General features: G+C 67.3%; 42 protein-coding genes, 1 rRNA gene and 1 pseudogene (1 of these 44 running past the window's edge). 14 read left to right on the top strand and 30 right to left on the bottom strand.

Annotated features, from left to right (window positions below; translation table 11 throughout):
* From rrf to HBF32_RS17600, 3 genes are all read left to right on the top strand, one after another.
* Positions 1-78, top strand: a 5S ribosomal RNA gene (rrf, locus tag HBF32_RS19750); the annotation flags it as partial.
* Positions 79-271: 193 nt separating this feature from the next.
* Positions 272-1,879 (top strand): ExeA family protein, encoded by a 1,608-nt coding sequence (locus tag HBF32_RS17595; RefSeq protein WP_166701116.1) that lies wholly within the window; start codon positions 272-274, stop codon positions 1,877-1,879.
* 2 nt (positions 1,880-1,881) lie between these two features.
* The gene (locus tag HBF32_RS17600) at positions 1,882-2,565 is read left to right on the top strand and encodes a rhomboid family intramembrane serine protease (protein WP_166701117.1); all 684 of its coding nucleotides are present in this window, start codon (positions 1,882-1,884) and stop codon (positions 2,563-2,565) included.
* Here the strand turns inward: HBF32_RS17600 and HBF32_RS17605 are convergent.
* Together HBF32_RS17605 and tfpB are read right to left on the bottom strand one after the other, a co-directional pair.
* Entirely contained in the window at positions 2,554-3,291 is a 738-nt protein-coding gene (locus HBF32_RS17605; RefSeq protein WP_166701118.1) for a glutamine amidotransferase, read from the bottom strand. The genes HBF32_RS17600 and HBF32_RS17605 overlap by 12 nt on opposite strands.
* On the bottom strand, positions 3,288-5,102 hold the full coding sequence (tfpB, locus tag HBF32_RS17610) for a type IV pilus assembly ATPase TfpB (RefSeq protein ID WP_166701119.1): 1,815 nt from the start codon (positions 5,100-5,102) through the stop codon (positions 3,288-3,290). Before tfpB ends, HBF32_RS17605 begins: the two co-directional genes overlap by 4 nt.
* A 66-nt stretch (positions 5,103-5,168) precedes the next feature.
* Between tfpB and glyQ the strand changes: the two genes are divergently transcribed.
* Together glyQ and glyS are read left to right on the top strand one after the other, a co-directional pair.
* Complete coding sequence (gene glyQ, locus HBF32_RS17615; protein WP_166701120.1) at positions 5,169-6,083, top strand: glycine--tRNA ligase subunit alpha; 915 nt, start codon at positions 5,169-5,171, stop codon at positions 6,081-6,083.
* Positions 6,073-8,217, top strand: a complete 2,145-nt coding sequence (glyS, locus tag HBF32_RS17620; RefSeq protein WP_166701121.1) for a glycine--tRNA ligase subunit beta — start codon at positions 6,073-6,075, stop codon at positions 8,215-8,217. Before glyQ ends, glyS begins: the two co-directional genes overlap by 11 nt.
* Before the next feature lie 87 nt (positions 8,218-8,304).
* Here the strand turns inward: glyS and HBF32_RS17625 are convergent, their stop codons facing one another.
* Positions 8,305-8,892: a helix-turn-helix domain-containing protein gene (locus tag HBF32_RS17625; RefSeq protein WP_240148053.1), complete on the bottom strand. Its 588-nt coding sequence runs from the start codon at positions 8,890-8,892 to the stop codon at positions 8,305-8,307.
* A 542-nt stretch (positions 8,893-9,434) separates the two neighbouring features.
* Here HBF32_RS17625 and HBF32_RS17630 point away from each other — a divergent pair.
* The 3 genes from HBF32_RS17630 to HBF32_RS17640 all read left to right on the top strand — a co-directional run bounded on the left by HBF32_RS17630 (position 9,435) and on the right by HBF32_RS17640 (position 17,188).
* The gene (locus HBF32_RS17630; RefSeq protein ID WP_166701122.1) at positions 9,435-12,476 is read left to right on the top strand and encodes a TonB-dependent receptor; all 3,042 of its coding nucleotides are present in this window, start codon (positions 9,435-9,437) and stop codon (positions 12,474-12,476) included.
* Positions 12,477-12,970: 494 nt separating this feature from the next.
* Complete coding sequence (locus HBF32_RS17635; protein WP_166701123.1) at positions 12,971-16,012, top strand: TonB-dependent receptor; 3,042 nt, start codon at positions 12,971-12,973, stop codon at positions 16,010-16,012.
* A gap of 315 nt (positions 16,013-16,327) precedes the next feature.
* Positions 16,328-17,188, top strand: coding sequence for a DUF1481 domain-containing protein (locus HBF32_RS17640; protein ID WP_166701124.1), 861 nt, complete (start codon positions 16,328-16,330; stop codon positions 17,186-17,188).
* A gap of 151 nt (positions 17,189-17,339) precedes the next feature.
* On the opposite strand, the gene HBF32_RS17645 is transcribed toward HBF32_RS17640, so the two are convergent.
* The 5 genes from HBF32_RS17645 to pepN form a co-directional block, all read right to left on the bottom strand.
* Positions 17,340-19,136, bottom strand: a complete 1,797-nt coding sequence (locus tag HBF32_RS17645) for an autotransporter outer membrane beta-barrel domain-containing protein (RefSeq protein ID WP_166701125.1) — start codon at positions 19,134-19,136, stop codon at positions 17,340-17,342.
* A gap of 216 nt (positions 19,137-19,352) precedes the next feature.
* Positions 19,353-21,686: a Tex family protein gene (locus HBF32_RS17650; protein ID WP_166701126.1), complete on the bottom strand. Its 2,334-nt coding sequence runs from the start codon at positions 21,684-21,686 to the stop codon at positions 19,353-19,355.
* A gap of 89 nt (positions 21,687-21,775) precedes the next feature.
* On the bottom strand, positions 21,776-22,525 hold the full coding sequence (locus HBF32_RS17655; RefSeq protein WP_166701127.1) for an RDD family protein: 750 nt from the start codon (positions 22,523-22,525) through the stop codon (positions 21,776-21,778).
* Positions 22,526-22,664: 139 nt separating this feature from the next.
* Positions 22,665-24,539 carry a tRNA uridine-5-carboxymethylaminomethyl(34) synthesis enzyme MnmG gene (mnmG, locus tag HBF32_RS17660; protein ID WP_166701128.1) on the bottom strand — a complete coding sequence of 625 codons (1,875 nt, stop codon included), beginning with the start codon at positions 24,537-24,539 and terminating at the stop codon, positions 22,665-22,667.
* 487 nt (positions 24,540-25,026) lie between these two features.
* Positions 25,027-27,675 carry an aminopeptidase N gene (pepN, locus tag HBF32_RS17665; RefSeq protein ID WP_166701129.1) on the bottom strand — a complete coding sequence of 883 codons (2,649 nt, stop codon included), beginning with the start codon at positions 27,673-27,675 and terminating at the stop codon, positions 25,027-25,029.
* Positions 27,676-27,746: 71 nt separating this feature from the next.
* Between pepN and HBF32_RS17670 the strand changes: the two genes are divergently transcribed.
* The 4 genes from HBF32_RS17670 to HBF32_RS17685 all read left to right on the top strand — a co-directional run bounded on the left by HBF32_RS17670 (position 27,747) and on the right by HBF32_RS17685 (position 31,314).
* The gene (locus tag HBF32_RS17670) at positions 27,747-28,751 is read left to right on the top strand and encodes an aldose 1-epimerase (protein ID WP_166701130.1); all 1,005 of its coding nucleotides are present in this window, start codon (positions 27,747-27,749) and stop codon (positions 28,749-28,751) included.
* Positions 28,748-29,695 (top strand): pyridoxal-phosphate dependent enzyme, encoded by a 948-nt coding sequence (locus HBF32_RS17675; RefSeq protein WP_166701131.1) that lies wholly within the window; start codon positions 28,748-28,750, stop codon positions 29,693-29,695. Before HBF32_RS17670 ends, HBF32_RS17675 begins: the two co-directional genes overlap by 4 nt.
* 160 nt (positions 29,696-29,855) lie before the next feature.
* Positions 29,856-30,404, top strand: a complete 549-nt coding sequence (locus HBF32_RS17680; protein WP_166701132.1) for a DNA-3-methyladenine glycosylase I — start codon at positions 29,856-29,858, stop codon at positions 30,402-30,404.
* Between the two features lie 46 nt (positions 30,405-30,450).
* Positions 30,451-31,314 carry a DUF72 domain-containing protein gene (locus HBF32_RS17685; protein ID WP_166701133.1) on the top strand — a complete coding sequence of 288 codons (864 nt, stop codon included), beginning with the start codon at positions 30,451-30,453 and terminating at the stop codon, positions 31,312-31,314.
* 81 nt (positions 31,315-31,395) lie between these two features.
* Here the strand turns inward: HBF32_RS17685 and bioC are convergent, their stop codons facing one another.
* Genes bioC through bioB form a run of 5 tightly spaced genes read right to left on the bottom strand, consistent with a single transcriptional unit; the run spans position 31,396 to position 36,034 of the window.
* Positions 31,396-32,283 carry a malonyl-ACP O-methyltransferase BioC gene (gene bioC / locus HBF32_RS17690; RefSeq protein ID WP_166701134.1) on the bottom strand — a complete coding sequence of 296 codons (888 nt, stop codon included), beginning with the start codon at positions 32,281-32,283 and terminating at the stop codon, positions 31,396-31,398.
* Positions 32,280-33,053: a pimeloyl-ACP methyl ester esterase BioH gene (gene bioH / locus HBF32_RS17695; protein WP_166701135.1), complete on the bottom strand. Its 774-nt coding sequence runs from the start codon at positions 33,051-33,053 to the stop codon at positions 32,280-32,282. The genes bioC and bioH overlap by 4 nt, the downstream gene beginning before the upstream one ends.
* On the bottom strand, positions 33,050-33,787 hold the full coding sequence (locus HBF32_RS17700) for a sulfurtransferase (protein ID WP_166701136.1): 738 nt from the start codon (positions 33,785-33,787) through the stop codon (positions 33,050-33,052). The genes bioH and HBF32_RS17700 overlap by 4 nt, the downstream gene beginning before the upstream one ends.
* A 28-nt stretch (positions 33,788-33,815) precedes the next feature.
* Positions 33,816-35,033, bottom strand: coding sequence for an aminotransferase class I/II-fold pyridoxal phosphate-dependent enzyme (locus tag HBF32_RS17705; protein ID WP_166701137.1), 1,218 nt, complete (start codon positions 35,031-35,033; stop codon positions 33,816-33,818).
* A complete protein-coding gene (gene bioB, locus HBF32_RS17710) occupies positions 35,030-36,034 on the bottom strand; it encodes a biotin synthase BioB (protein ID WP_166701138.1) in 1,005 nt (334 codons plus the stop codon). Before bioB ends, HBF32_RS17705 begins: the two co-directional genes overlap by 4 nt.
* 139 nt (positions 36,035-36,173) lie before the next feature.
* On the opposite strand from bioB, the gene HBF32_RS17715 reads away from it, so the two are divergent.
* Both HBF32_RS17715 and HBF32_RS17720 read left to right on the top strand, forming a co-directional pair.
* Positions 36,174-36,380, top strand: coding sequence for a hypothetical protein (locus HBF32_RS17715; RefSeq protein WP_166701139.1), 207 nt, complete (start codon positions 36,174-36,176; stop codon positions 36,378-36,380).
* Positions 36,381-36,395: 15 nt separating this feature from the next.
* Entirely contained in the window at positions 36,396-37,136 is a 741-nt protein-coding gene (locus HBF32_RS17720) for a ComF family protein (RefSeq protein ID WP_166701140.1), read from the top strand.
* On the opposite strand, the gene HBF32_RS17725 is transcribed toward HBF32_RS17720, so the two are convergent.
* From HBF32_RS17725 to HBF32_RS17805, 17 genes and pseudogenes are all read right to left on the bottom strand, one after another.
* Positions 37,130-38,623, bottom strand: coding sequence for a CehA/McbA family metallohydrolase (locus HBF32_RS17725; protein ID WP_166701141.1), 1,494 nt, complete (start codon positions 38,621-38,623; stop codon positions 37,130-37,132). The genes HBF32_RS17720 and HBF32_RS17725 overlap by 7 nt on opposite strands.
* Positions 38,623-41,112, bottom strand: a complete 2,490-nt coding sequence (locus HBF32_RS17730) for a TonB-dependent receptor (RefSeq protein ID WP_166701142.1) — start codon at positions 41,110-41,112, stop codon at positions 38,623-38,625. The genes HBF32_RS17725 and HBF32_RS17730 overlap by 1 nt, the downstream gene beginning before the upstream one ends.
* Before the next feature lie 197 nt (positions 41,113-41,309).
* Positions 41,310-42,191 carry a 4-hydroxybenzoate octaprenyltransferase gene (gene ubiA, locus HBF32_RS17735; protein WP_240148062.1) on the bottom strand — a complete coding sequence of 294 codons (882 nt, stop codon included), beginning with the start codon at positions 42,189-42,191 and terminating at the stop codon, positions 41,310-41,312.
* A 153-nt stretch (positions 42,192-42,344) separates the two neighbouring features.
* Entirely contained in the window at positions 42,345-42,503 is a 159-nt protein-coding gene (locus HBF32_RS17740; protein ID WP_166701144.1) for a hypothetical protein, read from the bottom strand.
* Between the two features lie 148 nt (positions 42,504-42,651).
* Positions 42,652-42,966 carry an acetolactate synthase small subunit gene (gene ilvN, locus HBF32_RS17745; RefSeq protein ID WP_166701145.1) on the bottom strand — a complete coding sequence of 105 codons (315 nt, stop codon included), beginning with the start codon at positions 42,964-42,966 and terminating at the stop codon, positions 42,652-42,654.
* A 2-nt stretch (positions 42,967-42,968) separates the two neighbouring features.
* Positions 42,969-44,831, bottom strand: a complete 1,863-nt coding sequence (gene ilvB, locus HBF32_RS17750; RefSeq protein ID WP_338039828.1) for a biosynthetic-type acetolactate synthase large subunit — start codon at positions 44,829-44,831, stop codon at positions 42,969-42,971.
* A gap of 144 nt (positions 44,832-44,975) precedes the next feature.
* Entirely contained in the window at positions 44,976-46,001 is a 1,026-nt protein-coding gene (ilvC, locus tag HBF32_RS17755) for a ketol-acid reductoisomerase (RefSeq protein ID WP_166701146.1), read from the bottom strand.
* 68 nt (positions 46,002-46,069) lie between these two features.
* The gene (ilvD, locus tag HBF32_RS17760; RefSeq protein WP_166701292.1) at positions 46,070-47,800 is read right to left on the bottom strand and encodes a dihydroxy-acid dehydratase; all 1,731 of its coding nucleotides are present in this window, start codon (positions 47,798-47,800) and stop codon (positions 46,070-46,072) included.
* A gap of 26 nt (positions 47,801-47,826) precedes the next feature.
* A complete protein-coding gene (gene leuB, locus HBF32_RS17765) occupies positions 47,827-48,891 on the bottom strand; it encodes a 3-isopropylmalate dehydrogenase (RefSeq protein WP_166701147.1) in 1,065 nt (354 codons plus the stop codon).
* Positions 48,888-49,484, bottom strand: coding sequence for a 3-isopropylmalate dehydratase small subunit (gene leuD / locus HBF32_RS17770; protein ID WP_166701148.1), 597 nt, complete (start codon positions 49,482-49,484; stop codon positions 48,888-48,890). Before leuD ends, leuB begins: the two co-directional genes overlap by 4 nt.
* A complete protein-coding gene (leuC, locus tag HBF32_RS17775) occupies positions 49,481-50,896 on the bottom strand; it encodes a 3-isopropylmalate dehydratase large subunit (RefSeq protein ID WP_166701149.1) in 1,416 nt (471 codons plus the stop codon). Before leuC ends, leuD begins: the two co-directional genes overlap by 4 nt.
* Positions 50,893-51,840 (bottom strand): branched-chain amino acid transaminase, encoded by a 948-nt coding sequence (locus HBF32_RS17780; RefSeq protein WP_166701150.1) that lies wholly within the window; start codon positions 51,838-51,840, stop codon positions 50,893-50,895. The genes leuC and HBF32_RS17780 overlap by 4 nt, the downstream gene beginning before the upstream one ends.
* 43 nt (positions 51,841-51,883) lie before the next feature.
* Positions 51,884-53,080: pseudogene (locus HBF32_RS17785) on the bottom strand (2-isopropylmalate synthase); the annotation flags it as partial.
* Between the two features lie 397 nt (positions 53,081-53,477).
* A complete protein-coding gene (gene thrC / locus HBF32_RS17790; RefSeq protein ID WP_166701152.1) occupies positions 53,478-54,755 on the bottom strand; it encodes a threonine synthase in 1,278 nt (425 codons plus the stop codon).
* Positions 54,756-54,757: 2 nt separating this feature from the next.
* The gene (locus tag HBF32_RS17795) at positions 54,758-55,708 is read right to left on the bottom strand and encodes a homoserine kinase (RefSeq protein ID WP_166701293.1); all 951 of its coding nucleotides are present in this window, start codon (positions 55,706-55,708) and stop codon (positions 54,758-54,760) included.
* A complete protein-coding gene (locus HBF32_RS17800) occupies positions 55,702-56,847 on the bottom strand; it encodes a homoserine dehydrogenase family protein (protein WP_166701153.1) in 1,146 nt (381 codons plus the stop codon). The genes HBF32_RS17795 and HBF32_RS17800 overlap by 7 nt, the downstream gene beginning before the upstream one ends.
* A gap of 325 nt (positions 56,848-57,172) precedes the next feature.
* Positions 57,173-57,671 carry the 3' end of a bifunctional 2',3'-cyclic-nucleotide 2'-phosphodiesterase/3'-nucleotidase gene (locus HBF32_RS17805; RefSeq protein ID WP_166701154.1) on the bottom strand. Its footprint extends 1,493 nt past the window's final position, so only the last 499 of its 1,992 coding nucleotides appear in the window; its start codon lies off the right edge, out of view — the gene reads right to left on this strand; it ends in the stop codon at positions 57,173-57,175.

The raw sequence follows: 57,671 nt of genomic DNA on the forward strand, positions 1-57,671 counted from the left end.
TCCCGAACTCAGAAGTGAAACGCGCATGCGCCGATGGTAGTGTGGCTCAAGCCATGCAAGAGTAGGTCACCGCCAGGGGCTTTATCCTAAAACCCGGTCTCGAATGAGGCCGGGTTTTTTCTTTGCTGTCGTGCCCAGCGGGCACGCACAGCAACAGGTCACCGCCAGGGGCTTTATCCTAAAACCCGGTCTCGAATGAGGCCGGGTTTTTTCTTATCCGTTTTTCCTTATCCGCCGCACCCGCCATCGGCCGATCGGCTACAGTAGGCCCATGTATCTACAGACTTTCGGACTTCGCGAACCGCCTTTCGGCGACGCACCGGATCCGCGGTTCGCGTGTCTGTTTCCACGCGAACGCGAGATCCTGGCGCACGTGGAGTACGAGGTCGGCGCCGCGTCCTCCAGCGTCACCCTCGTCACCGGCGAGCGCGGTATCGGGAAGACGCTCCTCTGCATGCTGATCGAGGCGGACGCGCCGAACCATGGCGTACGCGCCGTGCGGCAGGGCGCCGGCGACTATGCGCTCGAGACGGTCGCCTGGCTCCGGGCCCTCTACGCCGGTTTCGGACTGCCCCTGCCGCTCAGCGCCGATGCGAATACCGAAGACCACCTCGTCGACGGCCTGGCGGCCGGTCTCGGCCGTCTTGCCCACCACGTGAACCATCGCTTCCTGTGGATCCTCGACGACGCGCAGGCTCTTTCCGACGACGATCTCGCCATCGTCCTGCGCCTCTTCGAAGCCTGCGAGAAGGCCGGTGCACCGTTCCACATCGTCCTTGCCGGCGAACCGTCGCTACGGGAGCGCCTGGCCGGACCTGCCGCGCCGGCGCTGGCCGCCCACATTCGCAGCCGCCTGCCGCTGGCCCCGCTGAACGCGGAGGAGAGCGAGCGCTACGTCCGTCATCGGCTCTACGTGGCCGGCACCACGCAAATGCCCTTCAGCCGTCTCGGCCTGCGCAGCCTGCGCGACGACGGCCAAGGCAATCCGCGCCGGCTGAACACGCTGGCCCATCGCGCGCTGGAGCGCGCGGCCGAACGCGGCGAGAAGTCGATCGGCGAGCGGGCCCTCGGCTTCGTCGTCCGCGAGGCCCTGCCGCAGCATGCGCGCTATTGGCTGAGGCGTTACCGGCGGCCGATCCTGGCGATAGGCATCATGATCGCCATCCTCTTCGTCGGCGGGGTGGCCACCTGGATCCTTACCGGTCACAGTCCCTCGCGACCGAAGAACCTTGTGACCGTCAGCCCGGAACAGGCGCTGGCCAAGTTCCACGACGCGCTGCCGGCGCCGGACGTGGGCAAGCTGCGCGTCTGGGGCGAGCTGCTGGCACGTTGGCAGGTGACCTCGAAAGAGACCTCCGTCGCCAACGCGATCAACTGCGACGCGACCATCTTTCCGGGCTTCGCTTGCGTAAGCGGCCGCGGCACGCTGGACCAGCTCGCCCGCTTCGATCGCCCGCTCGTCCTCGAACTGGACGACGCCAACGCGAAGCAGCAGGTGCTGCTGGTCGGCGTGGGCACGGAAGCCGTGCGTCTGTACCTCGGCGGGAAATACGTCGAACTCACGCGGGAAGCCTTCCAGCACGTATGGAACGGTCGCTTCTACGCGGTGTTCCGCGTGGACCCGGCGATGCCGCCGAAGCTCTCGCGAGGCGACAGTGGCGATGGCCTGGACTGGATCCTCGACCGCCTTCCTCCCGCTGCGTCCGGCACGGCCAAGGCCGCCCGTCCGACGAGTTTCGACGGCTCGGTGGAGGCCCGCGTGCTCGGCGTGCAGCAGCGTTTCGGCATCGCCGCCGACGGTGTGGTCGGGCCGGAAACCATGTTCGCGTTGTCCTCGCTGGAAGCGGAAGGCCCGCACCTCGCCCGCGGCGTGCCCTGAGCATGTTCGTCCACGTCGATACCCGCCGGCGTTCGCGGTTGTGCTGGGCGACGATGCTCGTCGTGATCGTGTGCGTGGTCTGCTTCGTGGCACTGGCCCTTACCAGTCGCGCCGAGCGCACCTCGATCATGCTGCACTGGGGCACGGTGCCCGCGCACCTGTTCGGCACGGGCCTGCCGTTCCTGGAGCAGATCAGCGATCCGGCCCTGTTGCGTCTGTTCACGGCCACGTTCATCCATGCCGGCTGGCTGCACCTGCTCAGCAACCTGCTCTTCCTGGTGATCTTCAGCCTGCCTGCCGAACGCAGCCTCGGTTCGCCGCGCTTCCTGCTGTTGTTCCTGCTCGGCGGCATGGTGGCGAACCTCATCGGCGCCATATCGCTCACCGGTGTCCGCGTGGCGATCATCGGATGCAGCGGTGCCGTCTCCGCGGTCGTCGGGGCCTACGTCACGCTGTTCCCGCGGGCCAAGCTCGGCCTCGTGCTGCCGCTGGGCCTTTACCTGGAATTCGTGCGCGTACCGGCTTTCGTGCTGATCGGCATGTGGGCGCTCGTGCAACTGCTCTTCAGCTACGCGGGCGCCAGCTATGGTGCCGTCGTGTGGTGGACCCACATCGGCGGCTTCCTGTTCGGCATCGTGTTCGCCGTGTTCTCGCGCGGCGCGATCGCGCGCCGCTTACGCGGCTGACATCTCGCGCGGCGCCAGCAGGTGCTCGCGCACGAAGCCGCGCAGCAGCATCCCCGCGTGAGGCGTAGGCACCACCGCCGCCAGCAGCGCTTCCGGCGAATGACCCTCGTTCGCCAGCGCTTCCCGTTTGCGCCGGATGTAAGCCCGCATGACTTCCGCGGAGAACTCGGGATGGAACTGCGTGCTCACGGCGTGCCTGCCGTAGCGCACGAGATGGTGCGGGTCGCGATCGGAACGTGCCAGCGATACCGCGCCGCGCGGCAGTTCGAGCACGCTTTGCTCGTGCGTCGTGTGCGCGTGGAACGAGGCGGGCAGGGCCACGCCCAGCGCGTCCTTCGCCGCGTCCGCGTGCGTGTCGATGCGTAGCGTGCCCATCTCGCGCCCGCCGTGCAGGTAATCGACGCGACCGCCGAGGGCGTGCGACATGAGCTGGTGGCCATAGCACACGCCCAGCATCGGCAGGTCGATGTCCATCGCGTTGCGGATCCACCCCGCGGTGCGTTCGCTCCACGGCAGCTTCTCCGTGACCATGGACGCGGAGCCGGTGATCACCGCGCCCGCGCATGCTTCCGGATCGGGCAGGGCGTCGCCGTGTTCGACGTCGACGATGCGCAGGCGGGCTTCGCGCAGACGGAGTCCCAGGCGGAACCAGCGGGGGAAATCCCCATGGCGGTGGCTGATGGGCTCGGGGGCGCGGCCGGTGCGGACGATGAGGACGGGCTTCATGATGGGGTGGTTTCGTCGATCTCGGTCGGCGGAAGCACGTTGAGCACTTCCCGAACGGTGGTGATGCCGGCGACGACCTGCATCGCCGCCGAGATGCGCAAGGGTTTCATGCCTTCGCGAAGGGCTTCGCCGCCGAACCGGCCAAGGTCGAGTTCGGAGGAGATGAGCCCGCGCAGGCGCGCGGACAGCGGCATCATCTCGTAGACGCCGGTACGACCCAGGAACCCGGTCTTGCGGCATTCGAGACAGCCGACCGGCTCGAATACCCGCTCCGGTAGCGGAATGTCCCAGCCATGGGTGAGCACGCGCCAGGCGTCCGGATCCTGGGAAGCCGCCGTCTTGCAATGCGGGCAGAGCGTGCGCACCAGGCGTTGCGCCACCACGCCGGCAAGGGTGGACTGGATGAGGTAGTGCGGCACGCCCAGGTCGAGCAGGCGGGTCACCGCGCTGGGTGCATCGTTCGTGTGCAGCGTGGACAGCACGAGGTGGCCGGTGAGCGACGCCTGCACCGCCATCTGCGCGGTTTCGAGATCGCGGATCTCGCCGATCATGATGATGTCCGGGTCCTGGCGCAGCAGCGTGCGCACGCCCGCGGCGAAGTCCAGGTCGATCGACGGCTGCACCTGCATCTGGTTGAGGTCCGGCGAAACCATCTCGATCGGATCCTCGACGGTGCAGACGTTGAGTTCCGGCCGGGCCAGGTGCTTCAGCGTGGAATACAACGTGGTGGTCTTGCCCGAGCCGGTGGGCCCGGTGACCAGCACGACGCCGTGCGGGCGCTCCACCATGCCGCGCCAGATGCGATCTTCCTCGGCGGAAAATCCCAGCTGTGCGAAATCCTTCATCACGAGGTCGGGGTCGAAGATACGCATGACCACTTTCTCGCCGAAGGCGGTGGGCATGGTGGAGATACGCAATTCCACCTCGCGGCCGCCGGCCGAGCGGGTCTTGATGCGACCGTCCTGCGGGCGACGCTTCTCCGCCACGTCCATGCGCGAGAGGATCTTCACGCGCGCGGTCACGGCGGTCATCACCGGCGGCGGCAGTTCGAAGACCTTCTGCATCACGCCGTCGATGCGGAAGCGCATCTGCCCGGCGTCGCGGCGCGGTTCGAGGTGGATGTCCGAGGCGCGTTGTTCGAAGGCGTACTGCAGCAGCCAGTCGACGATGTGCACGACGTGCCGGTCGTCGGCGCCCACTTCGCCGGCCTTGCCCAGTTCCACCAGCTGCTCGAAGTTGATGATCTTCGAGGGCTCGTTTCCCTTGGCGTCCTGGGCGAGCTGGATGGAGCGCTGCACGCCGTAGAACTCGAGCAGGTAGCGGTTGATGTCGATCGGATTCGACACCACGCGGCGCACGTCGCGGCGGAGCATGTGGGCGAGGTCGTTCGCCCAGCCCGTGTCGAATGGCTCCGCCGTGGCGAAGGTGACCTCGGACGCGGAGGCCGCGACGGGCAGGATCCGGTGGCGCTGCGCGTAGGCGTTGCTGACGGCCTGCGTGGCCTGGGCCACGTTCACCTTCATCGGGTCGATCTTGAGGTACGGCAGGTCGGCCTTGCCGGCGAGCCACTCCACCAGCCCCTCGAGGCTCAGCGGGCGGCCGGGATCGCGGCGGTTCTCGAGCCGGGCGTTGGCGATCAGGACGAGCGGGTGCAGTTCGATGGCCGACTTGCCACTGCGCGAGCCCATGCGGATCCGCTTCGCGTCCTCCCCGGTGACGTAACCGTCCACGACGAGGGAGGCGAGCACCTCGTCCAGTTCCAGCCGGCCACGGCGCCCGAGGTGCGCGCCGGGTTGCGGATTCACTGCCATCAGCCTGCGACCCTGTGTTAATGCCACGCCGCTATACTAGCCCGCTTTCTCAAGGACCCGGGAACCATGTCCGCGCCCACCTTCCAAGACGTGATCCAGACCCTGAACCGCTATTGGGCGGATCAGGGCTGCGTGCTGGTCCAGCCGCTCGATACGGAGGTCGGCGCGGGTACGTTCCATCCGGCCACCTTCCTCCGCTCGCTCGGACCGGAACCCTGGGCCGCCGCCTACGTGCAGCCCTGCCGTCGGCCGACGGATGGCCGCTATGGCGACAACCCGAACCGCCTCCAGCACTACTACCAGTACCAGGTGGTGCTGAAGCCGAACCCGGACGACATCCTGGAGCGCTACATCGGTTCGCTGAAGGCACTCGGCATCGATCCGCTGGTGCACGACCTGCGCTTCGTCGAAGACAACTGGGAGTCGCCCACGCTGGGCGCCTGGGGCCTCGGCTGGGAGGTCTGGCTGAACGGCATGGAGGTCACCCAGTTCACTTATTTCCAGCAGGCCGGCGGCCTGGAATGCCGTCCCGTCACGGGCGAGATCACCTATGGCCTCGAGCGCCTGGTGATGTACCTGCAGAATGTGGACAGCATCTACGACATCGTCTGGGCGCACGCGCCGCACGGCGTGGTGACCTACGGCGACGTGTTCCACCAGAACGAAGTGGAGCAGAGCACCTACAACTTCGAACACGCCAACGTCGCCGAGCTCTTCCACTGGTTCGACGTGTGCGAGGGCGAGGCCGGCAAGCTGATCGCCGCCGGCCTGCCGCTTCCCGCCTACGAGCAGGTATGCAAGGCCAGCCATGCGTTCAATCTGCTCGATGCGCGCCGGGCGATCAGCGTCACCGAGCGCCAGCGTTACATCCTGCGCGTGCGCACGCTGGCCCGCGCCGTCGCGGAGGCCTATGTGGCACAGCGCGAGAAGCTCGGCTTCCCAGGCCTGAAGAAAGACAAGGAGGCCGTCCATGGCCGATAAGCGACTGCCGCTGCTCATCGAGCTGGGCACGGAAGAACTTCCGCCGAAGGCGCTCGACGATCTCGCCGGCGCGTTCGCGCGCGGTGTCGTCGAAGGCCTGGAGAAGCGCGGCGTCGCCGCGGATTACGCCTCTGCGAAGGCGTATGCCTCGCCGCGCCGTCTCGCCGTGCACGTTCCGAACGTCGCGGTGGCGCAACCCGAGCAGACCGTCGAACGCCGCGGTCCCGCGGTGGCTGCCGGCCTAGGACCCGACGGCGAGCCCGGCAAGGCCCTGCTCGGTTTCGCGCAGTCCTGCGGTGTCGACGTGACGGCGCTGGAAAAGCTCGAGACCGACAAGGGTGCCTGGTTCGTGTTTCGCGCCGTGAAGGCGGGTCAGCCCACGGCGGCCCTGCTGCCCGAAATCGTCGCCGAGGCGCTGAAAGCGCTCCCGATTCCCAAGGCCATGCGCTGGGGCGATCGCGACGAAAGCTTCGTGCGCCCGGTGCATACCCTGGCGATGCTGCATGGCGCCGACATCGTGGAGGGCGAGGTGCTGGGCCTGAAGAGCGGCCGCCTCAGCAACGGGCACCGCTTCCACCACCCGAAGCCGGTGCACGTGGCCGACGCGGACAGCTGGCTCGACGCCTTGCGCCACGCGCACGTGCTCGCCGATCCCGCGGCACGCCGGCAGCGCGTGCGCGACGAAGTGGCCCGCGTCGCCACCGGCGGCATACCGCGCCTGTCCGACGGTCTGCTCGATGAAATCGCCAACCTCACCGAATGGCCTGTCGGCATTGCCTGCACCTTCGAGCGCGCATTCCTCGACGTGCCGCCGGAAGCGCTGGTGACCACGATGGAAACCAACCAGAAGTTCGTTCCGGTCTTCGATGCCGAAGGCCGGCTCACCGAGCACTTCATCGGCATCGCCAATATCGAGAGCCGCGACCCGGCCGAGATCCGCAAGGGTTACGAGCGCGTGACCCGCCCGCGCTTCGCCGATGCGAAGTTCTTCTGGGACGAGGACCTCAAGACGCCGCTTGCCGATTACCAGGAAGGCCTCAAGAACGTCACCTACCAGCAGTCGCTGGGCAGCCTGTGGGACAAGACCGTGCGCGTCGCCGAACTCGCGCGTGTCATCGCCAATCGCGTCGGCGTCGACGCCGGCCAGGCCACGCATGCCGCGGCACTGGCGAAGTGCGACCTGCTCACCCGCATGGTCGGCGAGTTCCCCGAACTGCAAGGCGTCATGGGCCGTTACTACGCGACCCGCCAGGGCATCGCGGCCGAGGTGGCCGACGCCCTCGACAGTTTCTACCAGCCGCGCTTCGGTGGCGACGCCATCGCCGCGGATGCCGTGGGCAGGGTGCTTGCCGTGGCCGAGCGCCTGGACACCCTGGCCGGCATCTTCGCCGTAGGCCTGAAGCCCAGCGGCAACAAGGACCCGTTCGCGCTGCGCCGCGCAGCCCTCGGCCTGGCGCGCAGCCTCATCGAAGGCGGGCTGGACATCGACCTGCGGGCGGCGTTGACCGAGGCCTTCGACCTGGTGCCGGAAGCGGCCCTGGTCGCCGGGGTGAAACCGGGCAAGGACGGCAAGCCGCCGGTCGTCGACATCGGGGCGCGCCGCCGCGAGCTGGGCGACGAGGTGCATGCCTTCGTGCTCGATCGCCTGCGCGGCTATTACGCGGACCAGGGCTTCTCGCCCGATCAGTTCGAATCCGTGCTCGCCGTGGCACCTGTCACGCTGCCCGACTTCGACCGTCGCCTACGTGCCGTGGGCGAGTTCTCCCGCCGTGACGAAGCCGCCAGCCTCGCGGCCGCGAACAAGCGCGTGGCGAACATCCTGCGCAAGCAGGCCGAGGAAACCGGCGCCGCGCCGATCAAGGGAGAGGTGGATCCGGCGCACTTCGAATTCGACGCGGAGCGCGAGCTGCATGCGGCGCTGGATGCCGCGCGCACGGACACGCGAGGCCTGCTGGCCAGCGGCGATTACACGGGCACGCTGGCCCGCTTGTCGGCATTGCAGGCGCCGGTGGACCGCTTCTTCGACGACGTGCTCGTGAATGCCGACGATCCCGCCGTACGTGCCAACCGGCTGGCCCTGCTGGCCCAGCTCAAGGCGAGCTTCGGCGCGATCGCCGACATCTCGCGGCTGTAGGCGCCGTCACAGCGGCGAGGGCAACCTGCCTCGCCGCTTCACGCTCCATGGGCTTCTCGCCGCTATAGCGGCTCCCACAAGTCAGTGTCAGGCAGCCACGCCCCGGTCTTCCTGGATGCGCGACACCAGCGTGCGCCGGAAGGCCACCATGCGGTCGGCGTAATCGGCATCGCCCGAACGGCCCAGGATCGAATACATCTCCGCCACCATGTCGGCATGCCGCACCGGGGAGAAGCGACTGCCGGCCATCTCGATGTCCGACTGCAACAGCTTCATGGCGGCGGCGAGACGGGTCGGATCGAGGGTCGTGTGGCGCATGGCCTGCGCGTCGCGGCCATGGACGTCGGCACTCCGCGAAGCGGTGTCGTCGGACGAGCCTTCCAGCATCATCGGGCCTTCGCCGGCCGCCAGCCATACCAGGGAGAGTCCGAGCGTCTTGGCCATCGTGACGCATCGGCCCCGCGAGGGATCGGTGTTGCCGTCGCGCCAGCTGCGCACCACGCCTTCCGAGAAGCCGCAACGGCGCGCGATCTCGCTCACGCTGCCGGACATCTTGATGACGGCGCGCACGCGGCTGGCGAACGAAGACGGCGCGACCGTGGCGTCCGGCTGGGTGCTGTCCAGTCCCCCGCGGGAGGCCTCGGCCAGGACGGATTCCCGTGAGTTGTCGTTCATGCGAATGGAACCTCGTTATTAAAAGACCGCCCCCCGGCGATTCGCGAACCAACGCGCGAGCCCATCGTTCGGTGTACAGGAATTTGCCTTCCCGACCCTTTCGTCGAGAGATTTTCTGGACGTCTTTCCGGAAAACAGTGTTAGCAACCCGGCACCCGGCGCCAAAACTACTAGGAACGTTTCCTAGGTAAAAGTCCCATATGTGCCGGAAGTCATGCTTTCTCGCCCGTTCTAAGTCATTGCGGCGGCGAGAAAATCCGTGTTCGAACAAACGATATTGTCACGCAAGTTGTTGCGAAGACAGGTAAAAAACCTGTGAGTTTTTCATATTGCGGGCCCATGACGGCGCGCGTATATCTGTAGGCAATCACCTACAAGGTGATGTTCCCGGGGGCGGGATCCTTTCGACGATTCCGTTGTTTTGTGGAGAGTTTCCAAGACCAAGCAAAGAACGATTCCCGAGCAGTCGGGAAATGGGTTCGGCTTGCCGCGTTAGTCGCAATAACTTGCGATTCGCGGCTTTTCATGGGGAGAAGCAGTCAATGAGTTCACGTCATTTCCGCGCAACGTCGCTTGGCCGCCGAACGGCACTGGCCCTGGCGATCAGCCTCGGTACCGTGTCCGGCGCCGTGTTCGGCCAGGCAACCACCGGTACGATCTTCGGTCAGGCACCGGCGGGAGCCGGCCAGACCGTCACCGTGACGAGCAATACGGGCGTCACCCGCACGGTCAACGTCAATCCGGACGGCCGCTACACGATCGGCCAACTGCCCCTGGGCAATTACGAGGTCACGCTGAACCGTGACGGCGCCCGTGTCGATTCCCGCTCGAATGTGACCCTGCGCGTGGGCGCGGGTACCGAAGTCGGTTTCACCGGTGCGGCCGCGACGACCGAAACGTCGACCCTCGAGGGCGTCACGGTGTCGGCGAATGCCTTGCCGTCCATCGACGTCAGCTCGGTCGACTCGCGTACCGTGATCACGTCGGAGCAGCTTTCGAAGCTGCCGCTGGCGCGTACCGCGGAAGCGATCGCCCTGCTGGCGCCGGGCGCGGTGGCCGGCAGTTCGTTCTTTACCGGTCCGACCGGCAATGCCCTCGTCTCGATCGCCGGCAGCGCGGTCACCGAGAACGCCTACTACATCAACGGTTTCAACACGACCGACCCGCTCAGTGGTTTCGGCGGCATCAGCCTGCCGTACGGCGCCATCGACCAGCAGGAAATCCTCGCCGGCGGCTACGGCGCGGCCTATGGCCGTTCGTCCGGCGGCGTGCTCAGCCAGGTCGGCAAGCGCGGTACGAACGAATGGCACTTCGGCGGGCAGGTCCTGTGGGAGCCGAACGGCACCAAGGCCGACCCGATGAACTTCTATCGCAAGATAGGCTCGCGGGCCGGCCAGATCTTCGACCGTAACGAAAGCGACAAGCTCTGGCGCACGACCTACTCCGCGTACGCGGGCGGTCCGCTGATCAAGGATACGTTGTACGTCTTCATCGCCGCCGAGCAGGAGCGTCGCGAGGGTTCGCAGATCACGAACGTGAATGCGCCGTTCGTCTACAAGCAGAACTATCGCAATCCCAAGTACTACGGCAAGATCGACTGGAACATCAACGACAGCAACATCCTCGAACTGACGGGGGCCTCGAACAAGCAGAACTACGACGCGTCGATCTTCGAGTACGACTACGACACCCGTACCCGCGGCGCCTTCGTGGGCAAGGACACGGCCGGCGCACCGCAGAACAAGTCGGGTGCCGACGTGTACTCCGCGAAGTTCACCAGCTACATCACGGACGACCTGACGCTTACCGCCCTCTACGGCAAGATGAAGGGCACGTACTACACCGCGACCGCGGGTGAAACCACGCAGCCGTCGATCCTGACGCCGACCTTCCAGAATCCGGCGCTCAACGGCGGTTCCCCGATCATCAACGCGAATCCTTCGGCCCAGATCGCCGACCCGCGCCACAAGTCGACCAATACCAACCTGCGTATCGACCTCAGCTACCACATCGGCGACCACACGATCACCGCGGGTATCGATAACCAGAAGGTGTCCGACCAGAACGACGGTATCACCACGTCGGGCCCGGGTTATGCCTGGGAATACAACCAGTCCCCGCCGGGTACGCCCATCATCGGCACGTCGCCGACCGACAGCGCCTATGTCGCGCCGCCGGGCGGCGAGGGCTATTACGTCGCCCGTTACGTCTACAGCACCGCGGCATCGGTGCGTACGACGCAGCGCGCGCAGTACATCGAGGATTCGTGGCAGGTGAGCGATCGCTGGCTGTTGAAGCTCGGCCTGCGCAACGACCAGTTCACCAACTACAACCAGAACGGCGAGCCGTACCTGCGCCTGAAGAAGCCGCAGTGGGCGCCCCGCCTCGGCGCCACGTGGGATGTGAACGGCGACTCCAGCCTGAAGATCTACGCCAACGCGGGCCGTTACTTCCTGGCCCTGCCGGCCTCGGTCGCACTGCGCTCCGCGGGTGCTTCGCTGTACACGCGCGAGTACTTCAATTACACGGGCATCGATGCCAACGGTATTCCGACCGGTCTTACGCCGATCTTCAGCAGCACGGGCGGTCCGATCTCGGCCAACCGCGAATACGGCATCCCGCGCGATCCGAAGACCGCCGCGGCCACGCACATCAAGTCCGAGTACCAGGACGAGTTCATCCTCGGCTTCGACGCGATGCTGACGGACAAGTGGACCTACGGTGCGAAGGCGACGGTGCGAAAGCTCCGTAACGCGATCGACGATGTCGGCGATTCCGACGCGATCCTGCGCAAGATGGATCGCCTGGGCATCGACCCCGACACGATCGGCGCCATCCAGGGCAGCTACCTGTTCAACCCGGGTCGCGCGAACACGTTCCTCATCCCGAACCTCAACGGCGGCTATTACAGCGTCGACATGAACAACGAGGACTTCGGGTTCCCGCATTCCAAGCGCAACTACTACGGCCTGAACCTGTACCTCGACCATGCGTGGGATGGGAAATACCAGGTTCGCTTCGACTACCTGTATTCGAAGAGCTATGGCAACTCGGAAGGCCAGGTTCGCTCCGACATCCGTCAGGACACGGTTTCGGCGACGGTGGACTGGGACTACAACGAGGTCATGCAGTATTCGAACGGCGAACTGGCGAACAGCCGCAAGCACCAGTTCAAGATCTACGGTTCGTACCAGCTGGCACCGGAATGGATGGTCTCGGCCAACGCCCTGATTTCGTCCGGCGCGCCGAAGAGCTGCCTCGGCTTCTTCGGCCCGGATGAAACCAACCCGAACCTCGGCTACGGCTCCTTCTACCACTGGTGCGAAGGTCGTCCGTCGCCTCCGGGCAAGGCCGGCCACAATCCGTGGACCTATATCGTCACGGGTGCGATCGAATACCGTCCGGTGTGGGCCGACAGCAAGCTGGCCTTCAACGTCACGGTCTTCAACCTGCTCAACCAGCGCAAGGAAACCCAGATCTATCCGATCCGTGGCAGCACGGACGAGCCGAACGCCCGTTATGGCGTACCGCTCTACCAGACCACGCCTCGTTATGCCCGCTTTGGTATCACTTACGACTTCTGATAGGGCAACCGCTGGTACAGCTACAACAAGAGAAGGCCCCGGGAGCAAAGGACGGCTCCCGAGGCAAAGGCAACATGCCTCCCCAGATCGCCCCTTGCCTCCCGGCCGGGGGCGCTTTTTTGACGGAACTGTTTCACTTCTAAGCAAAAACCCCCAGATTTCCGGCGGTTGCAAGAGGCAATTGCCGGGCAAAACGTAAGAAAAAGCGCCGATCCTGTGTAAATAATTTGTTGACACGGGACTCGGCGTACGCCTAGATTCGGCGTCGACGATTCTGGACGACCCTTCGCGCGACCCATGCGGAAGGATTCGGTACAGCAAGTCCACGGCTTGTCGGATGCAAGTCACGGGGGCGGCGCACCACTCTGGGAGAGAGGACGCGCCATGGCGAGATTTCCCCGCGACGTGCAACCGAGCGAGTCACTTTTTTTCCGGCTTCGGTCGGTTTTTGCTCGTTTTCAGGCCCGGTTCGGGCTGATCTGGGGAGATTTGCAATGAGTTCTCGCAGCATCCGGCAGGCATCCGTCCTGCGTCACTCCGCGTTGGCTTTGGCCCTCGCGATCGGTCTCGGCGGCACGGGCGTCGTTCTGGCCCAGTCGACCACCGGTAACATCTTCGGTACCGCCACGCCTGGCGACACCGTGCAGATCAGCGGTTCCACGGGTATCACCCGCGAAACGACGGTCGACGCGTCGGGCCGCTACCAGTTCAACAACCTGCCGGTCGGCAGCTACAACGTCGACCTCAAGCAGGGCGGCGCCGTCGTCGATTCGCGCAAGAACGTGAGCCTCACCGTCGGCAAGGGTTCGGACGTTTCGTTCGTCGCTCCGGCTACCGCCGGCAATGCCCAGTCGCTCGAGTCGGTCACCGTCACGGCGAACAGCCTGCCGCCGGTCGACGTCTCGACCGTCGACTCGCGCACCGTCATCACCTCCGAGCAGCTGGCCAAGCTGCCGCTGGCTCGCACCGCCGAGTCCATCGCGCTGCTGGCGCCGGGTGCTGTCTCGGGTAGCGGTTACTTCTCCGGCCCGACCGGCAACGCCCTCGTCTCGATCGGCGGCGGTTCGGTCACTGAGAACGCGTATTACATCAACGGCTTCAACACCACCGATCCGCTCAGCGGCTTCGGCGGCATCACCCTGCCGTACGGCGCAATCGACCAGCAGGAAGTGCTGGCCGGCGGCTACGGCGCCGCTTACGGCCGTTCGGCCGGCGGCGTGATCAGCCAGGTCGGCAAGCGCGGCACCAACGAATGGCACTTCGGTGCGCAGGTCCTGTGGGAGCCGCGCGGCACCCGCTCGACCCCAGGCAACGACCATTACATCATCTCCACCGCGGGCACCACGGCGGGCGAGATCTTCAACTACAACAAGAAAGACACCCAGATGCGTACGGTCGAGTCGGCCTACGTGGGTGGTCCGCTGATCAAGGACAAGCTTTACATCTTCCTGGCTGCCGAGCAGGAGCGTGTCGAGCAGGACCGTTATACCGACCAGGATTCTCCGAGCTATCGCGATCGCTCGTACCGTAATCCGAAGTACTACGGCAAGATCGACTGGAACATCAACGACAGCAACATCCTCGAAGTCACCGGCGCGCAGAACAAGCAGAGCTACGACGCCAATGTCTACAACTTCGATTACAACACGTTGACCCGCGGCGACTATGTGAGCAAAGACACGTCGGGCAACCCCCTGAACAAGACGGGTGCGAGCCTCTACACCGCCAAGTTCACCAGCTACATCACCGACGACCTGACCCTCAGCGTGCTGTACGGCAAGATGAAGGGCACGTACTACAGCGAACTGCCGGAAGCCACCGACGCGCACATCATCACGCCGACCAACCAGGATCCGGCGCTGAACGGTGGTACGCCGATCACCAGCAACAATCCGAGCACGAGGCGCTACACCCAGAACCACAAGTCGACTAACACGAACCTGCGTGTCGACCTCAGCTACCACATCGGCGATCACACGATCACCGCCGGTATCGACAACCAGAACGTTCATGACATCAACGATGGTCAGACCACTTCTGGCCCGGGCTACGCCTGGGAGTACGGTGCGCAGGATCCGAACGAACTGATCGCCGGCGAAAGCCCCAGCGATCCGTCATATGTGGCTGCCCCGGGTGGCAAAGGTTACTTTGTCGATCGGTACATCTACGATACGCAGGCATCGGTTCGCGTAAAGCAGCGCGCCCAGTACCTCGAAGATTCGTGGCAGGTGAATGATCGCTGGCTGGTCAAGATCGGCCTGCGTAACGACCAGTTCACCAACTACAATGGCGTCAGCCAGCCTTACATCCGCCTGACCAGCCCGCAGTGGGCCCCGCGCCTGGGTGCCACCTGGGACGTGAATGGCGATTCCAGCCTGAAGATCTACGCCAATGCCGGTCGCTATTACCTCGCCATGCCGGCGAGTGTGGCACTTCGTTCGGCGGGCTCGTCGCTGTTCACCCGCGAGTACTTCACCTACACGGGTATTGATCCGAACGGCGTGCCGACCGGTCTTACGCCGATCGCTTCCGCCACGGGCGGTCCGATCTCCTCGAACCGCGAATACGGCCAGCCGCGCGACCCGAAGACTGCTGCTTCCACCAGCCTGAAGTCGGAGTACCAGGATGAGTTCATCCTCGGCTTTGACAAGACGCTGGGCGACAAGTGGGTCTACGGTGCGAAGGCCACTGTGCGCAAGCTGCGCAACGCGATCGACGATGTCGGCGACACCGATACGATCCGTAACGCACTGATCCGCCAGGGTGTGGATCCGGCTACGATTGGACCGATCCAGGGCAGCTACCTGTTCAACCCGGGACGCGCTTCGGACTTCGTGGTGCCGAGCACCACCGGCGGCTACTACACCGCTCACGTCACGAACGCTGACTTCGGGTTCCCGCAGCTCAAGCGCAACTACTACGGCCTCGAGATGTACCTCGAGCACCCGTTCGACGGCAAGTGGTACGGCAAGTTCGATTACCTGTACTCGAAGAGCTACGGTAACTCGGAAGGCCAGGTGCGTTCGGACATCGGCCAGACCGACGTCTCCGCAACGGTCGACTGGGACTTCCCGCAGTTCATGGAGTACGCGGGCGGCGAGCTGTCTAACAGCCGCAAGCATGTCATCAAGGCCTACGGTTCGTACCAGCTGACGGACGAGTGGATGCTCTCGGGCAACCTCACGGTCGCCTCGGGCGCGCCGAAGTCGTGCATCGGCTACTACGGCGAGAATGAGACCAACCCGACCGGTTACGGCTCGTACTACCACTACTGCTACGGTCAGCCGTCGGCTCCGGGTGCTGCGGGCCACAATCCGTGGACCTGGCTCATGGACCTGAGCGCCGAGTACCGTCCGCAGTGGGCCGACAAGAAGCTTGCCTTCAACGTCACCGTGTTCAACGTGTTCAACACGCGTGAGCGTCTGGCGACGTACCCGCAGGCTGGCCAGTCCGCCAAGCCGGATCCGAACTACCGCACGGCGCTGTTCCAGACCACGCCGCGCTACGCTCGCTTCGGCATCACCTACGACTTCTGATCCAGCGAAGTCGAGTTCGGCCCCACGCTCTTCAGAGCGTGGGGTTAGACCTGCAGAACGCCACCTTCGGGTGGCGTTTCTGTTGTTAAGGTCAGGAAAATGTTTACAAATTCAGGCTATTGCCGGTTTTCGGCAAGTCTGACTGGCAGCTTTCCAGCCCGCTCGGAAAAGTCGTTCGTGCCTAGTTCGTCACTTGACTTTTCTGAAGGCGCATTTGCCGGTATCCTCCTAGGTTCCCCCCGGAAGTTCCGGTGCGCCATGCGCGTGCGTATCTTCCGTGACCCACGACCATTCCATTCGTTACGAGGTTCGACCATGCGCAGGATTATCTTGTCGCTCGCATCCGTGGCCGCGCTGGCGGCCCTCGCCGGTTGCAGCGGCGGCTCCGACACCAACGGCCAGCCGGCCGCCGCTTCCACGGCCGACGGCAACGCCAGCGCCGCTCCGGCGAACCAGGTCACGGGCACGATTTCCCTGCGCGACGCCGGCGCCCAGCTCGGGCCGGATGCCAAGCTGGACATCAAGCTGATCGACGTGTCCGCCGAAGGCTCGCAGCCGTTGGCCGCCAAGACGATCGCGCCGGTCGCCATGCCGCAGTCGTTCCAGCTGGACTTCAGTGCGTCGGACGTCAATCCGAACGACATGTACATCGTCGACGTCTCCCTGCAGGACGGCGAGCGCCATTACTCGTCGCCGCTGAAGACGCCGGTGCTGACCAAGGGCGCGAAGAATGCCGTCACCATCCAGCTCGTGGGCGAAGCCACGCCGGGCGAGAAGGAACTGGCCGGCTACAACACCCTCAAGAAGAATATCGGTGGCATGAAGGTCACCCAGGGCACGGCGCTGAAGGAAGGCGAGTCGCGCGGCTGGCAGATCTTCCGCAAGGGCAAGGACGTCCAGTTCGTGATCGAACTGGTCGACTACGGCGACAAGGGTTTCACCTCCACCAACTATGCCTACAAGGACGGCAAGCCCTGGGTCATCGTGCAGGAAAAGAAGTCCAGCAAGGACGCGAAGCCGAACTCGATCGAGCGCGCGGGCTGGAACGATGCGGGTGAACTGGTGCTCAAGCAGAACGAAGCCGGTGGCAAGGTCGACGTGCTGTCCGAAGACGACGCGAACAGCCTGAAGAAGCAAGCCGAGGCCATGTATGCGAAGGCGGGCGGCAAGAAGTAAAACCGTCCCTCTTGGAGCAAAGAAAAACGCCGGCATATGCCGGCGTTTTTTTTGGTGCTGTTACGCGTACCGGATGGCGTCGCTGGGCTCCTGCCTTCGCAGGAGCGACAGGGGCGTCGTTCCTGAGAAGGTGGGAATCTGGCGACTCGCGTCAGAACGCCAGCTTCACGCCGAGGTTCAGGCCGTTGTATCTCTGCGTGTCGTCGCCGAAGCGGCCGCTGTAGCTGACCCAGCCGCTCCAGCTCCGGTTGAAGTCGGCGGTGAGGCCGAGGTCGGCGGTCATCCAGGTCTTGTCGGGCGTGAAGCCCTGCACGCTGAACTGGCCGGCCATGCTCATCAGACCCGCGGTGACGGTGCGGTCCTCGGCACGGCCATCGTGGTTGTAGGCCACTTCCGCGAACGGGCGCAGCATCGTGTTGCCCGACTGCCAGGCACCCTGGAGACGCCAGCCGGCAGTCTCGATGCGTGCGTTGCGGGTCTGCCTGCCGAAGCGCATGGCGGTGCTGGTGTTGTTGCGCTCCTCGTAGCCGGCGACGCGCAGCTGCTCGACTTCCACCGCCACGAACGGGCCGGTCTTCAGCGATTCGCTGCCGAACCACCAGCCGCCGCTCAGGCCGGCGCCGACATGAGAGCCGTCGGTCTTGCCGGTCTCGGTGCGCCGGGCGGTGCCCAGGTCGATGCGGCGATCGATGTCGGTGAAGCTCAGCTGGCCGAAGCTGACGAAAGCGCCGGCGTAGCCGCCACCGTTGTGATAGAAGGCGTAACCCGAGCCGGCGATGTCCTGCATCTTGTAACCGCCGCCACCCTGGAAGTCGGCCTTCGACTGCGCGATGCCCATCGCCACGCCGACCGACACATGGTCGTTGACGCGGGCATCGGCGCCGATCGTCAGGTTGACGTTGTCGCTGTCGGTCTTCGGCGAGGTGTCGGTGTTCTTGAACTTCTGCTGGCCGTAGTCGACCGCCGCGAAGAAGCGCGAGTCGGCGCCGAAGTTGTCGGCCATCATCTGGTTGCGCAGCGTGCGCACATGGGCGGCGTTCGACGCGAGGCCTGCTTCGCCCAGCAGCGAGATCTGCTGCGGGGCCGTGATCACCGAGATGGCATACTGGCCGAGCAGCGCGTGCGCGGCGGTGGTCGGATGGATGCCGTCGGCGAACAGGTAGGTGCCGGCCGCGTTCGGGTCGCGCAGGGTGGCCGGCGAGCAGGTGATCGAGCTGGCCGTGGTGCAGGCCGGCACGGTCACGTTGGCGAAGCCGTAGGTACCGGGGCTCGCGATGACCTCGTTGAGCAGGGCGTAGGTGTCGATCGGCACGATGCCGCGGTTGGCCGAGGCCAGGCCTGCGGTGAGCACACCGTTGTAGACCTGGGTGAGCTGGGTGATGCCGGCCGAGGCGGCGGCACCCTGCGAGAGGGCGGCCGGCGTCTTGCCGACGTCTGGCAGGTTGAAGACCACGATGGTCTTCGCGCCCGCGGCCTGGAGGGCCTTGATCTGGCCGACTTCGTTCGTCGCGGCGGTGGCCACGGTCACCTGGGCGGTCGCCGGATTCTGCACGGCGGCGAGCAGGTCGTTGGCACCGACCCACATGGTGTACAGCGCATTCGGATTGGCCTTGCCGCCGTTGGCCGCGAGGTACTGCTGGACCTGGGCGGAGGTGGCCGGCGTCGGGTTGGCGATGGCTGCGCGCGCTCCGCCGAAGGCGTAGTCCGTGCCGCCCTGGAGCGAGGGCGCCAGCGACAGGTTGAAGTGCTTCGCGATGTTCTCGACCGCGACGGTGCCCGGGTTGGTGGTGAAGCGGGTGATCACCGGGGAGCCGGAAAGGATGGCGACATTGCCGTTATCGCTCAGGCTGTCGCCGAACGACACGATCTGCTGGTATCCGTCGGCGTGCGCCCCGGCACTGAAGAGAAGGGCGGCACCGATGGCACCGGCAAGATGACGAATTCGCATAAGGACACTCCGTGTGGGGCGTTAGAGAAACGTTACGGTAATCGAAGCCATACGCTAGCGCATGCTGCGCCGCGGTAGCAGGGATGGGATGATCGTCCGGTGTAGGCCGGGGCCCCTGTAGGAGCCGCCATGGCGGCGAGAAGCGCACGAAGCAGTGAAGCGGCGAGGTGTCGTGCCCTCGCCGCCATGGCGGCTCCTACAGGAAAAAGGCTTGAGTTATTTCTTCAAGGCTTTCGAGAATGCGTCGGCGAAGGCGCTGTTGGCGGGCGGCGTGCTCGCCTTCGGCGGCTGCGGCGGACGGCCGCCCTGACCGCCGCCGCGACGGTTGCCCCCGCCCGGCGCCTCGTCGCGCTGGGCGGGACGGCCGCCGCGGGCTTCGCCTGGCACGTCGTCCAGCCGCATGCTGAGGGCGATGCGCTTGCGCGGGAGGTCGACTTCCATGACCTTCACCTTGACGATGTCGCCGGCCTTCACCGCATCGCGCGGGTCCTTGACGAACGTGTGCGACAGCGCCGAGACGTGGACCAGGCCGTCCTGGTGGACGCCGATGTCCACGAAGGCGCCGAATGCGGCCACGTTGGTGACGCGGCCTTCCAGCACCATGCCCACCTTGAGGTCCTTCAGGTCTTCGACGCCCTCGGCGAAGCTGGGCGCCACGAATTCCGGACGCGGATCGCGGCCCGGCTTTTCCAGCTCCTTCAGGATGTCGCGCACCGTCGGCAGACCGAACGTGTCGTCGGTGAAGGACTCGGCCTTCAGGCCGCGCAGGAACGACGTGTCGCCGATCACCTGCTTCACTTCGCGACCGCACTGCTTGAGGATCCGCTCAACGACGGGATAAGCCTCGGGATGCACCGAACTGGCATCCAGCGGATTGCTGCCGCCGGTGATGCGGAGGAAGCCGGCGCACTGTTCGAACGCCTTGTCGCCCAGGCGCGGCACCTTGAGCAGGTCCTTGCGGCTGGGGAAGGGGCCGTTCGCGTCGCGGTGCTTCACCACGTTCTCGGCCACGCTGGCGGACAGGCCGGCCACGCGCGCGAGCAGCGGGGCGGAGGCGGTGTTCACGTCGACGCCGACCGCGTTCACGCAATCCTCGACGCGTGCGTCCAGCGCGCGGGCGAGCTTCACCTGGTTCACGTCGTGCTGGTACTGGCCCACGCCGATCGCCTTGGGTTCGATCTTCACGAGTTCGGCGAGCGGATCCTGCAAGCGGCGCGCGATCGAGACGGCGCCGCGGATCGACACGTCGAGATCCGGGAATTCCTTCGCGGCGAGTTCCGATGCGGAATACACCGAGGCGCCGGCTTCGCTCACCACGACCTTCGAAAGACCGAGGTCGGCGTGCTTGCGCATGACCTCGCCGACGAGCTTGTCGGTTTCTCGCGAGGCCGTGCCGTTGCCGATCGCGACGAGGTTCACGCCGTGCTGTTTCGACAGCTGCGCGATGCGTGCGATGGACTGGTCCCACTGGTTGCGCGGTTCGTGCGGATAGATCGTGTCGTAGGCGAGCAGCTTGCCGGTCGCATCCACGATGGCGATCTTGCAGCCGGTGCGGATGCCGGGATCGAGACCCATGACGGTCTTGGTGCCTGCGGGTGCCGCGAGCAGCAGATCCTTGAGGTTTTCGCCGAATACGCGGATGGCTTCGTCTTCGGCGCCTTCGCGCACGCGTCCGAAGAGGTCGAGGGTCAGGTGCAGGTGCAGCTTCACCCGCCAGGTGAGGCGCACGGTCTCGCGCAACCACGCATCGGCGGGGCGGCCGCGATCCACGATGTCCGCGCGCGCCGCGACGCGGCCTTCGCCCTCGGCGTGGCCCTGATCGGCGTCCACGCCGGGATTCAGGTCGATCTCGAGCACGCCCTCGTTACGCGCGCGCATCAGCGCCAGCAGGCGGTGCGAAGGAATCTTCGCGACCGGCTCGACGTGGTCGAAGTAGTCGCGGAACTTCGCGCCCTCGTTCTCCTTGCCGGCGACCACGGTGGCGCGGATCTGTCCTTTCTCCCAGAGCCAGTCGCGCAGCTCGCCCACCAGGGCGGCGTCCTCGGCGATCGTCTCCATCAGGATGGCGCGGGCGCCGTCGAGTGCGGCCTTGGCGTCGGCGACACCCTTTTCCGCATCGACGAAACCCGCGGCGAAGGTTTCCGGATCCAGCGTGGGATCCTCGCGCAGGCCGAACGCCAGCGGCTCCAGGCCGGCCTCGCGGGCGATCTGCGCCTTCGTGCGGCGCTTGGGCTTGTAGGGCAGGTAGAGGTCTTCCAGGCGCGCCTTGGTATCGGCGCCGAGGATATCGGCGCGCAGGGCGTCGGTCATCTTGCCCTGCTCGGCGATGCTGTCCAGGATCGCGGCACGCCGGTCCTCGAGTTCGCGCAGGTAGCGCAGCCGCTCCTCGAGCAGGCGCAGCTGGGTGTCGTCGAGGCCGCCGGTGACTTCCTTGCGGTAGCGTGCGATGAACGGCACGGTGGCGCCGCCGTCGAGGAGTTCCACCGCCGCGCGCACCTGGTCGGGCTTCGCGGCGATATCCTGGGCAATACGTTGTTCGATGCTCTGCATGGGTCTTCTTGTGACTTGCCGGATCGCCGATGATAGCAAGCACGGGAAGACCCCCGCGGAAGCGCGTCGTCGCGCGGAGGCCGCCCGCCTCAGGCGTCGAAGCTGCCCCCGTGGCCGCCGCGTGGCGCGGGTGCGGCCACCGTCTTATCGGCGCGGCCGGTCAACACGTAGGTGCTGGCCAGCAGGTCGTGTACGCCCTGCTTGCGCTGGGTAAAGGCGGCCGTGACGTAGAAGATCATCGGCACGAGGAAGGTGAATGCGTTCACGAGGCGGATGGCGTTGCGGCCCGCCGCACGCGCCACGCTGATGCGGCGACCCTCGGTATCGGTGACGCGGATGCCCACGGCCATCTTGCCGGGGGTGGCCTGCCACTTCGAGCTCTCGAAGAACGCGTAATAGACGAAACCGAGCGTCAGCAGCACGAAGGTGATCGGTTGGAGCGCGGCCGCGTAGGCCGCCAGCGCCGCCGCCTGGTCGTTCTCGAACTGGCTGAGCAGCGTGGTCATCGCCGCGCCAAGGCCCATGCTCAGGCTGATCACGGTGAAAGGCACCATCAGGATCAGGTAGTCGATCACCCAGGCGCCGAACCGCAGCCAGAAACCGGCGTACTCGGGTTCCGCCACATCGGTCACGCCCATGAAGGGCGGCGGTACGGGAGGCACGCTGCCCATGGCGGGGCGGTCGTCGGGGTACAGCTCGCCGAGCGGTCGCCAGTCGGTCATGCCTTCGTACCAGCCCAGCTCGTCCGGACGGCAGGTGCCGTCGCGCAGCCATTGCCGCACCTCGCCCTCTTCGTAAGGGCCGAAGCGCTCGCCGTTCCGTCCGATCCAGACCTGCATGGTGTTCCTTCCTAGCTCGATACCGGAATGATGCCAGATACAGAAATTGCAGGAGCCACCATGGCGGCGACGAGACCCTGCCTTACCGCTTCGTCGCCTCGTTGGCTTCTCGCCGTTATGGCGGCTCCCACAGAAACACTCAGGCGGCGCGGCGTTTCAGGTGGACCAGGAGCAGCGAGATCGCCGCGGGTGTGACGCCGCTGATGCGCGAGGCCTGGCCGATGGTGGTCGGCAACGAGCGCTTGAGCTTCAGCAGCACCTCCGCCGACAGCCCGCGGACGCGGTCGTAATCGAAGCCTTCGGGAATCGCGGTGGACTCGTGTCGGCGCTGGCGGTCGATCTCCTCGCGCTGGCGCTCGAGGTAGCCCGAATATTTCGCCTGCACCTCGACCTGGGTGGCCACCTCGGCGTCGTCCACGGGTGGCCCCAGCTCGGGCACCGAGGTGAGCGTGGCGTAGTTCATTTCCGGGCGGCGCAGCAGGTCGAGTGCGTGAGTTTCGCGGCTGACGGCCACGCCCACCGAGCGCTGGATGGCCGCGCCCAGCGCGTTACCGGGGGCGGCCCAGAGCCCGCGCAGGCGAGCGCCTTCGCGCTCGACGGCCTCGCGCTTCGCCTCGAGGCGATGCAAGCGTTCGTCCGACACGACGCCGCGGGCATGGCCCTGAGGCGTGAGGCGCAGGTCGGCATTGTCCTCGCGCAGGTGCAACCGGTATTCGGCGCGCGAGGTGAACATGCGATAGGGCTCGATCGTGCCGTTCGTGGTCAGGTCGTCGATGAGCACGCCGATGTAGGCTTCGTCGCGCCGCGGATACCAGGGCGCGTCGCCGCGCACGGCCAGCGCCGCGTTCATGCCGGCGACGAGGCCCTGCGCGCCCGCTTCCTCGTAACCGGTGGTGCCGTTGATCTGCCCGGCGAAATACAGGCCCGGGATGCCCTTGGTTTCCAGCCACGGATGCAGTCCGCGCGGATCGAAGTAGTCGTACTCGATGGCGTAGCCGGGGCGGGTGATGTGTGCACGCTCGAATCCGGGGATCGAGCGCACCAGCGCGTACTGCACGTCGAACGGCAGCGACGTGGAGATGCCGTTCGGATAGATTTCGAACGTGTCGAGGCCTTCGGGCTCCACGAAGATCTGGTGCGAGGTCTTGTCCGCGAAGCGGACCACCTTGTCCTCGATCGAGGGGCAATACCGCGGGCCGACGCCTTCGATCTGGCCGCTGTACAGCGGCGAGCGGTCCAGCGACCCGCGGATGAGATCGTGCGTGGCCTCGGTCGTATGCGTGATCCAGCAGCTGACCTGGCGCGGGTGGTGGGCAGCCGAGCCCATGAAGGAAAAATGCGGCATCGGATCGTCGCCGGGTTGTTCCTCGAGCACCGAAAAATCGATGCTGCGGCTGTCGATGCGTGGGGGCGTACCGGTCTTCAGACGGTCGGCGGCGACCGGCAGCTCGCGCAGTTTCGCGGCGAGTGTCGATGCGGGGGGATCGCCGGCGCGGCCGCCGGCGTACTGCGCCTGGCCGATGTGGATCTTTCCGGCGAGGAAGGTGCCCGCGGTGAGCACCACCGCCGGCGCATGGAAATCCAGGCCCATCTGCGTGCGCACGCCGGCGACGCGGCCGTCGATCAGGATGAGGTCGTCCACCGCCTGCTGGAAGAGCAGGAGGTTCGGCTGCGTCTCCACGATCGAGCGGATGGCGGCTTTGTACAGCGCGCGGTCCGCCTGGCAGCGCGTGGCGCGCACGGCCGGACCCTTCGAGGCGTTGAGCGTGCGCCACTGGATGCCGGCGCGATCCGCGGCGGCGCCCATGGCGCCGCCCAGCGCGTCGATCTCCTTGACCAGGTGCCCCTTGCCGATGCCGCCGATGGCCGGGTTGCAGCTCATCTGGCCGATCGTTTCGATGTTATGGCTGAGCAGCAGCGTGCGCGCACCGGCTCGGGCCGAGGCGAGGGCGGCTTCGGTGCCGGCGTGTCCGCCACCGACCACGATCACGTCGTAGGTTTCGTTATGCAGCATGGGTTCGATGGGCTTCGGGTGCCGGACCGACGATTTTACGCCCTTGCTCAACCCCTGGGTGGCATGGGTCGTGCTTGTTCCTGGATGCACTTCTTCCGGGCAGACGCTGCGCGATCATCCGCGCGCCGAGGCCGAACACAGGGGTTTGGCCGAGTGCCGGGAGAGGGAAGCGGGATGTGGGCACGGATGCCCCGTTCGGTTCATCCAGGCCACCAGCGTGGTCCTGGGAATGAGATCTGGCGCCCGGCGGTCTCAGGAACAGGGGGAATCCAGGATGACCGTGCTGCCGGGCGCCAGAAACCGAGTGACTGGCACGAAGAGCCGCGGCTTTGGCCGCGGCTTTCTTCGTTGAGCCAAAGGTACACTTTCCGAATGAACCGTGTGTGACTTTTACGTCAAAAAGGTGCTCTGTTTCGGCATTTGGTGACGCAGTGCGTCAGTTTTTGCTGAAAGACACCTACGAAAGTTCTGAACAGCGTCCCGGAAGTTACCCAAGCGCGACGCGAGCCAGGATGTCGGTGAGGTCGCGCGAGAGATCGGTTCGCGCGGCCAGGCCCGCCACCACCGCATGGGCCGCCTCCCTGCGCACCGGTTCCAGGCGCTTCCAGCCGTTGAAGGCCGTGGCGATCCGTGCGGCCACCTGCGGATTCAGCGCGTCGATCGCCACCAGGCGGTCCGCCAGCCAGCGGTAGGCGGCCCCGTCCGCGCGATGGAAGCCGGTGGGATTCGCCCGGGCGAAACTGCCCAGGAGCGACTGCACGCGATTCGGGTTTTTCAGGGTGAAGGCCGGGTCCCCTTCCAGCGCCTGGACGCGCGCCAGCGCTTCCGCGCCCGGCAGCATCGCCTGCATGGCGAACCACTTGTCGAGCGCGAGCGCGTTGCCGTCGTAACGCCTGCGGAAGTGCGCGATCGGCTCCTCCGCCGACGGCGATGCGTAGGTGGCCACGGTGGCGAGGGCGGCGAGACGGTCGGTCATGCCCGGTGCCTGCCCGTACTGGGCGAGGGCCCGTTCCGCGGCACCCGCCGGGTCCACGAGCGCGAGCAGGTCGAGCAGGCGGCGCTTCAGCTGGCGCTGTGCCTGGCTTGGCGCGTCCAATGCCGCGCTGGTCGCGGCCCTCAGCTGTTCGTAGCGCTCGCGCAGGGGCTCCGCGCCGATCCGTCGCGCCAGGGCCCGCAGCATCGCCTGGCGGGCGATGCGGATGCGTTCCGGATCGCGTTCCGCCTGGCGTTCGACCAGTTCGATCTCGCCCGGAGGCGTGAGCAGCTCGGCCAGCAACGCGTCGTCCACGCCGCCGCCGGCGAACAGGTCGGCCAGGGCCCGGGTCCAGGCCCGCAGCGCCGAGCCGTCCACGTTGCCGTCCCGGCAGTCGTCGTAAGCCAGCCCGGCGAGCTGCTGCCCCGCCTCCCAGCGGTTGAATCCGTCCGGATCGTGGCGGAGCAGGATGGCCAGCTCGCCGGGGAGGTAATCGCATTCCAGGATCACCGGCGCGGAGAACCCGCGCAGCAACGAAGGCACGGGCGCCGCGTCGATGTCCTCGAAGACGAAAGCGTGCTCCGCGCCGTCGAGCACGACCGTGCGCTCGGTGTCCCCGGCGCGATCCTCGCCTTCCAGGCGCAGCGGAAGCGCCGCGCCCGAATGGTCGAACAGCGACAGGCGCACCGGAATGGGCACGGCCTGCTTCGCCGGCTGGCCGGCGGTGGCGGGCGTGCGCTGGCGCAGCGTGAGACGGTAGCGCCGCTGCGCGGCGTCGAAGCGGCCTTCCGCGGTCAGTCGCGGCGTGCCCGCCTGTCCGTACCAGGCGAGGTACGGCGAGAGGTCCGCATCGTTCGCGTCGCCAAGCGCCTTGAGGAAATCCTCGATGGTGGCGGCCTGTCCGTCGTGCCGTGCGAAGTAGAGGTCCATGCCCTTGCGGAAGCCGTCGCGGCCGAGGTGGCCGGCCAGCATGCGGACCAGCTCCGACCCTTTCTCGTAGACGGTGGCCGTGTAGAAGTTGTTGATCTCGCTGTACTGCGACGGTCGCACCGGATGGGACAGCGGACCGGCATCCTCGGGGAACTGTGCGCGGCGCAGCAGCGCGACGTCTTCGATACGCTTCAGCGGGGCCGAATTCATGTCCGCGGAAAAGCTCTGCTCGCGGAACACGGTAAGCCCTTCCTTCAGGCTGAGCTGGAACCAGTCGCGGCAGGTGACGCGGTTGCCGCTCCAGTTGTGGAAATACTCGTGGGCCACCACGGCCTCGACGTGGCGGTATTCGTCGTCGGTGCTCGAATCGGGATCCGCCAGCAGGTACTTCGCATTGAAGATGTTGAGGCCCTTGTTCTCCATCGCGCCCATGTTGAAGTCGTGCGTGGCGACGACATGGAACACATCGAGATCGTAATTTCTTCCGTACGTGCGCTCGTCCCACTGCATCGAACGGATCAGCGAATCCATCGCGTAGCCGCAGCGGTCGATCACGTCGGCCTCGGCCCAGATGTGCAGGGCCACGGCACGCCCGTCGGCCGTGGTGTAGTCGTGGCTGATCCGCTCGAGACGTCCGGCCACCACGGCGAAGAGGTAACTGGGTTTCGGATGCGGATCGACGAAGCGCGCCCAATGCCGCCCGTCGCCCAGCTCGCCCGCGCCGTCGGGATTGCCGCCGGCCAGCAGGACCGGGAAGCGCGCCCTGTCGGCACGAAGCGTGACCGTGTAGCGGGAAAGCACGTCCGGGCGGTCGGGGAAGAAGGTGATGTGGCGGAACCCTTCGGCTTCGCACTGCGTCAGCAGGAAGCCCTTGTCACGACTGCCGGAGAGGTAAAGGCCTTCCAGTGCCGTGTTTTCCGCCGGCCGTATCGCCACACGCGTGGCGAGGGTGCAGCGGTCGCCGTCGACGGCGATCTCAAGGACGCCGTTGGCCAGGATGTATTCGCCCTCGCCCAGGCGCCGGCCGTCCACCGACAACTCGAGCAGTTCCAGCCCCTCGCCGTTCAGGCGCATGGGCTCGTCGGCCTGGCGGACCAGCTCGAGCGTGGCCGCGACCTCGGTCCGGTCGATGCCCAGGTCGAACGCAAGGTCCACCCGCTCCACGGTCCAGGCCGGCGGCCGGTAGTCGGCAAGACGGATGACGGAAGTAGGGGCGTCGGAACGATCGCTCATGGCGGCACAACGGCTTTGTTTGGTCTGAGGCAGGCTAACATGCGTCCGAATCCGTCAAAAGGAAGGCATCCATGTCTCGTTTCACCGTCACGCGTTCGAACCTGGGCGACCAGGAACTGGTGGTGCTGGTCGACGCGGACGCGGACCGCGAGGTTCGCATCGCCCGCCGCGGCGCCACCGTGCTGTCGATCGTCACCTGTCCGCCCGAGGCGCGGTGCGATATCGCCGACGGTTTCCGGGACGAGAAGGAACTGCTGGCGCACAAGGGATCGCGGTTCGCGATCATGGCGCCGTTCGCCAACCGGGTGAATGATGCGCGCTATACGTTTGAAGGAAAATCCTACGATTTGCAGCCGGGTGCCGTGGGTGCCGACCGCGCCATCCGCCACGGCTTCCTGCGCGGCGAACTCTTCGACATCCAGCGGGAGCATGCCAACGATGACCACGCGTCCGTCACGCTGTTCAGTGCGGCAATCAGACCGGGGGCCCATCCAGGCTACCCCTTCGCACTCGACGTGTCCGTCGCCTTCACGCTGGACGAGAAGGGACTGACCGTGGAGGCGAAGACGCGCAACGTGGGCGACCACGCCGCGCCGACCTTCTTCGGCTGGCATCCGTATTTCCGCCTCTCGGACAACCCGATCGAAGGCTGGGAGCTCCAGGTGCCGGCGGATACGGTGATCGCCACCGGGACGGACTTCATCCCGGTACCCGGGACGCGCGCATGGCAGGCGCTGGACAAGGCCGAGCGCTGGGTGGATTTCCGCAAGCCGCGCGCCATCGGCGATGCGGCGTTGAACCATACCTACGCGGACCTCCAACTCGACGCGGATGGCCGCGCACGCACGCGCCTGCGCGATCCGAAGAGCGGCTCGGGCATCGCGGTATGGCAGGAGAGGGGCGTCATGCTCGTCTTCACGTCGGATACCGCCGAACGCGATGCGCGCAAGTCCGTGGCACTGGAACCGATGGAGTGCATGGCCGACGCGTTCAATCGCGACGACTGCACGCCGCAGGTCACGCTGCCGCCCGCCCAGGAGCGCCGTTTCGTCTGCGGCGTCGAGTTCGACCGGTGAGCGCCCTTCCCAGCTTCGCGGAGATCCGCGACGCCGCCGCGCGGATCGCGCCGCATGCGGTGGTCACACCGGTGCTGCGCAGCGATCGCATCGATACGCTGGTCGGTGCGCCGATCGTCTTCAAGTGCGAGAACCTGCAGCGTGGCGGGGCCTTCAAGTTCCGCGGTGCCACCAACGCCGTGTGGTCGCTGACCGACGAGGAGGCGGTGAACGGTGTCGTGACGCACTCCTCAGGCAACCACGGCAACGCCCTCGCGATGGCCGCGCGCACGCGCGGCATTCCGGCGCACGTGGTGGTGCCGGACGGGGCGGTGAAGGCGAAGGTGGATGCGATCCTCGCCGCTGGCGCCACCGTCCATCGCTGCGCACCGACCACCGCCGCGCGCGAGGCGGCGGCGGCCGAGGTCCAGGCCGCCACCGGGGCCACCCTGGTCCATCCCTACGCCGACGCGCGGGTCATGGCCGGGCAGGGCACCCTCGTGCCGGAGCTGTTCCGCCAGGCGCCCGGACTGGATACGGTGCTCTTTCCCGTCGGCGGCGGTGGCCTTGCATCGGGATGCTCGATCGCGGCCCACGGCAGCGACCCCGGCATCGCGCTCTTCGGTGCCGAGCCGGAAGGCGCGGACGATACGGCACGTTCGCTGGAATCCGGGCGACGCGTCGGGCCATTCGTCGCCGATACCATCTGCGACGGCCTGCGTACGCTGGTCGGCGAACCGAACTTCCACGCGCTGCGCGACCATGGCGTCACCGTGCTGCGGGTGAGCGACGCGGAGGCGGTCGAAGCGATGAAGCTGCTGTGGAGCGAGTTGCGCATCGTCGTGGAGGTGTCGAGTGCGACCGTACTGGCCGCGGCCCTGCGTTATCCGGAGCGTTTCGCCGGGCGCCGGATCGGAGCGGTCCTGACCGGCGGCAACGTCGATCTGGACGCCTTGCCCTGGTGACCGAAGCCCATCGTGTGGGTGACGCCCAGCGTGGATGACAGCGCCTTGCGGTGCATCGGCCCCATGGACGCGCACAGGGGGCCGCGCTCCGAGCGGACATCGCCGGGATGGGGTGGGCGATAACCTCGCCTCTCCTTCCAGGAATGTTCACGGGGTGGCTATGCGTTGCGCATGGGCCGAGCAGAGCGACGCGGAACGCGTCTATCACGATACCGAATGGGGCACGCCGGTCCACGACGACCGGCTGCTCTTCGAAGGGCTGGCGCTGCGCGGGGTCCAGGCCGGCCTGGCGTGGCGCATCGTACTGACCAAGCGCGATGCGTTTCGGCGCGCATTCCACGGGTTCGACATCGCCCGCGTCGCCGCCATGAGCGATGCGGAACTCGCCGCGGTACGGGCCGACCGCGCCGTGATCCGCAATCGCCTGAAGCTCGACGCCATCCGCTCGAACGCGCGCGTCGCGTTGCGCATCGCCGAAGACGAGGGCTCGTTCTCCGCGTTTCTCTGGTCGTTCGTCGGCGGTGTGCCCAAGGTGAACTTCCATCGCGAGGGCGATTCCATCCCCGTCGTCGACGAGGCTTCCGATCGCATGAGCGCCGCCCTGCGGAAGCGGGGTTTCCGCTTCGCCGGCAGCACGATCTGTTATGCCGCGATGCAGTCGGTGGGCATGGTGGACGACCACGTACAGGCGTGCTTTCGTCGGTGCTGACGCCGTATTCACCGCGGCTGCACCGGCTTCGCGTTGCCATGCGCGCATGGCCAAGACACGGATCGGTATTTCCGGCTGGCGCTACGCCCCATGGCGTGGCGTCTTCTATCCGAAAGACCTCGTCCAACGGGACGAGCTGGCGTTCGCCTCGCGTGCGTTTCCAACGATCGAGATCAACGGCTCCTTCTATTCGCTGCAGCGTCCGGAAAGCTATCGCGCATGGTACGAGCAGACCCCGCGCGGCTTCGTCTTCGCCGTGAAGGGGCCACGCTTCATCACCCACAACAAGCGCCTCCGTCACATCGAAAAGCCCATGGCGAACTTCTTCGCCTCGGGTGTGCTTGCCTTGCGCGAAAAGCTTGGCCCGATCCTCTGGCAGTTCCCGCCCAACTTCCGATTCGATCCCGGCGTATTCGAGGACTTCCTCGCCATGCTGCCGCGCACGACGGCGGACGCGGCCAGGATGGGTCGGGGCCATGACGCACACCTCAAGCACGAGGCGTATCTGGAGGTCGGGCGCAACCATCGGCTTCGTCATGCGGTCGAAATCCGGCACGACAGCTTCGTCGATCCCTCGTTCGTCGCCCTGTTGCGCAAGTACGGGGTCGCCTTCGTCGTCGCCGATACGGCGGGCAAGTTCCCGCGCTACTTCGACGTGACGGCACCGTTCGTCTACGTGCGCCTGCATGGCGACAAGAAGCTTTATGCAAGCGGCTACGGCGACAGGGCGCTCGACGATTGGGCCCGGCGCATCCGCGCATGGCGCCGCGGCGCGCAGCCGGCCCGCGATCCGCGCATCGCCCGATCCGCACCGCCGAAGCGCGCATCGCGCGACGTCTACGTCTATTTCGACAACGACATGAAGGTCAAGGCGCCACGCGACGCGCACACGCTGATCGCGACGCTCTGAACGGGTTGCCCGAGGTGGCTCCCACAGAAGCGCTGCCGGATCGGGGAATATCGAGAAGTGTCCAGATCCCGCGTGCGCGGATCAGAACGGTGTCTTCCGCCGCGACCCGCGCAGGTTCTCGATCGGGAAGCTGGCGATCTCGCCACTGCCTTCGCGGCGCGACTGGCCCGCGGGCGGGCCCCAGGCGTGGGCCGCCACCACTTCCCATGTCGACGGAATGACGCCGTCGACGCGCATCGCCTCGTAGGCATCGATCATGCGGCGATAGTGCTGCTTGCCCGTAAGGCCGCGCGGACGATCCGCATCCGCGTTGTTCGCGCCCAGACCCTTCAACTCGTCGAGCAGTGCGCGAGGTGTCGGATAGGTCAGCGTGTAGCGCTCGGCGAACAGCACCGGGTCCTTCAATCCCTGCGCGAGCATCGCGTCGCCCACGTCGTGCATGTCGAGGAAGCGCGCCACGTGCGCCTGCTGGTCCGCGGCCGCCCAGGCGGCGCGCAGCTCGGTCAGCGTATCGGGACCGAAGGTGGAGAAGGTGAGCAGCCCGCCGGGCTTCAGCACGCGCGCGCATTCGGCGAAGAGGCGGGGCAGGTCTTCGCACCACTGGAAGCAGAGGTTCGAGAACAGTACGTCCACGCTGTGGTCGGGTACCGGTAATGTGTAAGCGTCCGCGACGACGCGGCCGAACGGTTTCAGCCATCCGGCGTGATGCTTCGCCTGCCTGAGCATCGGCAGGGCGAGATCGATGGCGATCACCTGCGCCTTCGGATAGCGCTTCTTCAGCGCCGCGCTGCCCCGGCCCGTGCCGGCACCCACGTCCAGCACCACCTCGGGCGCCTGTTCGTAGATGTCGAGGCGGTCGACGAGCGTCGACTGAACCTCGCGCTGGAGCGCGTCGTGTTTCTCGTACGTGCCCGCGGCGCGACCGAAGTTGCGGCGGACCTGGCGGCGGTCGAAATGGAAGTCGCTCATGGGTGTGCGTCGACGAATCGTGTCAGGACGTCCGCCACCACGGCGGCGTGTCCAATGAAGGGGGCGTGTCCCGCGTGCGCGATCTCCTCGAAGCGGCCTTCCGCCGCCTCCGCGGACCAGCGCATCGCCTCGGGATGCACGATGCGGTCGCGCCGGCCGGCCATCCAGAGGTTGGGCTGGCGGAGCCCGGCAAGCCGTGGGCGCAGGTCGGTGGCTTCGAGCAGGCGGAGGCCTTCCATGAGTACGCGCGGATCGGGTTCGCCGCGCGAGAACGCGTCCTCTTTGAGCCGCCGCGCCTCGGCGCGCGGGTCGGCACTGCCCATGGCCTCGAGGGCGATGAAGCGCTCCACGGTAGCCTTGTAGTCGGTCTCGAGGTCGGCGGCGAGCTTGTGCACCATGGCGGCGTCATTGCCGTGCGGCCAGTCGTCGCCACGCACGAAGCGCGGCGTCGAGCACAGGGGAACGACGGCGCGCACGGCTTCGGGCAGATCCAGCGCGGCGCCGAGCGCCACCAGTCCGCCCATCGACCACCCGAGCCAGACCGCCGGTGGCGTATTCGCGGCAATGGCGCGGGCGCACGCCAGCGGTTCCAGCGGGATGTCGGCCTGGCGCGAATAGCCGTGACCCGGCAGGTCCACCACGTACATGGTGAAGCGGTCGGCCAGCGCCTCGACCAGCGGGGCGAGGATGCCGCCGTGCATGGCCCAGCCGTGGATCATCACCAGCGGGATCGTACCGCTGCCGTGGGTTTCGATATGCAGGGCACTCATGGCGAGTCGCTCGGTGCCAGCGAGGGGTCGAGGGCGCCACGGCCGTCGAAGACGAAGCAGTCGCCGCGCCAGTGGGCGCCGCCCACCTCCTCGAAGTACTTGAGGATGCCGCCTTCGAGCTGGAACACGTTCTCGATGCCGAGGTCGCGCATGTGGATCGCGGCCTTCTCGCAGCGAATGCCGCCCGTGCAGAACGACACGACGGTCTTGCCCTCGAAGCGTTCGCGATCGGCGGCGACGGCGGCGGGGAAGCCGGTGAAGCTGGACAGGCCGTATTCGACGGTGTTCTCGAACGTGCCGGCCGCCACTTCGTAATCGTTGCGCGTGTCGAGCAGTACCACCGCGCGGCCGGCGTCGTCGTGGCCCTGGTCGAGCCAGCGGCGCAGGTCTCGGGGCAGCACGTGCGGCGCCCGCCCTTCCGCAGGGCGGATGGCCGGCGCGCGCATGGTGATGATTTCCTTCTTCAGGCGCACACGCATGCGGGCGAACGGCGGCGCGTCGGACAGGCTTTCTTTCGGAACGATGTCGGCGAAGCGCGGGTCCTCGCGCAGCCAGGCCAGGAAGGTGTCGACCGCCGCGCGCGGCGCGGCCAGGAACAGGTTGATGCCCTCCGGCGCGAGCAGGATCGTACCTTTCAGCGCGAGCGCCTCGCAGCACTCGACGATCCGCTCCCGCAGGCTCGCCAGGTCGTCGAGGCCGACGAACTTGTAGGCGGAAATATTGAGGATCGTCATGCGTGGGGCCGGGGTGTGCGACCGGTCATTATACGACCGCACTCTCGACGGGGCGGGGCAGGCGGGTCAGGGCCTCCAGCAGGGCGTCGATCCGGTCCGCCGTGTGCAGGGCCGAGAGGGTGATGCGGAGGCGTGCGCCGTCGCGCGGCACCGTGGGCGGGCGGATCGCAACGACCAGGAATCCCGCGGCCTCCAGCGCGGCCGCCGCGGCGCTTGCCGCCGCGGGCGTGCCCATCGGCAGGGGCTGGATCGCCGTGCCGGAGGCCATGAGGGGCAGGCCCAACTGGGCGGCACCGGCGCGGAAGCGCGCGATGTTCGCGGCGAGCCGCTCGCGGCGCCCGTCGCGGTCGAAGCGGGCCAGGCGGACCGCCGCCCGCGTGGCGGCGGCAAGCGCCGCGGGCATCGCGGTCGTATAGACATAGGTGCGGGCAAACTGGGCGATGGCCTCGATCACGGCGGCGTCGCCCGCCACGAAGGCGCCCGCGCAGCCCAGCGCCTTGCCGAGCGTGCCCATCAGGACGGGAACCTCGGCCGTGCCGAGGCCGGCGGCGCTCACCGATCCGGCGCCCTGGGGGCCGAGCACCCCCAGGCCATGGGCATCGTCGACATAGAGCAAGGCGGTGCGGGTGCGGCAGACCTCGGCCAGGGCGGTGAGGGGCGCCACATCGCCGTCCATGCTGAACACGCCATCGGTGGCGATCATCGCGGGAAGTCCCGTCCGCGCGTCGAGTTGCCGCGCCGCGCCGTCGGCATCGCCGTGGGGATAGCGCCGCAGTTCGGCACCGGCAAGCTGGGCACCGTCGATCAGGCTGGCGTGGTTGAGCCGGTCCTGCACGCACAACGACGCGCCGCGGCCCCAGACGGGCATCGCGCCCGCACCGAGCAGGGCCTGCAATGCGCCGAGGTTCGCCATCACGCCCGTGGAGAACAGCAGGGCGCGCTCGCGACCCGTCCAGTCGGCAAGTTCTTCCTCGAGCGCCGCGTGCTCGCCCCGGTGCCCTGACACCAGGTGCGCGGCGCCGGTGCCCACGCCCTCCGCGGCGGCCGTCCGCGACAACGCCGCGACCAGGTCGCGATGGCCGGCGAGGCCGAGGTAGTCGTTACCGCAGAAATCCGTCAGCGTTTTGCCGCGAACAAAACGGCGGCTGCCGAGCGCGTCGCAGGTGCGCGCGCGACGCAGCAGCCCCGCCTGTTCGCGCGCAGCGCGCGCGCTTTCCAGGCGGACGAGGAGATCCGGCCGGTTCACGCCTCCGCGGGCTCCACGATGTCGGCATGCACCGTGCCCGGCTCGATCTCGACCTCCATCGGCTTCAGGCCGAGTCGTTCGAACAGGCGGCGGTCGTGTTCCACGTCGGGATTGCCGGTGGTGAGCAGCTTCTCGCCGTAAAAGATCGAGTTGGCGCCGGCGGCGAAGCACAGTGCCTGCAAGGCGTCGTCCATCGTTTCGCGTCCAGCCGACAGGCGCACCACGGATGCGGGCATGAGGATGCGCGCGACGGCGATACTGCGTACGAACTCGAATGGATCCAGTGCCTCGGTGCCGGCGAGCGGTGTGCCGGCCACCTGCACGAGGCGGTTGATCGGCACCGACTCCGGGTGTTCCGGCAGGTTGGCGAGGGTGGCGAGCAGCCCGGCGCGCTGGGCGCGCGACTCGCCCATGCCGACGATGCCGCCGCAACAGGTCTTCAGGCCGGCCTCGCGCACGTGTTCCAGTGTATCCAGGCGGTCCTGGTACTCGCGCGTGTGGATGATCTCGCCGTAGAAGTCGGGCGAGGTGTCCAGGTTGTGGTTGTAGAAATCGAGCCCGGCCGCCTTCAGCGTATCGGCCTGCGGTTGGGTAAGCATGCCCAGCGTCGCGCAGGTCTGCAGGCCCAGTCCCTTCACGGCGCTCACGATCTCGGCCACCTTGGCCACGTCGCGATCCTTCGGCGAGCGCCACGCCGCGCCCATGCAGAAGCGGCTCGCACCCGCCTCCTTGGCAGCCTGCGCCCTGGCGAGCACGGCTTCCACGCTCATCAGCTTCTCGGCCTTCACGCCGGTGGCGTAGCGCGCCGCTTGCGGGCAGTAGGCACAGTCCTCGGGACAGCCGCCGGTCTTGATCGAGAGCAGGGTCGAGACCTGCACCGCGTTGGGATCGTGATATTGCCGGTGGACGGTCTGGGCCTGGAAGAGCAGGTCGTTGAACGGCAGGGCGAAAAGGTTCTCGACCTCCTCGCGGGACCAGTCGTGGCGAAGGGCTGCGGTCATGGCGGTTTTCCGGGGGTGAAGGCGCGAAGTGTGGAAACCTCGGAGAGGACTGTCAACCTTAATGACCGGTTTAAGGTTTACATTGCTTCGGTGCAAGGCTGCCGTACGATGGAGCCGGGATTTCCTGGGAGGTGCGTGCATGAGCGACGGACAAGGCAGCACCGGCAACGTGCTTGCCGCGATCTGCAGTTTCTTCATCCCCGGCCTGGGGCAGCTGGTCCAGGGGCGGGTCTTCATGGCGCTGATCATGTTCGTGCTCGCCGCGGTGCTCTGGGTCATCTGGCTGGGCTGGATCATCCACCTGTGGTCGATCGTGGACGCGGCGATGTTCCGCCGGCGCGTCTGAGCGCGCCCGCGACGCATGGATGCGTCCTCCATCAAGGCATGGCTGGCAGCGGCGGGGCGGTTCGTCCTTCCGCCGCGATGCCTCGTCTGCGCGGGGCCCGGCAGCGCTAGCCGGGAGCTGTGCGACGGGTGCGCGCGCTCCCTCGTCCGCAATCTCGCCTGTTGCGGGCGCTGCGCGCTGCCCCTGTCGTCGGCCGCGCCGATATGCGGGCCGTGCCAGCGGACGCCGCCGCCCTGGCACGACGTATGGGTTCCCTTCGTCTATGCGTGGCCGCTCGACGCTCTCGAGAGCCGCTTCAAGTTTTCCGCCAGCCTCGCCGCGGGACGCGTGCTCTCGACCTGCTGGCTCGCGGCGGGTCCGCCGCCGCTGATGCCCGAACTCCTCGTGCCGGTGCCGCTGCATCCCGGCCGCCTCCGCAAGCGAGGCTACAATCAGGCGCTGGAATTCGCCCGCCCGCTGGCGCGGCGCTTTCGATTGCCGCTGGCCTGCGACGTGCTGGTCCGTGCGCGCAGGACAGGCGCGCAGACGGAACTCGACGCCGCCTCGCGCGCCGCGAACGTACGCGCGGCGTTCGCCGTGCGGCGCCTACCGGCGCAGAAGCATGTGGCGATCGTCGACGATGTGATGACGACCGGGGCGACACTCGCGGAATGTGCGCGTGTGCTGCTCGCGGCGGGCGTCGAGCGGGTCGATGTGTGGGCCCTGGCGCGTACGCCGTTGCCGGGACATCGCGATAGCGACTGCCGGCCTCAGTGATTCACGTAGACAGGATTGCCAAGGAGCAGCAGCTTCCCCTCGGGCGAGCGCACGTCCACGCGCAGCCAATGAGGCTTGCCGTCGCCGGTCCAGTCGAACGTCGCCTCGCCGTTCGCGGGGATGGCTTGCGCCATCGAGGCAAGCGGCTTTCCATCCAGCGTCACGACCAGCCGCTGCCCTTGCACCGCCGCCGTCCGGACGGTGACATGCATGACGGCACCCGCCCCCAAGGCGATATCGTCACCCATCCCCGCCTGCGCCGTGCCGGCTCCGGCGATGACGTCGAGCGAACGGTCGCGCGTCCCCTCCGCGTCCACGAACACGTGTCCCGCGCGGATTCCGTCGAGGATGCCTTCCATGGAAAGCGCCTTCGCGTGCACCACGGTGGTTGGCGTGCCGATCGTGCCGGCGAACCGGTCCCGCGGGTCGTCGGCGCCGATGTGGCTGTCGCTGCCGCCGATGGCCGTGATGCGCAAGCCGTCGTTCAACTGCTTCTCCCAGAACGGGATACCCGTGTCGGCGCGTTGCACGTCCGTCCCGTTGATCGCCTCGATCGCCTGGAAACCGCGCATGTCCACCGGCTTCTTCGGCGTGAACCCGCAACCCATGCAGGTCTCGTCGTTCGGCCGGTTCGGGTGGTTGATCGAGATCACGCCGTGGGCGCGGGCAACGTCGGCGAGCAGGGCGTTCCAGTCCGGCACCGCTTTCGTGCCCACGCGGAAATCCACGGTGCGCGACACGCCGAACAGGTTGGCGTGACCCTCGAACGTGGTGATCTCGCGCGCGGGAATGAGCAGCATCGTGTCGAAGTAAGGCTGCATTTCCCGCAGATCGGAAACCTGCGACATCGTGTTGTGATCGGACACCGCGATGAAATCGAGGCCGCGCCTCGCCGCCGAACCGACGGTGAGGAACAGCGGGCAAGGCACCTTCTTCGTCTTCGAGAGGTTCAGGCAGCCACCGTCGCTGTGCGCGGTATGCATGTGCAGGTCGCCGCGGTACCAGCGCTCGTCCGTGGAAAGCGCGTCGCCGAGTCCATGTTCCGGACCGAAGCCCTCGTCGTCGCGCGAAAGCCAGATCTTGGCGGTGTACGCGGCCTTCGCGGCGGGCCGGATGTTCGGTATGCCGAGCAGCAGCCGCCATCTGCCGGGTTCGATCGCGCCGGGCAGGTAGGAGGCGGTGGCATCCGTGGCCGACACCGTGAAACGCCGCTTGGTGCCCCCGCTCCAGCCGCGGAATCCGTCCTGGGCCTCGAACCCGCCGGGGCCGAGCAGGCCGAGGTCGATCGTGGTCCGCTCCTCCCGGCCGGTGTAGTCGACGTCGACGGTGATCCGCGACGTGCCCTTGGGCACGTCGAATGGAACCTCGCGATACGTATGCTGGTCCGCGCCGGACAGCCGGCCCCGAAGGACCAGGTCCGGCGCCCGCTCCGCCGCCATGCCGGCGGCGGCGAAGCAGGCGAGCGCGATGCCGAGGAGGGCGCGCATCAGAAGCGATACATCGCGGCAAGGCGGAACGAGCGGCCGAGCAAGGGACGGGCGATGAACGTGTTGGCCCCCGCGTCCGAGCTCAACAGTTCGCCGGCGCGTGGGTTGCCTTCGGTCAGGCCCAGCGAGTTGGTGATGTTGTCGGCGTAGAGGAACAGCGACAGCTGCTGCGTGGCGTCGTAGCGGGCGCTTGCGCCGACCACGTGGTACGACGGCAACACCACCGAGTTCGCGGTGTCGACATAACGCTTGCCTTCGTGCTCGTACGACACCTGCAGGCGCAGGCGGCCCTGGAGAAGGTTCACGCCCGGCACGATGCGATAGCTGACCTTCGGTACGCGGATGAGCTGGTTGTCGTCGTAATCGCGCAGCACCGGCGCGTTGGCGACGACGTCGGTATAGCTCAGGCCTTTGTACTTCGGATCCTGCAGCGTGGCGTTGAACTGCACGTCGAACCACTTGGTCGGGTACAGCGTGCCTTCCAGCTCGAGACCATAGGTCTTCGTGCTGGCGAAGCCGGTCTGCGGCGTGGACGTGTTGCCGTTGCGATCGAAGACGTTGTTGGTGAAGCTGACGTTGTCGTACTTGGTGTAGAAGGCCGTGGCGTAAAGGTCCACGAAGCGGTCGCTGTACTTCCAGCCGGTCTCGGCCAGGTCCATCGTCTGCAGCAGCGGCGTGGCGGTCGGGTTGGTGATGTAGGTGCTGAGGTTCGGCAGGCGGAAGGCCGAGGTCCAGCGCGCGAACAGCCCCTGGCGCGGCGAGAATTGCCAGTTGGCGCCGAGCGTCCAACCGGTCTTGTCGAAGGACTGGTCGTAGTGCGTGAGCACGCCGTTGCCCGTGATGACCGAGGTCGCTGCCGGCGAACCGCCGATGTCGATGGTCTTCTTGCCCTCGGTGAAGCCCTTCACGTTCACCTTCTCGTAGCGCAGGCCGCCGTCGATGCGCAGTTCCGGCGTCACCTGCCATTCGTCGGAGGCATAGAAGGCGTTGGTGTCGGACTTTCCGCTGGCGTGTTCCCACTCATAGCCGTAACGGTAGATGCCGTGGTCGGTCAGCGAGCCGAGCACATTGCCGTTCGCGTCCACGCCCACCAGGTCGAGCGCGCGGGCGTTGTCGGTGGCGTCGGTCAGCATCGTCGACGAATAGCGGCCGAAGTCCTGGTTGAAGTTCGCGTGGTAGTAGCCGAACGTGACGTCGTGGCTCTGGTCGCCGAACTCGAACTTGCGCAGCACGCGCGTGTCGTTGATGAACTCGTTGACTGGCATCGTCACGCCGCGCAGGCCCTCGGTCACCACCAGGCCATTGCCGTTCTGGTTGGCCACGTTGAACACCTGCGAGGGATTGTCGACGTAGCGGAACTGCAGGCCGGTCGCGCCGGGGATGGCGGACAGGCGCTTGGTGTCCTGCGCGATGAACGAGCTGGCGCTCTGCAGGGCGTTCGGGAACACGCCGTTACGCTGCGTGTCGGTGGTGCTGTAACGCATCGACTCGGCCAGCTTCCAGTCGTCGCCAAGGTCGTGGTCGAACTTGAACGACACCTGCGTGCGCTTCACGTGGGTGCCTTCGTCGTTGTCGAAATTGTAGAGGCTGCCGTCACCCTCGCGCATGAGCACGTGCTCGGTGTCCGGGCCGGCCAGTGTGCCGTAGTTGCCGTTGAAGCCCGGCACCGGGCGGATGTCGCCGTTGGCGTTCGTGCGCATGGGGATGCCGAGGTAGAGGGCCACCTTGTCGTCCATGTGCTTCACGTCGAAGCTGATGTCGCCATGCTCCAGTTCCTTCGACAGCGTGGCGCGCAGCTGGCCGCCGTCGTCGGCGTGGAACTGCGGGCGGCGGATGCCGTCGTCCACGCGCCAGAATCCGCCCACGCCAAGCTTCCAGCCGCTGCCGACCGGCGTGCCATACCAGAAGTCCAGGCGATTCAGCGAGTAATTGCCGACCGTATACTTGACCAGGCCTTCCGGCGTGTCGCCGACCTTGCGCGGAATGAAGTTGATCGCGCCGGCGGGAGCGTTCGAGTAGAAGATCGACGAGGGGCCGCCGCGGACGACTTCGACGCGCTCGATGGTCTCGTCGAGGCGGAATGCCTGGTCGGCGTTGAGGTAACCCAGCGCCGGGTCGTGCTGCACGGGAATGCCATCCTCGAGCAGCGTGACCGACCCGTAACCGTCCACGGGGATGCCGCGCGCGCGAATGTTGCCCGACGCTTCGCCGCCCGACGACTCCACCCAGAAGCCCGGCACCGACTTCACCGCCTCGGTGACGCTGGTGGGCGCCTGCATGCGCAGGCGGTCCTCGTCGATCGTGGTGATCGAATAGCTGGTTTCCGCCTTGGTGCGGGTTTCCACACCCGAACGCGCGGTGACCACGACATTGTCGAGGTCCGTCGTCTTCTTCTCGGGACTGCTGTCCTGGGCATGGGTCGCGGCGGAAACGAGAAGCGCGCCGACGAGCGCCGTGCGCACGGCGCGGCTGAGCAGGGTATTACGCATGTTGGATGTCTTCCGGGGATAGAGGCTGCGCGCACCCTCCCCCCGGACCGCGCATTCGTGCGCCGGCCCGCGGCCACTCCGTGGGTCCGCGTCCCGGAGGAACTTATGCGTCAGTGATGACGGGACCGCTGAACTTTCGTGACGGCCCTATTTCAATCGAGATAAATGGTCATCGGCGCCTCACACCGTGATCACGGTCACAGTGCGAGCGCGATCACGATACCGAGCCACAGGGCCAGTCCCACCCAGTTGTTGTTGCGGAAGGCGGTGAGGCAGGCGCCGCGTTCGCGGTCGCGCATGATCCACTGCTGGTAGCCGAACAGGCCGGTTGTCGCGGCCAGCCCGATCCAGTACGGCCAGGCCAGTCCGGCGCGCGTGCCGACGAGCAGCATGGTGAGCAGGAAGGTGCCCATCAGCACACCGATGATGACGAGGTCGGCGTCGGCGAAAAGGATGGCCGTGGACTTGGCGCCCGCCTTGATGTCTTCGTCGCGGTCGACCATCGCGTATTCGGTGTCGTAGATCACCGACCAGAGGATGTTGCCGATGAATAGCAACCAGGCGAGCGGCGGCACCGTGTTCGTCACCGCGGCGAACGCCATCGGGATCGACCACCCGAACGCCGCGCCGAGTACCACCTGCGGCAGGTTCGTATAGCGCTTGCTGAAGGGATAGACGGCGGCCAGCGCCGCGCCCGCGAAGGAAAGCAGGATGGTGAGCCGATTGGTGAAGAGCACCAGCACGAAGGAGAAGACGAGGAGGCCGGCGAACACATAGAGCGCTTCGCGCGGCGTGACCCTTCCGCTGGCGATGGGGCGCCCCGCCGTGCGAGCCACCTGCGGATCGAGCTTGCGGTCGGCGTAGTCGTTGATGGCGCAGCCGGCGGACCGCATGGCGAACACGCCCAGGGTGAAGATCGCCAGGGGGCCGACGGGCGGAAAGTCCCTGGCGGCAAGCCACAGCGCCCACCATGTCGGCCACATGAGCAGCAAGGCCCCGATGGGCCGGTCCATGCGGGTGAGCACGAGGTAGGCGTGGATCTTCTCGCGTCGCGCGGCCGGCAGGCCTTTGAGCAACATGGCGAGCACACGCTCGGCGGTGCTCGAGGCATCGGCGGGGCGGGCGACCGGTGCGGCAGGCTTGCGCGCACCGGGTGCCGTCTTGCGGCGGACAGGAGTCTTGCGGGAGGTGGGGCTCATCCGCGAAGTCTAGCCGACCACCGTTTGCAGGCGTCAGCGTTCGAGGGGCTCGATCGGATCGTCGTCCGCCGGCGGCTCCGGATCGGCATCCCGCTCGGGCTTGTAGTGGCCGGGCTTGCGGATTTCGTCTTCGGGACGGTTCTTGCCGGGTTCGGCGAACGGCGGCTGGGGATTGGTGGGAGTGTAAGGCATGGGCACGGCACCTTCGGGGGGGGAGGCGTCCAAGCTAGGTGCCGGCCGGTGAAACAGCTGGATACGCACCGTAAAGCCAGGGTAGAGACGACTCGGTCGAGGGGCGGCAGACGGGGCAGGTCTACACGGTCTGGTAGGTGACGTCGCCTCACGCGCGTTCCACGATTTCCCCGGCGAGCCAGAGCGCTGTCCGGAAGGCGACGAGCAACTCGTGCTCCGCCTTGCCGGAGCCGCCAAGGTCCGCGATCTCGATCACGTCGACGAGCTTCGCGGACTGCTTCACGATCTGCGCGACCGCGGCGTCGTCGACATCGACCACCAGCGTGAGCCGGGAGACGTCCGCTTCCGGCATCGCCGTCACGACCAGGGATTCGATGTTGTAGCCGCGCGACGCGAACAGGCCCGCGACGCGGGCCAGCGCGCCTGCTTCGTTCTGCAGCAGCATGGAGATCAGGTGGCGCATCGTCAGAACATTCCCGTCGGTTCGGCGGCGAGGGCCACCGGTCGTTCGCGGCTCGGTATCCAGTCCCCGGTGATCATTTCCGCATAGGTCGCGCCCGGTCCCACCATGGGGTAGACACCGGCGTCCGGATCGATCACGACCTCGAGGAAGGCGGGGCCGTCGAAGGCGAGGAAGTCGGCGATGGTGGTATCGATCGCCGCCGGGTCGTCGAGCCGGCGGGCCCACTCGAAGCCGTCGGCCTGGGCGGCAAGGACGAAGTCCTTCTTGTGCAGGCTCTTGTCCGAGGCGGAGAAGCGCCCCTTGAAAAAGAGCTTCTGCCACTGGCGCACCATGCCGTCGCCGCTGTTGTTCAGGACCACGATCTTCACCGGGAGGTTGTATGTGGTCACCGTCTCCAGTTCGCCGATGTTCATGCGGATGCTGGCGTCGCCGTCCACGTCGATCACGATGCGGTCGCGGCGGGCGAACTGCGCACCGATCGCCGCGGGGAGGCCGAAGCCCATCGTGCCCATGGCGCCGGACGTGAGCCAGTGACGGGGCTCGCGGAAATCGAAATACTGCGCGGCCCACATCTGGTGCTGGCCGACCCCGGTGCTGATGATCGCGCGGCCGTCGGTGATGCGGTTGATGGCTTCGATCACGGCGCAGGGCTGGATGCTCGCGCTCTCCCGGCAGAAGTCCATCGCGTGGCGGGTCTTCAGCGCCGCGACGTGCGCGTGCCACGGTCCGTAATCGCCGCGTATGCCCTTGTCCCGGCCATACGACGTAAGGCGCGCGAGCGACTGGTCGAGCGTGCCCACGTGGTGCCAGTCCACCGTCTTCACCTTGCCGATCTCGGCGGGATCGATGTCGATCTGGGCGATCGCCCGCGCCCGCGGCGCGAACTTCGCGGGGACGCCTACGACGCGATCGTCGAAGCGGGCGCCGAGGGCGAACACGAAATCGCAGTCGTCCATCGCGTAGTTGGCATAAGCCGCACCATGCATGCCGAGCATGTCCAGCGCGAGCGGATCGGTGGTGTCGAATCCGCCGATGCCCATGAGGGTGGTGACGACGGGGATGCCGTGCTCGTGTGCGAAGTCGCGCAACGCGTCGGCCGCGCCGGCCGACACCACGCCGCCGCCGGCATAGATGAGGGGACGCCGCGCCTGGCCGAGGAGGGTGAAGAACCGTGCGCATTCCTCGTCGGGAATCGTCGCCGACTGCACGGCATGCAGCCGCGAGCGATAGCCGCGCACCGGCAGTTCGCGGCTGCCGTGGAACACGACGGGGGCGTTCTGCACGTCCTTCGGGATGTCGATGACGACCGGACCCGGACGTCCGCTGCGGGCGATATGGAAGGCGGTGCGAAGCGTGGCCTCCAGGGTGGCCGGATCGGTCGCGAGGAAGACATGCTTCGCGCACGAACCCATGATGGTGCTGACGGGGGCCTCCTGGAACGCGTCCGTGCCGATCGCCGCCGTGGGAACCTGTCCGCAGATCACCACCAGCGGGATGGAATCGGCCATGCAATCGCGTACGGGCGTGACGGCATTCGTCGCACCCGGTCCGGATGTGACCAGGGCCACGCCCACGCGGCCCGATGCCCGCGCATAACCCGCGGCCATGAAACACGCCCCTTGCTCGTTGGCCGGCACGATGAGCGGCATGGGCTCGCCGCCACCCTCGCGCGGATGCGCGCCGTTGTAGCGGAATACCGCATCGTAAACGGGAAGGATGGCGCCGCCGGAATAGCCGAAGAGGACATCGAGACCTTCGTCGGCAAGTACCTGCACGACGACATCCGCACCGGTAAGGGTCCGGCCGGCCAGGGAATGAATCGGGTCGGGGCGAACATCGTCGACGGTGTCCAGTTGGGCGTTCACGGCAACTCTTTCCTATTCAGCTGATGGATCGACGGTGAAGCCACTTCATGTAGGAGCCGCTATAGCGGCGAGAAGCCGACGGAGCGGTGAAGCGACGCGGTCACTCCCTCGCCGCTATAGCGGCTCCTACAAATCAGCGGCGGGTCACGGTGTTTTGGCCGCTTCGGTCTCGCGTTGGGCTTTCGGCTGGTTGGCAGCCAGCCACGGCATCCGCGCACGCAACCGCGCGCCGACCTTCTCGATCGGGTGCTCTAGGTCGCGCTGCTTGAACGCCTTGTAGTTCGGCAGGCCCGCCTTGTATTCCGCCGTCCATTCGCGGGCGAAGGTGCCGTCCTGGATCTCTTTCAACACGGCTTTCATGCGCTCCTTCGTGCCCTCGTCGACCACGCGCGGACCGCGGGTGTAGTCGCCGTACTGCGCCGTCTCCGAGATGAACTCGAGCATGCGGGCGATGCCGCCTTCGTAGAACAGGTCAACGATGAGCTTCAACTCGTGCATCACTTCGTAATAGGCGATCTCGGGGCGATAGCCCGCCTCGACGAGCGTTTCGAAACCCTTGATGACCAGTTCGGACGCGCCACCGCAGAGCACGGCCTGCTCGCCGAAAAGATCGGTTTCGGTTTCTTCCTTGAAGTCGGTCTCGATGAGCATGGCTCGTGCGCCGCCGATACCCGCCGCATAGGCCGTGGCGCGTTCGGTGGCCTTGCCGGTGACGTCCTGGTGCACGGCATAGAGGCAGGGCACGCCGCGGCCGATCTCGTATTCGCGACGCACGAGCGCGCCCGGGCCTTTCGGTGCGACGAGCACCACGTCGATGTCGGCGCGCGGTGCGATCTGGCCGAAGTGCACATTGAAGCCGTGGGCGAAGAGCAGCGTGGCGCCGGGTTTCATGTTCGCCTCGATGGCGTCCTTGTAGATGCCCGGCTGGGTCATGTCCGGCGTGAGCACGGCGACGAGGTCGGCGCCGCGCACGGCGTCCGCCGGTTCCGCCACGGCGAAGCCGTCGACATAGGCGCGGCTCCACGAGGGACCGCCGGGGCGCAGGCCGACCACGACGTCGAGGCCGGAATCCTTCAGGTTGAGCGCATGGGCACGCCCCTGGCTGCCGTAGCCGAGCACGGCGATGCGGGCGTTCTGCAGGGGAGCGGTGGTGGCTTGGGTGTCGGTCATGGTGTTCTCCGAAAGTAAGGGTGCGGGCGTCTGTTGCAGGAGCCGCTATAGCGGCTCCTGCAGGAGGGTCAGTTGCCGATCAGTTCCTGGGTGAGGTTTTCCTCTTCGAGTTGGCGCTGCGCATGTGTCGCGACGACCGGCGCATCGTCGAATGCCTGGGTGACGGCACCTTCCGCGGCGGAGCCGACGAGGCGGGCGTACTTCGCGAGCACGCCACGCGTCACCTTCGGTGCCGTCGGCCGCCATGCGGCGCGTCGCGAGGCGAGGTCGGCATCGGTTCGCAGTTCGCGCGACGCGGCGTCGATGAACACCGCATCGCCCTCGCGAAGCAGGCCGATGGGGCCGCCACGGGCGGCCTCGGGGGCGACGTGTCCGACCATGAAGCCATGCGTGGCTCCGCTGAAGCGTCCGTCGGTGATGAGCGCCACGTCGTTGCCAAGCCCGCGCCCGACGAGCGCCGCCGTGACCGCGAGCATTTCGCGCATGCCGGGGCCGCCGGCCGGACCCTCGTTGCGGATCACCATGACGTCCCCGGCACGGATGCGTCCGGCCTGCACCGCCGCGAAGGCGGCTTCCTCGCTCTCGAACACGCGCGCGGGGCCGGCGTGACTGGTACGGCCATGCCCGGCAAGCTTGAGGATGCAACCTTCGGGCGAGAGATTGCCGTAGAGGATGCTGTAGCCGCCGCGCGGCTTGAACGCATTGTCGACGGGACGGACCACCTGTTGGCCTTCGGTGGCGGGCGGTGCCGCATCCAGTTCGGCGAAGAGGCTGCGTCCGGTGACGGTCTGCGTGTCCGCGATCAGCCCTGCTTCGCGCAGCTCGCGGGCGACGACAGCCGTGCCGCCCGCGGCGGTGAGTTCGACGGCGCTGAAGCGCCCGCCGGGTTTGAGATCGGCGATGACCGGCGTGCGCGCGGACGCGGGCTCGAAGTCCTCGATGGAGAGCGGTACGCGTGCCTCGTTGGCGATCGCCAGCAGGTGCAGCACGGCATTGGTGGAGCCCGCGGTGGCGGCAACCATGCGTGCCGCATTGTCGAACGCGGCACGGGTCATGACGTCGCGCGGACGGCGATTCGCTTCGAGACAGCCCATGGCGAGCTCGCCGCAGCGGTACGCGGCATCGCGCTTCGCCGGATCGGTCGCGGGAATGTCGTTGAGACCCACCGGCGACAGCCCGAGCGTGGTCAGCACCATCGCCATGGTATTGGCGGTGAACTGGCCGCCGCAGGCACCCGCGCCCGGACAGGCGTGGCGCTCGACATCGTCGAGTTCGGCATCGCCGATCTTGCCTGCGCCGTGCGCCCCCACGGCTTCGAACACTTCCTGCACGGTGATGGGGCACCCGTTATGGCTGCCATGCGCGATGCTGCCGCCATAAAGCGCCACGCCGGGAATGTTCAGGCGGGCCAGGGCCATCGCGGCGGCCGGGATCGTCTTGTCGCAACCGCACAGCACCACCATCGCGTCGAGGCAGTGACCGTCGACGGCCAGCTCGATGGAATCGGCGATCAGCTCCCGGCTCACCAGCGACGAGCGCATGCCCGGCGTGCCCATGGCGATGCCGTCGGTGACGGCGATGGTATTGAATTCCACCGGCGTGCCGCCCGCCGCGCGCACACCCTCGGCGGCGGCTTCCGCCAGTTCGCGCAGGTTGAGGTTGCACGGCGACACGTTCGACCAGCTGTGCACGATGGCGACCATCGGCCTGGCGATGGCGTCGTCGTCCAGGCCGGTAGCGCGGAGCATCGCGCGGGCGGGTGCGCGGTCGGGACCGGTCTTGATGGCATCGCTGCGCAGCGTGCGCAGTGGAATCTTCTTCGTGCTCATGCGGCCTCCGCTTTGGCGGTGAAAGCATCGAGGACGGCGCGGGTCACGGCGTGCGTGGTGGCGCTGCCGCCGAGATCGCGGGTGAGATTGGCGTGTTCGAGCACCTGGTCCACCGCGGCTTCCACCACGGCGGCTTCCTGCGCGAGGCCGAGCGAATGGCGAAGAAGCATGGCGGCCGAAAGGATCGTGCCGAGCGGGTTGGCCAGGGACTGACCGGCAATGTCCGGCGCCGAGCCGTGGATGGGTTCGTAGACGCCCGCTCCCGGGCCGCCGATGGACGCCGACGGCGACAAGCCCAGCGATCCGGCCAGCACCGAGGCCTCGTCGGTGAGGATGTCGCCGAACATGTTCTCGGTGACGATCACGTCGTAGTCGGCGGGGCGGGTGAGCAGGTGCATCGCCATGGAATCGACCAGCTGGTGTTCCAGCTCGACATCCGGATAGTCGGCGGCGACCCGCGTGGCGACGGCCCGCCAGAGGCGCGAGGTTTCCAGCACATTGGCCTTGTCCACGGAGGTGACCTTGCGGCGCCGGGAACGGGCCAGGTCGAACGCATGGCGAAGCACGCGCTCGATCTCCTCCACGCTGTAGCGGCATTCGTCGGTGGCATCGGTGTCGCTGCGCGTCTTCGCGCCGAAGTAGATGCCGCCGGTGAGTTCGCGGATGAAGACGAGGTCCACGCCCTTCGTGCGCTCCGCCTTCAGCGGCGACAGCGCCGCGGTACGCGGATGCAGTTTCAGCGGCCGCACGTTCGCGAACACGCCGAGGAGCTTGCGCATCGCCAGCAGGCCCTGCTCCGGCCGGATACTGGCATTGGGATCGGACCACTTCGGTCCGCCGACCGCCCCCAGGAGGACGGCGTCCGCCGCGAGCAGCGCCTCGCGCGTTTCCGGCGGCAGCGGATCGCCGAAGCGGTCGATGGCATCGCCGCCAATGGCGTGTTCGGTGAACGCGAACTCGTGCCCGAAGCGCTGCGCCACCTGGCGCAGTACGGCGACGCCGGCGGATGCGACCTCGGGGCCGATGCCGTCGCCGGGGAGAACGACGATCGAGGCCTTCATGCGGCTTCCTCCATGCGCTGTTCGTATCGGGCGATGTCGGTTTCCTGCTGCAAGAGGAAACCCAGCTGGTCCACGCCGTTCAGCAGGCAATGACGCGAGAAGGCGTCGAGGTCGAAGCGGACCACGCCGCCGTCGGGGAGACGGATGGTGCCCTCGGCGATGTCGATGCGCAGTTCGACGCCGGGGTTGTCCAGCAGCCAGCGATGCTCGGCGTCGCTGACGACGATCGCCACCAGGCCGTTCTTCAGTGCGTTGCCGCGGAAGATGTCCGCGATCTCGCTGGAGACGACGGCCTTGATGCCGTAATCGAGCAGGGCCCATGGCGCGTGCTCGCGCGACGAGCCGCAGCCGAAGTTGCGTCCGGCGACGAGGATGCTGCAGCCGCGCGCCTGCGGCTGGTTGAGCGGGAAGGCGGGGTCGTCGCTGCCGTCGGCGGCGTACCGCCAGTCCTCGAAGCAGTGCCTGCCGAGGCCGGTACGCTCGGTGGTGGTGAGGAACCGCGCCGGGATGATGCGGTCGGTATCGATGTTTTCGTTGCGCAGCACCGCCGTGCGGGAGTGCACGTAGGCGAGCGGGCGGGTGGTCGGGCTCATGCGGCGGCTTCCTTGTTCATGTATTCGCGTGGATCGGTGACGCGGCCGGCCACGGCGGACGCCGCGGCGACCAGCGGGCTGGCGAGCACGGTGCGCGCACCCTTGCCCTGGCGGCCCTCGAAGTTGCGGTTGCTGGTGGCGACCACGAGCTGGCCCGGCTGGGCGAGATCGCCGTTCATGGCGATGCACATGGAGCACCCCGGTTCGCGCCACTCGGCGCCGGCGGCGCGGAAGACCTCGTGCAGGCCTTCCCGCTCGGCGTCGCGGCGTACCTGCTCCGAGCCGGGGACCACGAGCATGCGCACGCCCGCGGCCACGCGCCGGCCGCGCAGGATCTGCGCCGCGGCACGCAGGTCGGAGAGGCGGCCGTTGGTGCAGCTGCCGATGAACACGACGTCCACGGGCTCGCCGGCGATCGGTTTGCCGGCGGTGACCTTCATGTAGTCGAGCGCTCTCTGTTCGAGCGCATCCGCCGCGGCGGGCACCGGCGCATGGATGGACACGACCATGCCGGGATGCGTGCCGTACGTCACCGACGGCTGGATGGAGGAGGCGTCGATGCGCACCTCGCGATCGTAAGTGGCTCCTTCGTCGCTGGGCAGCGTGCGCCAATGGGCCACCGCGCGCTCCCAGGCCTCGCCCTTCGGCGCGCGCGCGCGCCCGGCCAGCCAGGCGAAGGTCGTCTCGTCGGGAGCGATGAGACCGGCGCGCGCGCCCGCTTCGATGGACATGTTGCAGACCGTCATGCGCTCTTCCATCGACAGCGCGCGGATCGCCTCGCCGGTGTATTCGAGCACGTGCCCGGTGCCGCCGCCGATGCCGATCTTCCCGATGATGTGCAGGATGAGGTCCTTCGCGGTGACGCCTTCCTGCAGCGCGCCGTCGACATGGATGGCGAACGAGCGCGGCTTGCGCTGGAGCAGGCACTGCGTGGCGAGCACGTGGCCGACCTCGGTGGTGCCGATACCGAAGGCAAGCGCGCCGAACGCGCCGTGGGTGGCGGTGTGGCTGTCGCCGCAGACGATGGTCATGCCGGGCTGCGTGGCGCCGACTTCGGGTCCGGCCACGTGCACGATGCCGCGCTGCGGACTGTCCCAGCCCATGAGGTCGATGCCGAACTCGCGCACATTGGCTTCCAGCGTGGCGACCTGGGTTTCGGCTTCCTTCGTGTAGTAAGGCCGCCTGCCGTCGGCATCCGGCGGCAGCGTGGGCGTGGAGTGGTCGAGCGTGGCCAGCGTGCGGTCGGGGCGACGCACCTTCAGTCCACGGCCGCGCAGTTCGTCGAACGCCTGTGGCGAGGTGACCTCGTGGACCATGTGCAGGTCGACGTAGAGCACACCTGGCGTGTTCTCCGTTTCGGCCTTTACCTGGTGGGCGTCCCACAGCTTGTCGAAGAGGGTGCGCGGGCTCATGCGGCGACCCTCCCGGCGGTGGCGTCCTCGACCGGTGTGAGCCAGCCCCAGCGGTCCTCGGTGCGTCCGTCGAACAGGCCGAAGAAATCCTGTTGCAGTTGTCGCGTGATCGGACCGGGCCTCGCGCTGCCCACCGGCTTGCGGTCCACCGAGCGGACGGCGGTGACTTCCGCCGCCGTGCCGGTCATGAAGACCTCGTCGGCGAAATACAGCATTTCGCGCGGCAGCGACTGCTCCACCACCTCGTAACCGCGTTCGCGCGCCAGCGTCAGCACGGTGTCGCGGGTGATGCCGCAGAGGATCGCCGAGGCGGCGGGCGGGGTGTAGATCGTGCCCTTGCGGACGACGAAGAGGTTTTCGCCCGCGCCTTCGCTCAAGAGCCCGTCGGTACCCAGCGCGATGCCCTCGGCGTAGCCGCCGTTCACCGCCTCGCGGGCGATCAGCTGGCTGTTGAGGTAGTTGCCGCCGGCCTTGGCCCCGCTGGGATAGGTGTTCGGCGCGGCGCGGTTCCACGACGACACGCAGACGTCGACGCCCTTCTCGATGGCATCGGCCCCGTGGTAGGCATCCCAGGGAAGGGCGATGACGGCGACGTCCACCGGCGTGTCCAGCGATGGCGCCAGGCTGAAGGTGAAGCCGCTGCGGAAGACGATCGGCCGCACATAGGCGGAGCGCAAGCCGTTCGCGACGATGACCTCGCGGCAGGCGCGATTGACCGTCGCCGCGTCGTAGGGCATCGCGAGGTCGTAGACGCGTGCCGAGTGGAACAGCCGCTCGGTATGTTCCTCCAGCCGGAAATAGCGCGGGCCGTCGGGCGTGGCGTAGACGCGTACGCCTTCGAAAACGGAGGAGCCGTAATGCAGCGCATGCGCGCCCACGTGGACGGTGGCATCGGCCCAGCTCTTGATGCGACCGTTGTGCCAGAGGTGTGTCGGGGCTTCCATGGATCCTCCTTCAGGACTGGACCGCGACGGCGGCGGTCGGGTGGTGGTTCTGGTGCTTGTCCATCAGCGCAACCAGGTCATCGTTGGTGATCGAACGCTGTCTGTCTGTAAGGTTCTTGAAACTTTCGAAGACGGCATCGAGCGTGGCCTCGTCGACGGCGAACTCGAGCTCCACGAGCCGCTGGCGCAGCGCATGCCGGCCCGAGTGCTTGCCGAGGACGAGGGAGGTCTTCGCGCCGACGTCCTGCGGCCGCATGATTTCGTAGGTCCCACGGTGCTTGAGCATCCCGTGCTGGTGGATGCCCGATTCGTGCGCGAAGGCGTTGTCGCCGACGATGGCCTTGTTCCTCGGTACGGCTTGTCCGGTCAGCTCCGCGAGCAGGCGCGACGTGGGGAACAGGCGCTGGGTAACGATGCCGGTGTCCACGCGGAACAGCGGCTGGCGCGTACGCAAGGCCATTACCACCTCCTCGAGCGCCGCGTTGCCCGCGCGCTCGCCGATGCCGTTGATCGTGCATTCGACCTGTCGCGCGCCGGCCCCGATGGCGGCCAGGCTGTTGGCCACCGCCATGCCCAGGTCGTCGTGGCAATGCGCCGAGAACACGACGCTCTCCGCCCCGCGCACGTGCTCGCGCAGGTAGGTGAACATGGCGTGGATCTCGGAAGGGGTGACATAACCGACGGTGTCGGGAGCGTTGAGCACGCTGGCGCCGGCTTCGACGGCGACCGAGAAGACCTCGGCGAGGAAGTCGGGCTCGGTGCGGAGGGCGTCCTCGGCGGAGAATTCGACTTCGTGGGCCAGCGTCCTTGCGCGCCGGATGGCCGTGGCGGCGATATCGATGACTTCCTGTCTGCTCTTGCCGAGCTTGTGTTCGCGATGCAGGGGGGAGGTGGAGAGGAACAGGTGGATCCGCGATTGCCTGGCGCCTTGCAGCGCCTTGCCCGCACTGTCGATGTCGGCCTCCTGACATCGTGCCAGTGCGGCGATCGTAGGTGCTTTCAGCGTCCTCGCGATCTCCGCCACGGCGGCGAAATCGTCGGGCGACGCTTGCGGGAAGCCCGCCTCGATGATGTCGACGCCCAGATCCTCCAGGGCGTGCGCCATGCGCAGTTTCGCGCGCCGGTCCATCGAGAAGCCGGGGGCCTGCTCGCCGTCGCGCAAGGTGGTATCGAAGATGCGCACGCGCCCGCCTACGTCGCTCTCGACGGCGTCGGTGTTGCCCTGGTGTGCTGGATTCATGTGTGGCTCCGCTCGTTGTCGAGGCGGGCCGGGCAATAAAAAACCCCGCATCCGTTACCGGGTGCGGGGTTCTTTGGGAGTCTTCAGGTTTCGCTTCTTATTTCACCTGGACACTTGCCCTCAGCCCGCACCTCCGCAGGTAATAAGTACAAGGTTAATAAGAAGGAGGCCGCTGCCGAGACGCAGCTCACCGCTGACCGACGTAAGTCGGTTCAGGGCAAAGCGGCCATGGGTGTTGCGCTGCGTCATGTGGTCGACCGTATGCCAGTCCGTTGGCGGGTGTCAACACTTTCCTTGGAAACCTTATTCCTAGGACGTCTGGACGGCTAAACGCGAAACCGGGTGGTTTGCCGCGCACGTCGGCCTGTATACCGGGTGTCGCGCAAGTGGTATGGCGTCACCAGGCGCGCAGCCATTCGGCGAAAAGCCGGGCGTCCGCCGCCATGGGTTCGGCCGAGGCTTCGCGTGCGAGCATCGTTTCGAGAGCCTCCGGCACGTCCACGCGGCGTCCGACGAGCGGCTCGACGATCGTGTCGAACTTCGCGGGGTGTGCCGTGGCGGCGACGGTCCACTCGCGGCGGTCGCCGGCGAGGCGGCGGCGTTCGAACAGGCGGATGCCGGTGGCCGTATGCGGGCAGAACACCTCGCCGTCGCTGGCCGCGTAGCGGCGGATGGTGGCGCGGATCTCGGCATCGTCCACGCTTTCCGCATGGCCGGCCCGCCGGGTGGCCTCCTCGCCGCCGTACAGGTGGACAAGGCGCTCGAAGTTGCTCGGTGCGCCCACGTCCATGGCGTTGGCGATCGTAGGAATCGCATCGCGCGGCCGGTAGGGCATGCCCGCGAAGAACTCGGGCAGGGTCTCGTTGGCGTTGCAGGCGAAGATCACATCGCCGATGGGCAACCCGATCGCGCGCGCCCAGAGGCAGGCCACGGCATTGCCGAGGTTGCCCGTGGGCACGATGGTGTTCATGCGGCCCTCCGCATGCAGGGACGCGTGACCGAAATAGGCCATCTGCGGAAGCAGACGACCGACGCTGATGCTGTTCGCGGAGGACATCGCCACGTCCTCCTGGAGGGCGGTGTCTGCGAGGGCCCCTTTCACCAGGCGCTGGCAGTCGTCGAAGCTGCCCGCGACGCGCAGCGCGCGCACGTTGTCGCCGAAGCTGCCGAGCTGGTGGGCCTGCCGGGGCGATACCCGCTTGTCCGGGTAGAGGATCGCCACGCGCACGCCGGGCATGCCGTCGAATGCGGCACCGACGGCCGCACCGGTGTCGCCCGAGGTGGCGACGAGGATCGTCAGCGGCCGCTCGGCCTCGCGGCGCAGGCGGCCGAGGCAGGCGGCGAGAAAGCGTGCGCCGAAGTCCTTGAACGCGGCGGTCGGGCCGTGGAAGAGCTCGAGCAGGTGCGCGCCGTCGATGCGCAGCTCGCGCCGCGGCGTGGGGTATGCGAAGGCCTCGGCACAGATCGCAGGCAACTCGGGGGCGAGCGGGTCGCCCTCGAAGAAGGGCTCCAGCATGCGCAGCGCCGTGCCGGCCAGGTAACCGCTGTGCGGCGGTGCGCCGATTCGCGGCATGCGCTCCGGCACGTAGAGGCCCCCGTCGGGCGCCAGTCCGGCGGCGATGGCGGCGGAGAGGCCCACGGGCGCGGCACCGCCGCGCGTGCTGACGTAACGCATGCTCACAGGATCCGCGCGGCGGGGCCGTCGATCGGCGCGACGAGGGCGTCGCTTTCGTGGCCGGCGTCCGCGAACGCCTCGCGCATGGCGCATGCGGCCGCCTCGGCCGAGGCGCGATCCTCGAACCAGCCGAAGACGCTCGGGCCGGCGCCCGAGATGCTGGCACCGAAGGCGCCGTGATCCAGCGCGGCCTGCTTCACGCGGGCGAAAGCGGGTATCAGCGGCGCGCGTCGCGGCTCCACCAGAACATCCGACAGTCCTTCGCGAACCAGGGCGGCGTCGCCGCTGTAACAGCCGGCAAGCACGAGCGCGAGGTTCGTGCTCTGGGCGACGAATTCGCTCAGGGCGTAATGACCGGCCAGCGCCGCCCGTGCCCGCCGTGTTTCCAGCACCACGTGCGGATGCACGAGCGCGCAATGCCAGTCCGGCGGCACCGGAATGCGCACGAGGCGCGACGAGGTGGCGAGTACGAGGCCGCCGATCAGCATCGGACCGAGGTTGTCGCCGTGGCGGCTGCCGCTGGCGACCACTTCGCCATCCAGGGCGAACGGATACAGCGCCTCGCGCGGCAGCGGTTCGTCGAGCAACGCGTTGGCGGCGACGACGGCGGCGACGACCGATGCCGCCGAACCGCCCATGCCGGAGCCGAGCGCGATGCCCTTGTGCAGGGTGAGTTCGAAACCGAAGGGCAGGTCGAGTCCGTGCAGCATCGACAGCAGGGCCGCGCCCGCGGTATTGCCGGGCGCGTCGTGCGGCAGATCGGTCACCACGCCGTGGATGGCGGCGATGCGGACTTCCCGCGTGTCGATGCGGCGCACTTCGGCGCGATCGCCGGCGCCCTCGACGGTATGGCCGAGGATGTCGAAACCGATGCCGACATTGCCGACACTGGCGTAAGCCTCGGCGACGGCGACATCCGCACGGACCAGGGGCGAGGATTCTTCTTTCAGCATGCGCACCGTTTTACTCCCATCGCGCCCGCCACGCGCAGCAGGTCCGCGAAGACCGCCGCCGCCGTGACCTCGGGACCGGCACCCGGCCCCTGGACGACCAGCGCATTGTCGCAGTATCGACGGGTCGCGAAGCGGATCACGTTGTCGGTGAGGCGCGCATGGGCGAAGGCGTGGTCGGGCTCGATCGTCTCGACACCCACGGCCGCGCGGCGTCCGTCCAGCCGCGCGACATGGCGGAGCACGCCACCGGCCGCGCGCGCCGCCGCCAGCCGCGCCGCCATGGGAGCGTCCAGGGCATCCAGGCTTTCCATGAACGCATCGGGGGAACACGCCGCGAGGTCGTCGGGCACCAGGCCGCGTACCTCGACGTCTTCCAGCGAGAGGGCCACGCCCGCCTCGCGCGCCAGGATCACGAGCTTGCGCGCCACGTCCATGCCGGACAGGTCGTCGCGCGGGTCGGGCTCCGTGTAACCCAGCGCATGGGCCTCGCGGACGAGGGCCGAAAACGGCGTCGAGCCGTCGAAGCGGTTGAACAGCCAGGCGAGCGTGCCCGAGAGCATGCCCTCGACGGCGACGAGTTCGTCGCCGGTGTCCAGGAGATCGCGCAGTGTCTGCACCACGGGAAGTCCGGCGCCGACGGTGCCTTCGTAGTGCAGCCGCGCGCCGCTGGCTCCCGCCGCCACGCCGATCCGCCGCCAGCGTTCCAGCGGGCCGCTGGCGGCGCGCTTGTTCGGGGTGACCACATGGATGCCGGCGGCGAGCCATCCGGCATAGCGGTCGGCGACGACGTCGCTGGCGCTGCAGTCGGCCAGCACGGCGGGTTCGCCCCCGTCCCCGGCGACGTACGCGGCGAATTCGTCGAGGTCCGCCGGACGCCACGTCTGCGCGCCATGGCTGCGGCCGTTGAGCGCCTCGTCGTCGCAGTCGAGCCACATGTGCCGGCTGTCGCTGACCGCGCGCAGGCGCAGTTCGAGGTTGCAGTGGCTTGCCAATCTCGGCGCCATGAGTCGCAGTTGGGTCAGCAGGGCGGTACCGACCTTGCCCGGGCCGACGACACCCACGTGCACGACGAGGGGAGCGACGGCGCGGCGTGGTGCGGCGCGCAGGGGCGAATGAGGTGGTGCGATGGCGATGGACACGACGAAAGCCTCCGGGTGAGAGGCCCTTCACGTCACGTCAGGCGGGAGTCGGCTGGAGATTCGGCACCGTTCCCGTCCTGCGGGAGGTCGGGGCCGGCAGCGACAAGGGAACTAGGCGCGCGCGAACTCCGATCCTCCGACCAGGGTAGTGGTCGTGGTAGTCGTCGTCGCGGAGGTGGACAGGGACGCGAGCGCGCCGGCCGGGAGGGCCGTGAAGGAAACCAGCGCTGGCGTGTCGGGATGCATGGCTCGACGTTATTCCTACGTGGCACGGGGTGTCAACGGGGAGCGCGTTAGGCCAGAAGACAGAGGCTCCCACATAAGCTCAGTGCTTCGACAGGTCGATGGCGTAGACCGCCGTGCCGTCGCCGTTATTGCGCAGCTGGCGGATCGGGAGGCCCAGGGCTCGGGCGACGTCTTCCTTGCCCGCGGCCGAGGTGAACGTGACCGGACCCTTGGTCTTCACGGGAGCGAATCGCCACGATCGCTTTTCCACGTCCTTGCTGGTGAGCGTCTTCTTGCGCTCGACCCAGCGGATCACGACTTCCCGGTTGCCGTCCGGCGCGCTGAGCACGACATGGTCGCCCGTCATGCCGGGGAATTCGCCACCGCCGTTGGCGCGGTAATTGTTGGTCACCACGATGAAGGGTTGCGAGGGTTTCACCGGCTTGCCGGCGTAGCGCAGGTCGACGATCCGCTCGCCTTCGGGTTTGGACACGTCGATGGTGTACGTGATGCCACCCTGCATCTGATCGAAGTTATAGCCCGGCATCTTGCCGATGAGGTCTTGCTCACCATCTTTCGCCGGATCGATGCGGTTGAAG

Origin of the sequence: Luteibacter yeojuensis (genome assembly GCF_011742875.1) — a bacterium.
Lineage (GTDB): Bacteria > Pseudomonadota > Gammaproteobacteria > Xanthomonadales > Rhodanobacteraceae > Luteibacter > Luteibacter yeojuensis.

Bases quoted from the DNA above. Each gene is read 5' to 3' on its own strand.
- HBF32_RS17595 (WP_166701116.1), top strand. From the start codon at position 272: ATGTATCTACAGACTTTCGGACTTCGCGAACCGCCTTTCGGCGACGCA.
- HBF32_RS17600 (WP_166701117.1), top strand. From the start codon at position 1,882: ATGTTCGTCCACGTCGATACCCGCCGGCGTTCGCGGTTGTGCTGGGCG.
- HBF32_RS17605 (WP_166701118.1), bottom strand. From the start codon at position 3,291: ATGAAGCCCGTCCTCATCGTCCGCACCGGCCGCGCCCCCGAGCCCATC.
- tfpB (WP_166701119.1), bottom strand. From the start codon at position 5,102: ATGGCAGTGAATCCGCAACCCGGCGCGCACCTCGGGCGCCGTGGCCGG.
- glyQ (WP_166701120.1), top strand. From the start codon at position 5,169: ATGTCCGCGCCCACCTTCCAAGACGTGATCCAGACCCTGAACCGCTAT.
- glyS (WP_166701121.1), top strand. From the start codon at position 6,073: ATGGCCGATAAGCGACTGCCGCTGCTCATCGAGCTGGGCACGGAAGAA.
- HBF32_RS17625 (WP_240148053.1), bottom strand. From the start codon at position 8,892: ATGAACGACAACTCACGGGAATCCGTCCTGGCCGAGGCCTCCCGCGGG.
- HBF32_RS17630 (WP_166701122.1), top strand. From the start codon at position 9,435: ATGAGTTCACGTCATTTCCGCGCAACGTCGCTTGGCCGCCGAACGGCA.
- HBF32_RS17635 (WP_166701123.1), top strand. From the start codon at position 12,971: ATGAGTTCTCGCAGCATCCGGCAGGCATCCGTCCTGCGTCACTCCGCG.
- HBF32_RS17640 (WP_166701124.1), top strand. From the start codon at position 16,328: ATGCGCAGGATTATCTTGTCGCTCGCATCCGTGGCCGCGCTGGCGGCC.
- HBF32_RS17645 (WP_166701125.1), bottom strand. From the start codon at position 19,136: ATGCGAATTCGTCATCTTGCCGGTGCCATCGGTGCCGCCCTTCTCTTC.
- HBF32_RS17650 (WP_166701126.1), bottom strand. From the start codon at position 21,686: ATGCAGAGCATCGAACAACGTATTGCCCAGGATATCGCCGCGAAGCCC.
- HBF32_RS17655 (WP_166701127.1), bottom strand. From the start codon at position 22,525: ATGCAGGTCTGGATCGGACGGAACGGCGAGCGCTTCGGCCCTTACGAA.
- mnmG (WP_166701128.1), bottom strand. From the start codon at position 24,539: ATGCTGCATAACGAAACCTACGACGTGATCGTGGTCGGTGGCGGACAC.
- pepN (WP_166701129.1), bottom strand. From the start codon at position 27,675: ATGAGCGATCGTTCCGACGCCCCTACTTCCGTCATCCGTCTTGCCGAC.
- HBF32_RS17670 (WP_166701130.1), top strand. From the start codon at position 27,747: ATGTCTCGTTTCACCGTCACGCGTTCGAACCTGGGCGACCAGGAACTG.
- HBF32_RS17680 (WP_166701132.1), top strand. From the start codon at position 29,856: ATGCGTTGCGCATGGGCCGAGCAGAGCGACGCGGAACGCGTCTATCAC.
- HBF32_RS17685 (WP_166701133.1), top strand. From the start codon at position 30,451: ATGGCCAAGACACGGATCGGTATTTCCGGCTGGCGCTACGCCCCATGG.
- bioC (WP_166701134.1), bottom strand. From the start codon at position 32,283: ATGAGCGACTTCCATTTCGACCGCCGCCAGGTCCGCCGCAACTTCGGT.
- bioH (WP_166701135.1), bottom strand. From the start codon at position 33,053: ATGAGTGCCCTGCATATCGAAACCCACGGCAGCGGTACGATCCCGCTG.
- HBF32_RS17700 (WP_166701136.1), bottom strand. From the start codon at position 33,787: ATGACGATCCTCAATATTTCCGCCTACAAGTTCGTCGGCCTCGACGAC.
- bioB (WP_166701138.1), bottom strand. From the start codon at position 36,034: ATGACCGCAGCCCTTCGCCACGACTGGTCCCGCGAGGAGGTCGAGAAC.
- HBF32_RS17715 (WP_166701139.1), top strand. From the start codon at position 36,174: ATGAGCGACGGACAAGGCAGCACCGGCAACGTGCTTGCCGCGATCTGC.
- HBF32_RS17720 (WP_166701140.1), top strand. From the start codon at position 36,396: ATGGATGCGTCCTCCATCAAGGCATGGCTGGCAGCGGCGGGGCGGTTC.
- HBF32_RS17725 (WP_166701141.1), bottom strand. From the start codon at position 38,623: ATGCGCGCCCTCCTCGGCATCGCGCTCGCCTGCTTCGCCGCCGCCGGC.
- HBF32_RS17730 (WP_166701142.1), bottom strand. From the start codon at position 41,112: ATGCGTAATACCCTGCTCAGCCGCGCCGTGCGCACGGCGCTCGTCGGC.
- ubiA (WP_240148062.1), bottom strand. From the start codon at position 42,191: ATGTTGCTCAAAGGCCTGCCGGCCGCGCGACGCGAGAAGATCCACGCC.
- HBF32_RS17740 (WP_166701144.1), bottom strand. From the start codon at position 42,503: ATGCCTTACACTCCCACCAATCCCCAGCCGCCGTTCGCCGAACCCGGC.
- ilvN (WP_166701145.1), bottom strand. From the start codon at position 42,966: ATGCGCCACCTGATCTCCATGCTGCTGCAGAACGAAGCAGGCGCGCTG.
- ilvC (WP_166701146.1), bottom strand. From the start codon at position 46,001: ATGACCGACACCCAAGCCACCACCGCTCCCCTGCAGAACGCCCGCATC.
- leuB (WP_166701147.1), bottom strand. From the start codon at position 48,891: ATGAAGGCCTCGATCGTCGTTCTCCCCGGCGACGGCATCGGCCCCGAG.
- leuD (WP_166701148.1), bottom strand. From the start codon at position 49,484: ATGAGCCCGACCACCCGCCCGCTCGCCTACGTGCACTCCCGCACGGCG.
- leuC (WP_166701149.1), bottom strand. From the start codon at position 50,896: ATGAGCCCGCGCACCCTCTTCGACAAGCTGTGGGACGCCCACCAGGTA.
- HBF32_RS17780 (WP_166701150.1), bottom strand. From the start codon at position 51,840: ATGGAAGCCCCGACACACCTCTGGCACAACGGTCGCATCAAGAGCTGG.
- thrC (WP_166701152.1), bottom strand. From the start codon at position 54,755: ATGCGTTACGTCAGCACGCGCGGCGGTGCCGCGCCCGTGGGCCTCTCC.
- HBF32_RS17795 (WP_166701293.1), bottom strand. From the start codon at position 55,708: ATGCTGAAAGAAGAATCCTCGCCCCTGGTCCGTGCGGATGTCGCCGTC.